This is a genomic window from Chryseobacterium sp. GQ58 (genome assembly GCF_059758895.1).
The window spans coordinates 1-57,671 of record NZ_JCAXEH010000001.1; the positions used below are offsets into that span (position 1 = coordinate 1).

The following is a 57,671-nucleotide window of genomic DNA, read 5'->3' on the forward strand; positions in this document are numbered from 1 at the left end:
GGTGTCTTTTTTAATTTTTATGGTTGATCCTAAAAGCTTTTTCGTGGAAATTGTATACACTTCGCCTGTGAGAAGCTTCAGTTCGAGAAAAGTTCTCGGGGAAAGTATATAATCTTTTCTGTTGATGCTTATTTTCTGGTCCTTTGGTGCAGATGCAAACAAATACAAGTTTCCTTCAGGAGTGGAAAAGTTTTCTTTTTGCAAATAATATAGATTCAACTTGTAATGTGAAGGATCAAAATGAGCAGGATTTCCGTCTATGCTTTCAAAGGGTTTCAGAGAAAATGCGTTGGCTCCTATTTCTTTTGCCTTTTTATAGATTCTAGAAAAAATCGCAGCATCGTCTTTTGAAAATCCCTGAATTTCAATTTCGCCCAGATATTCTGCAGCATCTATTTCTTCTTTTATATTGTAAAGAAATTTATCTGTGTTATCGTTTGTTTTTTCAACTTTAGTTAAGTATACATTTTGTGCGAACGTTAATTGCGCCAAAAAAACTAAAAGTGTAATTCCTAAATTTTTCATTGATTTAATTTTTAGTAAGAATATTTACACATTCTTCAAGGCTGTTTTCCCAGTGTTTTGGCTCAATATGATACACTTTTTCAATTTTATCTAAACACATTGTGCTTCTTTTCGGTCTTTTTGCAGGAGTTGGATATTGCTCGGTCGTCAGTGAATTTAGTTTAATTGATGAATCTGAAAATTTCGCTATTTTTTCAGCAAAATCAAGCCAAGTCGTTTCGGGATAATTAGAAAAATGAAAAACACCAAATGTTTTTTCCGAAGCTTCAATAATTTCCATAATCGCTTCGGCAAGATCATTTGCATTGGTCGGCTGTCCAAACTGATCGCCAACAATACCTAATTCATCTTTTTGCGAAAATAAGTTCAACATCGTTTTCACAAAATTTCTATTAAATTCAGAATACAACCAAGATGTTCTTAAAATAATAGTTTTAGGATTTATTTCTAATGCAAGTTCTTCACCTTTTAATTTTGATTCTCCATAAACACCAATCGGATTTGTAAAGTCATCTTCGGAATAATCTAAATTGGTTTCACCGTCAAAAACATAATCTGTCGAAATATGAATCAAGACTGTTTTCTGTTCTGCACAAGCCTGAGCAAGATATCCAACTCCGTCAGCGTTGACAGCAAATGCTTTTTCTTTTTCCTTTTCCGCTAAATCTACAGCCGTGTAAGCCGAAGCGTTGATACAAAAATGGGGATTGTTTTCTTCAAAAAAACTATTTACCTGATCTTCGTTTGTAATATCCAAGGTTTGGGAATCCGTAAAAACAAATTCATAATCGAGCTCAAAAGCCGGTGCTATTTTTCTGATACAATTGCCTAATTGTCCGTTGCTTCCTATTACTACAATTTTCTGCATTATGAATTTTTTGCGTTTTGAGATCTTAAAAATTTAACTCTTGGCTGAAAGTCTTTCTGTTCTAAATCTACATAGAATTTATGGAATATTTCCCTAACGTCTTCGGGATGAACTTCGGATTTCCTTGATTTAACATTAAAATATATTACAGTGACCCACAAAACGGCATGCACCGTTCTTTCGTCAAGACTTTTCATAAGGATTTCAACCTTTGCTGTTCTATCCTGAATTTCTATGGTTTTGCTGCTGATAACGACTTGCGTATTATACCTTACTTCTTTTAAATAAGCAATCTCATTCTGAATCGCAATCCAAGTGCAGCCCGTCTTTTTCGTATATTCTTCGTAAGTAAAGCCATAAAATGTTTCGACATGATCTTCTCTGGCGTTGAACATATAATCAAGATATTTTACATTGTTCAGATGCCCGATCGGATCGCAATCACTGAATCTGACTTTTACCGTGGTTGAGACTTCTTTTTCCATAGCGCAAAAATAAAAAAACCGCCTCTAATAGAGACGGTTATTTTTATAAATCTTTGTGTAATTATTTCAATTATTAAAGACCTAATTCTTTTTTCACAGCTGGAGTAGCATCCGGACCGCCTTTGTAAACAAGACCTGTAGAGTTTGCATCCATAATGTAATCGTAACCGTTTGCTTTTGCAACTTTAGTTACAACATCCATCAATTTTTTCTCGATTGGTTCGAAAAGTAAATCTTGTCTAGCCACTGCATCTTTCTGCATTTTTTCCTGCATTTGAGCAATCTCTTCCTGCAACTTTTGCATTTCTTCAACTCTAGCTTTGTTTTCAGCTTCTGTTTTCTTAGGAGCTTCCTGGTTGTAAAGGTTATATTTTGCCTGAGCTGCATCAGCCTTTTTCTTTATTTCTGCTTGCTTTCCATCCACAAAAGTTTTCAATTCTGTATCTGCCTTTTTCTTTTCAGGCATAGCATTAAGAATGCTTACAACATCCAAAGTAGCAATTTTTTGAGCTTTTGCCACACCTACAGACACAAACATCATTACTGCTGCAAATAATACACTTAATTTTTTCATAACGGGTAATAAATAATTAATTTTGTTTTTAGATTTTAAATTTAGGTAAAAGTTAATTCCGAAAAAATTAATTTTACTATTTTTTACTATTTTTCTTTTCTTTTTCTGTGGTTCCCTTCAATAAAACATCCAATACTTTATCGGTATAATCATATCTTTTCTGAAGAAAAATCACATTGACATTGTTGCTTTTATCAAGAACTATGCCCAATCCATTTTTCTCGGACATTGTTTTTATGGCATTCCAGATCTGATCCTGAAACGGCTGAACCAAATTGGCTCTCAGCTGGCTGATCTCGCCGGTGCTTCCGAATCTTAAACTTGTAGTGGTTTTGATATTTTTTTCCAAATCCATTACTTCCTTTTCTCTCAGCTTTAACTGATCTCCAACCAAAAGAACTCTTTCGTTCTCAAAGGCCGATCTTTTTTTATCAAACTCAGACTGTAAACTCTGAAGTTCTTTTTCCCAGGTGTCAATCTGAGAATTGAGTCTTGCTTCCGCTTCTTTATATTGAGGCATCATATCCAAAATATAATCTGTGTCGACAACGCCAATTTTCTGTGCGTTGCAAAACCCAAAAAGCAAAATAGCTAAAAATGTGAAAAGTATTTTAAAATTCTTCATATTGTTATAAAGATTGATTCATTAAGAAGTGTGTCTTCCAGCCTGAAGGCTCTGTTCCAAGAACAGTTTTATCAAATCCGTAAGCAAAATCAAATCCGATCAAACCAAATGCTCCCATGTAAACTCTCACCCCAACACCAACTGATCTTTTCAGCTGGAAAGGATTATATTTTCCCCAAGTATTCCAAACGTTACCACCTTCTGCAAAAGTAAGCGCATAAATTTTGGCAGTCTGATTCAATGATATCGGATATCTTAATTCTAACGTAAATCTGTTGTAAATAGTACCTCCTCCTTTCTGGGTAATATCATCGATAGTTCCTCCATATGTAGAAGCATTTTCATAACCTCTCAACGGAATCAATTCTCTACCATCAAATCTTCCTCCGAAAAGTCCTGTACCTCCTACATAAAATCTTTCAAATGGCGGTGCACCCAACTCTTTGTTGTATCCATCCATGAAGCCCATTTCAGCAGAAGATCTTAAAACCAATTTACCGGCAATCTCGTTGTAAACGTCTGCTTTAAATTTGATCTTATAGAATTCCATCCACTTATATTTCTCTGTCGGAGACTGTGTGGAGTAATCTTTATTGCTAAATAATGAATAAGGCGGAGTAAATTTACCTGACAATTCAATATTGGATCCCATTGTTGGGAAAATTGGATCTATACCAGCAGAATTTCGACTTAAACCAATATTTAAACTTAAGTTATTGGCGTTTCCATAATATTCTGTTGTATCTCCAAACTCAAAAGGATAATTACTAAAATTATATTTCTGATACTGAATCCCTGTATATAAAGAGAAATAATCATCCGGCCATTTTAGCAATCTGTTTAAACCAACCGTTGCCGAGAAAATATTTAATCTCTGATCCGGCCCGCTTATCTGGCTGTAATTTACTCTTGAATTATTTAAACTTACTGAAAGTGCAGTTGGTTTTGTTCCAAATAACCACGGTTCAACAAATGAAATGCCATAATTCTGGAAGTATTGTCCTGCCTGTGCCTGAATAGATAATGTCTGTCCGTCACCTTGAGGAACCGGTCTGAAATCTTTAAACTTAAGGAAATTCTTTAACGAGAAATTATTAAACGTAAGTCCCAAAGTTCCGATAAAGCTGTTACCACCGTAACCTGCCTGTAATTGAACCTGAGAAGAACCTTTTTCAACCAATGTCCAATTGATATCAACGGTATTATCCTGCTGATTTGGATTGATTTCCTGACCAATTTGCTGAGGATCAAAGAATGTCATAGAAGCAAGATCAAAATAAGTTCTTTTGATTTCCGTTTTCTTAAACAATTCTCCGGGTTTTGTTCTTAAAGCTCTTAAAATAACGTGGTCATGGGTTGTTGTATTTCCTTCCCAAGTTACCTTATTCCAGGTTGCCTGCTCACCTTCGGTAATTCTGATTTCAAGGTTAATTTTGTCTCCGTCAACCGATTTCTCAACAGGTGTTATGTTAGAAAACAGGTAACCGTTGTTCATATAAAGCGATCTCAAATCGGAGTCATCCTCTTTTCCTCCGTCTTCACCTACTTTTTTGTTGAATCCTACCGCATCATAAATGTCTCCGGTTTTATAACCTAAAAGCCTTTGAAGATATTCTGTAGGATATACTGTATTTCCGGTAAAGGTAACATTACCGATGTAATATTTTTTACCTTCGCTCAGTTTTACATTTATTTCGTAATTATTTTTTTTGTTTCTCCACACAGAATCAGAAACGATTTTGGCATCTCTATAGCCTAAAGAATTATAATAATTGATAAGACTTTGTTTATCTTCCTGATATTTTTCTTCAATGAATTTTGAGGATTTTAAAATCCCTCCAATACCGAATCTTTTCTGTTTCGTTTCTTTAAAAGCTTTTTTTCTAAGCTTGGCATCAGTCACACTCTCGTTTCCTTCAAACTCGATATGGCTGATTTTCACTCTTTTGCCTTTGTCTACATTGATCGTCCAGTCAACGAGATTCGGGTCGCCGGCGTTTACTTTATCTTCAATGGTGATTTTAGCATCAGCAAAGCCTTTTTTCACATAATCTTTAGGGATATTTGTTTTAAGGCTTGAGATAAGATTTTGGGTAATTTTTGTTCCGGGCTTTAAGTTATTGTCTTTTGCAAGCTTTTCGTTTTTAGATTTGCCGATCCCTTTTCCGACGAATTTTACTTCGCCAAGATCTTTTAAATCTTCAAGATAAAACTTTAAAACAACAGTTTTACCTTCAATGCTTTGAATGTAAACTTCCACCTCAGAGAAAGACTGCGTATCCCAAAGTTTTTTGATGGCGTTGCTTATTTTCTGCCCCGGAATATCTACTTCTTCACCTTTAGATAGACCCGTAAATCTTAAGATTTGCGCCGGTGTATATTTTTTTACCCCATCAACAACAATGTCTTTCAGAGTGTAAGTTCCTGTTTGATTTTCTGCTAAGACAGAGGTATCAACCTTTGTGCTGTCTTGCGGAGTCACCTGTCCATAAAAATGTGCAGAAGCAGCAAACATAATGATGGGTAATAGTCTAAACTTCATGTTATCGTAATCTTTCTTTTCTTAAATTTACTGGATTTGTATTTGTTCGCCCGTAAGGCCGTATCTTCTTTCCTTGTTTTGATAATCTACAATACACTGAAAAAAGATGTCTTTTGTGAAATCTGGCCACAGAACATTTAAAAACTGCAATTCTGCATAAGCAATCTGCCAGAGAAGAAAATTGCTGATTCTTATCTCACCACTGGTTCTGATGAGCAAATCGACAGGTGGAAAATCTTTTGTATAGAGATAATTCTCAAATAATTTTTCATCAATATTTTCTACATCTATTTTTCCTTCTTTCACGTCGGAACTGATGTTTTTCACTGCATTCAATATTTCGTTTTGGGAGCCGTAGCTTATTGCCAAAACCAAATTTCCTTTTGTGTTTTGTTTTGTTAAATCTACAACTTTTAAAAGCTGTTCTTTCACCAAAGTTGGTAGTTTTTCTATATTTCCTATCACATGCATCCTCAATCCTTTGCTAAAAATCTCTTCTGCTTCCAGTAGCAGAGTTTCGGTAAGCAAGGTCATCAGCGTATTAACTTCGTCGGTCGGGCGCTTCCAGTTTTCTGAGGAAAATGTATAAAGTGTAAGATAAGGGATATCGATCTCGTTACACGCATTAATAGCATTTCTTACTGCATTAATGGCATTTTTGTGACCAAACGTTCTTTCTTCACCACGAGATTTGGCCCATCTTCCGTTACCATCCATAATGATGGCGACATGTTTTGGCAAATTCTCGGATTTTATTTTTTCTTTAATCAACGACATAATTTAATTAATCACAATAACATGGCGGTCTTCCGAAAGAATAGGTCAATCCTAAACTAAAGGTATTCATCCAATCTTTCGATCTTAGATCACCAACATTTCTTTCATTAATGAATGCTTTTTCCCTTTCTTTAGAAACTATGTAATAATCTCCTGTTTCCAATAGTGAACCTCCTGTTGATGGGCTCAAGATATCTGCATTATAATTTGAAACAACATCTTTTGAAAGTATTTTGCTGTGGTCTAGCTGATCAGTCAATGCATATCTGAATGTAGCTTCTGCAAATATTGCCCATCCGTGATTGAACTTATATTTTAAACCAACTCCAAACGGAATGTGTACCACTGTTTTTGTACCCATTGAGTATTCTGTTGTGGTAGTAAAATCAAGCTCATCAACAGGAGCCTGCGCCACACCGTCTGAATTTCTTTTAAAATCATGATTCAATGTAGCTTTTGGTGCATCAAACATTAAACCTCCAAGACCTGCAAAAATATATGGACTCACCATACTTACCTGCTCATTATTAACAGGGAAAAAGTTGTATTCAAAGAGTAAACTTGCCTCGTATACATTGTTTTTTCCAAATGAGTTTCTATTTCTTCTATATTCTTCTTTAGCTGCTTTGTCACTGAACTGAACCTGATTATACCCTAAATCTAATCTTACAGTCTGATGAGGATTAAAATTAAATCTATACAATAAACCACCATAAAAAGGAAATCCCCATTCTGAAGCTCTATCCAAATCCAATGGCTGCTGCAAAATGTAATTGGTTTTTCCTATATCACCAACAAGATTACTCATCCCCAAGCGAACTCCCAATTCATTTCTTTGTGCTTTAATGCTTACCACAGTTCCTAAAAGGGTAAGGAAGCTAAACAATAATTTTTTATTCATAGAAGAATATGGATTTATGGTTATTTTAAAATTTAATTTTTGCAAATATAAAACATTTTTATATTAATGATAATCTTAATGTTTAGTTAAAAATAAACAAAAAAACATAATTTGTTATAAAGTAAACGACAAAGTGGCAAAAATATTCTTTTTTTAACACATTCTATATTATTTGAAAACAGCAAAACCCCGCTAGCAGGGGCTTGGCTATGTTAATCTTTATTAAACAGTCCCTTTATAAAGTTTCTAACCTTTATCAGCAATGGCTCTTTATAATTTTTGTCTTCATCAAAGTAACCGTAACCGTAACCATAACCGTAGCCGTAACCATATCCATAACCATATCCTTGTTTTACTACATAATCGTTATAAATAAATCCTAGATTTTTTATTTCTCCATTATGATACTTTTCAGTGATCATTTTGAGCATATATTTTTCTGTATATTCATGGCGTACCACATACAGATTGGCATCAGAATGCTTCATAAGCTCATAAGAATCTGCAACCAAACCAACAGGTGGAGAATCTATAATAATAAAGTCATATCTGGTCTTAAGCTCTTCAATAAACTTAATGTTTTTTTCACTCATCAAAAGCTCGGAAGGGTTTGGCGGAATAGGCCCCGATGTTGCCACATCAAGATTTGGTATTTTTGTCTTGTTGATAATTTCGTCAATAGAAACTTCTCCTGTAAGATAGTTTGAAATTCCGTTTTTATTATCAATGTTAAAATCTCCAAAAATCTTAGGTTTTCTTAAATCCATTCCCAAAAGAATAGTTTTCTTATCACTTAAGCCCAAAACTGAAGCTAAATTGATCGAAACATATGTTTTCCCTTCTCCCCCAACAGATGAAGTAACCAATAAAACTTTGCTTTCATTATCTTCTTTGGCTAAAAATCTTACATTGGCTCGAATGCCTCTAAAAGCTTCTGATACAGAAGATTTCGGATGCTCTAAAACCGTCAGCATATTTTCGTTGCTGTTATTACCAATCACTCCCAATAGCGGGATTTTGGTTGCGCTTAGAAGCTCTTTAATGCTGCGGATTTTGTTGTCTAACAAGCCTGCACCCAGAATAAAAATAAATGGTAAAGTCAGCAAACCGCCTATAATTGCCATTTTAGTCCCTTTCACATTGGGACCAATCGGGGGTTGTCCCAGATTTTTTGCCGGGTCGATAACGGTAATATCAGATTGATTGGTTGCCAGCCTCATTTTGCTATCGTTCTGCCTGTTGAGCAGACTGTTGTAGGTGGCTTCAATCATATTATAACCTCTTTCGGCATCCAAATATTTTCTTTGCTTTTCAGGATATGATGATAAGTCTGAAGTAGCTTCACTGATCTCCCGATCAATCTTGTTAATTTCGTCGGTATAAACCGTATAAACATTTCTTAAAGAGCCTGATGAATTTGTTTTTGCTTCACTTATCAGCCTGTTTATTTCTTTCATCGGCTCCGAATTCGGCGTATAAATGGAGGCTAATTCTCTTCTTTTTAAATATAAAGCTTTCAATTCTGAAACCGTTGCTGAAAAAAGCCCATCATCAAAGCCTGCAGCAGATGTGCTTATCATTTTGTCGAAGTTTTGAGTTTCAACAGAATTTCTGATGTTATTCAGTGAATTCAGTTTACTTAAGATATCCGCTTTTTTGGTTTCGAGTTCTTTTATTCTTAGTAAAGACTTTTCATCGCGGTCTTTGATATCGTAAAGCTTTTCTGAAGTCTTCAGATAATTGAGAACTGCACCGCTAGAATCTAACTTTTTTCTGATACTTGCTAAGCTTTCTCTTAAATATTCTTCAGTATTTTTATCTACTGTATTTTTATCCATAAACCGCTTCTTTTGCAGCTGATCTACAGATTTATTTAAAAAATTAACTGTGCTGTTAAGATTATACCCTGTTTTAGTAATAATCATTATGGAATTGATTTCCTTATCGAAATCTACACCTATGGTAGCAATAATGCCGTTTACAGCATCATTTACAGTACTAAGTTTCACCACAATATTGTCAAGCTCTATTTTTGTAGCAACAGGATTTGGAACCAGTCTAAATCTCAAATTGGGCGAAGTATACCATTCATTAACCTTAATAATTTTATTTACTGGTCTGGAAAAATTTGCAATGCTTTTAAAGCCTTCAAATTCGTAACTGTACAAATTTGTTGATTCTCCTTCTTCAGGCAAAACAACCTCAAAAGTATTTCCTGCTTTAGGAATTAAAGTGATCGGATAATTAACCTGCTGAAGGTGTTTTTTATCTACTTCTAAAAATACAGGCGAATCATCTTTGTCGAGATAAGTAGATTTTATGGCCCCTTTTGTATGATAATTTACAAAAAGATTCAGTTCTTTTACCAAAAATTCATTGTGAGATCTTGATAAAAGCATTTTTTTAAGATAAACCCCGTCCTGATTACCACTTTGTCCCCAAATAAAATTGATCGACTGATTGGGTGTAAAATAACTTGATGTATTATTTGAAATGCTTAAAGAAAGGTTTGAGGCATAAATATTCTGAGCATAATACTTCTCATAAAACCATGAAATGCCAAATCCAATGAAAAACATCAGAACAAACCAATACCAGTTTTTTAAAAGTCTTCTTAAAAAATATTCTACATCAAAAAGCGCAAAAGACCCGAATTTATCTTTCTGCGCTGCATTTTTATCTACAGCAGTATCTTTTCCTGGAATCATAATTAAAGGTTTTTAAGAAGTAGATAGATTGATAATGCCGTTGTAATAACCGACACACTGCTGATAATTGTCTGTACCGGATCTTTTCCGAAGCCATTTAAGCTTCTTCTTTGTGTCGTAAGGAAAATTTCGTCTCCGTTTTGCACATAATAATATGGTGAATTCATCACATCTTCGCGTGTAAGATCTATTTTTGCTTTTTTTATGCCTTCCGGATATTTCCTGTGGATTACAATATTTTTTCTATCAATAGTTCTGTTGAGTCCGCCATTGATTGCAATAGCTTCGGTAAGCGTCAAGGTATTTTTATGAGCCGTTTTTTCTCCTGTAAGACCTGTCGACTCGATATCTCCCAAAATATAGTAGGTGATACCATCTGTGTTGAGCCTTACTTCAGCTTTTCCTTCCTGAAAATTTTCGTTTACCTTATCCTGAATTTCTTTGCTTACTTCTTCAATAGTTCTTCCTTCAGCCTTTATGTAGCCAATCCCAAAAACGTGTATATCGCCTTTAGAATCAACCCTTAAACCGTTAAAATAAAACATTCTGTTTCCTCCTGAAACTGCATTAGTTCCATTGCCAGCATTCGTAAGAGGATTTAATCCAGCTCCGGAATTTGCACCACCGGAAGTATTTAATGATGAATAAAACTGTGCGGCATCTCCTTTTGGAGTTGTCACAATATTCAGATTGAAAACATCATTTCTTGTAATTCTGTAAACAGGGATATTATAAGGGATTAAACCTTCTTCATTAATGACAAGGCTTTCGCTGGGCTGCATATATTTCACATCTTTTGTAGTGATACAGGAAGTAAGTAATGAGGGTAATATTAATAACAGTAAATATTTATAGATTTTCATCATAATTTAAATGTAGTTTGCAAAAATAGAAATTTAATTATTATTTTTTAATTTATTATTTCTGAATAAATATATAATATCCGGAAGATAAGCCCCGAAAAAACCCAAAAGCAATACCGTCAGCAGCAGCAGATTAACGTTTATATGTCTTAAAAAATAAGCTACAGCTATGATAAACAGATAATAAGTTATGATATAAAAACTGGATCTTCTGTGTGTCAAATCAAGCTTTAAAAGTTTATGATGAATATGATTTTTGTCTGCTTCAAAAGGAGATTTTTTGTTCCAAAGTCTCACCAAGATTACATTTAAAGTATCAACAATAGGTAAAATGAGGATAGCAACGGCAATCACCGGAGCAGATTGCAGATGATATCTTGGAACATTCCAAAGTGCTCTGTCTATAAAAATATCTATAAAGCAGATACAAGTAAATGCAAGTAAAAACCCAAGCAGCATAGAACCTGTGTCACCCATAAATATTTTTGTGACTCTGTAATTGGATAAATTATAATATAAAAAAGCCAGAACGGTCCCAATAATGATAACAGATAAAATCACCAAAGGATAATTGTATTCGCCTAAACGATAATAGCTGATTCCGAAAAGCGCACTGGAAATCAATGAATATCCGCCTGCCAAACCATCAATCCCGTCAATCAGATTAAAGGCATTAATCAAGATAATAAATGTGATGATACTGAAAATCACACTTATTAAATAGTTAATTTCATAAATTCCAAAAATCCCGAAAAGGCTTCTTATTCTGATGTCGGATCCTATCACAATCAATGTAGAAACCAGGATCTGAGCGATCAGCTTTTTGTAAGCCCGCATCACCACAATATCATCCATCACGCCTACATAAAGCAAAATAATCAATGAGGCGAACAAAAATTTGTACAAATCAAAAAGCTCATACGCAAAAATGGAAGCACAAATACCAATCGAATAGAAAATAGCAATACCGCCAAGATTTGGGATTTTTCTGAGATGAGAACTTCTCACTCCCGGCTCATCCATAAGATTTTTTCTTCTGGAAATTTTAATAATAGTTGGGATTGAGAAAAATGTAATCAGGAAGGAGAATAGGAAGCCAAAGCCTACTTTCACGTAAAAAATAGAAATTCCCCAGTCATGTAAGAACAATTCAAAATTTTTCATTTTTTTTCTTTTAAAGTACTTTGCTGTTGCCTGAAAGTACCATAAAGTAATAGTATTCTTATTACCAGACAGTTACCTGCCAATAATTTTTATACTCTATTTGTGTTTAAATTAACTTTCTTATCAGTTTTTTCTGTCCGGCAAAAAAAAGTAGATAAAATATCTTTTTCTTCAAGGGCAAAGATAAAAGATAATTTTTACCAAAACGACTGTATGTCAAGATATCTTTAATTTTAATATTTCTTTCACATCTGAATACATCAAGATCGCGCGACATTTTGTAAAATAATTCTTCATTTTTTACAAACGCGAGATAAGCCAAAAAGGAATAAACGCCTTCCAAAATCTGAAAGCTTTTCAGTTCTTTTAATTTTGATAAATATTGAGAATTTTTAAAGGCAGTTTCCACATCTTCAACTGCTTTCAGAATATCAAGTCCTTTTTCGGTATGTGTTTTTGAGATTGAATCTTGGCGTTCCAGATATTGATAATGATAATTTTGAGTTTGCGCCAAAGTTTTACATTCGAGTAAAAGCTGCGGAATCAGCTGAATATCCTCAAAATGAATCCCTTTTTTAAATCTTTTTCCCCTAAAAAGCTCTTTTTTAAACAATTTGTTGCAGGCAAAATAACTTAAATCCGCAAAAACCGAGAAATTTTCTTCAAGATCAATCTTTGCAGGCATATTCGGAATCTGCGTCAGCTTCTGTGTTACATTTCCTTCTTCATCAACTTTTTGAATGTTGCAGATCACCATTTCGGCGTCATGTTCTTCGGCAAGATTCAGCATTTCTTCAAACATGGTTTCAGAAACATGATCGTCGCTGTCTACAAAACCTAAATAATCACCTTTTGCATGATCGATACCAAAATTCCTGGCGTCGCTCAAACCGCCGTTTTCTTTGTGAAAAGCTTTGATTTTGTGTGGGAATTTCAGAACATAATCTGCAATTATTTTTTCCGAATTGTCTTTGCTTCCGTCATTTACCAACAAAATTTCAATATTCGGATACGTTTGATTCACCAAAGAATCAAGGCACTTTGCCAGATAATTTTCTACATTATAAACCGGAACAATGATTGAAACTTTTGGGGAAACGTTTGTCATCTTTTATATTTTCGTCAGCCTTGCATTCAGCCAGCCTTTTTTGGCCTCATCAAAATCTTTTCTTGAACACGGAATGCAGTTTTCTATATTTTCGTCATCTCCAAAATACCAAAGATTGCTGAATGTATCACGCTTAAAAGCATGCTGTTTGTCATCGACCAAAACATAATACACTTCATAATGTCTTTCTTTCGGATGAGATTTCTGAATGTTGATTCCTTCGATCAGATACCAGATCATTTGCGCCAGAAGCTGGTGATTAAGCTGATTTTCAGAATAGATATTATAATTAAAAATTCCTACAGATTTCAGGTTTTCGCTTAAGCCGATTTCCTTCATGTAAGCACAGATTTCTCTTCGGTTGAGGCCATTTACCTGCGGATTGATTGAAAAAGCATCGCTGAAACTTTCAACAGCATCACAATTCACTGTTACCAAATCTGCTTTTCTGAAAAAAGGTTCAGTCTTTTCGGTCGAGTTCATCATTTCAGCCAAACGTACGATGTCAAATTCCACTTCTTTGATGAGCTTTACAGAATCTGCTTCGTTCAGATGTTTCTGATAACCTAAATGATGATAATTTTTTATCGATAAATTTTTTGAGCCTAAAATCTTGCTTAAAAAAGTATGTTCGTTGATATTTTCACCTTGTTTTAGCGAAATAATATTGCTGATTTGTGTATAACTGATATTTTTATGATGGAAGTTTAATCCTGAAAACAGCGAAAAAGCAAAATCATTTGAGCCTCCAACAATCACCGGAATTGCTCTTTTGTAATGACATGCCGACAAAATTTCCTGAAGAATATAATGCGAATCTTCCACCGATTTTCCTGAAACCAAATTTCCAAGATCCACCACCGGAATCTCGAAATCAAGCTTTGCAAGCTTATAAAATTCTTTTCTGATCGCCGTAAAATCCTGAACTTCAGCGTCACCGTTTGCGCCTCTGTAATCTGAAACAAAAAGCAGAACAATGCTGTCTTCTTTTATTTCTTTGGTCATTGTATTCCCGATCTGCCAGCTTTCGGTTTTGAAATTTCTTGGTGAAATGATAAAATCTTCAAAGTTCATTATCTAAATATGCTTAATAAGATTCAAAAATATTAAAATTAAATCATTAAGCAGTCGTTCGGGCCGGATTTTAGAAGCAGCCTTACAATTTAGTTACCATTAAAATGCGGAAATTCAAAGTTATTTGTTTAAAATCTCAAAAGCAAAAGCGGTAGAAGTTTCAGATTTCCCGCCTTGCGTGGCTCCGAATAAAAATTGAGGCTTCGTTCCATCTTTACTCATCAAAATCATTGGGCGCTCCAATCTTCCAAAACGTTTCAAATGCTTCGGCGGATTGGGCTCATCAATATAACTTTGCATATTGAGATAAGCGATTTCCGGCTTTGTCCAGCGAAGCCCGTCTTTTGAAGTTAAATGCAAACCATATTCGTGGTTAAAAAATCCCATGTCACGCGCTACCATGTGAAACTTACCTTTTTGTTTCCAGATAAAAGCATCTTCCAGCTGAGCATTGTTGGGCATTGCGGAAAAATCAATAACCGGGTTTTCAGTCACTTTTTTGTAAGGTCCCAGCGGAGAATCTGCTTTTGCCAATCCGTACTTTCGGTTTCCTCGCACGGTTCCTTTTTGAGTTTCGTATTCTTCGGTATTCCAGGATTTATAAAACAGCCAATATTTTCCGTCACTCCCTTTTACAAAAGCAGGATTTGTTGTGCAATGATCGTCCCAAGCACCTTTTTCTCCGGGAAGAAGCAATGGCTGTTCGGGTCTTTTCCAATCTCCGTCAAGGCTTTTTGAAGTTGCCAATCCTATTCTTTTGGTATTTGTCTTGCCGTTCGAATTTCCCATGAAGAATAAATAATAATCATCTTCCACTTTGGTAATCAAAGGATTGTGACAAGTTGTAGCATCCCAAAATTCACCTCCTCTCGGACTAAAAATAACCTGCTTGTGTTGGAATTCTTCAAAAGGAGAATCTGCTTCTGCACGGCAGATTTCTGAACCCCTGATCCATCCGCTCATTCCTTTTTCCTTTTTCCATCTGGAATAAAAAAGATGAACCCTTCCGTCTTCGCCCCAAATCGGAGAACTGCACCAGATATAATAATCTTCCAAAGAAAATGTACGTCCGACCGGTTTTAGCTTAAAATAAGGCTTATCTGAAAAATCGAATGACCGTGTAAATGATGACCCAAAAACCACAGCCGCAATTCCTAAAGCTGAAGTTTTTAAAAAATCTTTGCGCGTATATTTTGATTGGCTCATTTCAATTGATTTTCAGCTAATTTAGAAGAAATACAAACAAATAGTGTCCTGCACTTTAGGGTTTTTAATTTAATTAAGTTCTGATATAAAGACATTCCTAAAGTTGCATCAACAATTTTAATACTATTTCATTCAAAATATTGAAAAATTTAAAACAGATCATCCAATTACATACTTTTATTCATTACTTTTGAATTACAAACAAATTAAATTCACAAACGATGAGTTCAAAAAATCAAATCAGTATAGAAATTCCTCAAACTGTAATTGCAGAGGTGAATCAAAAATTACAAGATTGCAGAACGCTGCTTGCCCCTTACCTTCAAGGTCTTACTTCCGCAGACAGGGAAACTCTTTTTAAGATGGGGGACAAAACAGTGGCTACCGTTCAGAAAGTAAAAAGCTACATAGATACCAACCCCGAATTTATCCCAAATTATATGGATAAAGCTGAATTCTTAAAAGACGAAGCGGTGGTAACAAGCCTCAATCCGTTGGGCAATTTGGCAACACAGCTCGCAACAGATATAGGAGACACCGTAATACTTGCCGGCAGTGAAGCTATAACCTCTGCATTGTTCTATTACGGGTCTGTAAAAGAAGCTGCCAGCAAAGGTGTTGCCACAGCAAAGCCTATTTACGAAGACCTTAGTCAAAGATTTGTAAGAAAAAGCTATAAGAAAACTCCTAAAGCCGAGTAATTAATTCTTTCCTATTATTAAAACGACCCTTTTAGGCTCAAAGTTCAGCCAAAAAGGATCGTTTTTCATGCTAAAAGGCTGGCGAGCCATGCAATTAGGGTGAAAAATCAACCTTAAAGGTTGGAAATTCAGGCAAAGAGGCTGGTTTTTGAGCCTCGAAGGGTGAATTTTGAGGGTGAAAGGATGGCGGGTGAGGGTTTTTGGGTGGATTGGGAATGTGAGATAATTGCTTATATTTGGATTATTAATAAATATACAATGGAACTTCACTAATCTCCATATTTGATAGGTATTCAATTTATGTTACAGTAGTAAACACGTCGGTTGCACACTAAATAAATCTTAAAATTAAATTTACTATTAAAATGGTCAAAAAAAAATTATTTACTTTACTATTAGTATTTACTTTAAATCTATTATTTTCTCAAACAAATTGGGAGTTATTAAACCCCAAGCCTACTGCAAGTACAGGAAAAAACATTGAATTTATTTCTAGCAGTATAGGTTATATAACAACATCAAATGAGTTACTTGAAACTTTAGATTTTGGCATTACATGGTTAAAAAAACAGAACATAAACAGTGGTAATGACATTAGTTTTAAAAATGGAGTTGGCTATATTGCAGGTAATAACGGCTATGTTTTAAAAACAGTTGATAATGGAACAAGTTGGCAACAAATTTCTACAGGGTTTAATAATTCTTTTAATACTGTAAATATTATTGATAGTAATACAATTATTTTGTCTAGTTCAAATAGTATTGTTAAAACCATTGATGGAGGAATTACATGGTCAAACCTTACTATTCCAAATGTAACTGTTGTAAAAACAGCCTTCACAAGTTCTTTATTGGGGCATGCTGTATGTAATAACGGAAAAATACTAAAAACTGTAGATGGTGGAATAAATTGGTATAATACTTATAGCACTAATACATTCCCTTCGAATTTTTTTACAGTTCATTTTATTAGTCAGAATGTTGGCTTCGCCTCAAGTGAGCATGATTATATTTTTAAAACTACGAATGGTGGCGAAACATGGACCGAAATTTCAGGTTCTTTTGAAGCTATATATGATTTCCACTTTTTAGACGGGAATAACGGTTTTGCTACAGGTGATCATGGAGCAACTTACAAAACAAATGATGGAGGAAATACCTGGAGTCAAATATTTTTCCAAAATGGATACATAAACAATACTTCAATGTATGGAATTTTCTTTCAAGACAATAATACTGGATTCGCAACTGGTGCAAGAGGACGAATAATTAAGACCATAGATGGAGGAAGCACATGGACACAACACTCTCCAACATATGATGATTTTCGACAATTACAAATTGTGAATAATAATGTTGGATTTGCACAAACTGGTAACCGTTTTTATAAAACAAATAATTTTGGAGAAACTTGGTCATTAGTTGGTTCATTAATTTTAGGCACATCTGTTACAAGTAGTGATTTTACTTTTGTTAATGAGAATTTAGGTTATGCGACAACAGGGGGACCATATGGGGGGCATGTTTATAAAACAACTGACGGAGGTACAACATGGTCAATTTTAAATAATGGAAATGATATTATCGATGAAGGAATAACTTCAATTTGTTTTTTAGATGATAATACTGGCTTTATTTCAGGTGGTTTTAACCAAAGAAAAGTTATGAAAACAACAAATGGAGGTAATAATTGGACACAGGTATCAAATCAAACCTTTGGTAATATTCAATTTATTAATTCACTTACTGGTTATGCTAATCGAGTTGGAAATTATTATGGAGCAATTTATAAAACTATTGATGGTGGCAACACATGGAATTTGAGCATTGAATTAGCAGGGGAAAATATTAATTCCTTTCATTTTGTTGATGAAAATAATGGATTCTTTGTTGGTGATGATTCTTTGTTTTATAAAACAACTAATGGTGGTATGACTTGGCAACAGTTTACTATCCCATATGGTTATTACACATTGACCAAATTTTATTCAGCTAATATTGGATACATTGTAGATGAATATGGCGTCATGTACAAAACTCAGAATGGCGGAGTAAATTGGACGCAAATCGCAAACCATAACACGATAAACTCTGTTGAACTTGTTAATAATTATATTTTTACAGCAGGAACAAGTGGTAAAATATACAGAAGCTACACGGGAATCCCAATTTTAAATACATCAGACCTTCAAATAGAAAAGAAAATTTCTATCTATCCAAACCCTACTTCTGATTATTTGAATATCAAGCTAGATGAAAGTAATCAATTGAAATCTATTGAGTTATTTGATTTAGATGGACGAATTTTTTATCCAAAAACTATATTTAAGACCAGTGAAAGAATAAAATTAGACATGTCTCATTTTTCAGGAGGACTGTATTTCTTAAAATTGAATTTTGCAAATAATAAATCTGTAACAAAAAAAATTCTTATAAAACAATAAAAAAATACGGATTGCAATCTGTGGTATAAATAACTAAAAAGCCATTAACATAATAGTAATGGCTTTTCAATGTATAGTAGATTTATTTCTTTTTTGCTGCCGGCTTTTTAGCAGCTGGCTTCTTAGCTGTAGTTGCCTTTTTAGCGGCAGGCTTTTTCGCTGCAGATTTCTTTTTCTCGGCAAAAGCTTTAGGATCCTGTGCAGTGATCCACTTTTTAACCTCATCAAGAGAAACTTCTTTCAGTTCGTCGGCTTCATATTTCGTATCATCATTTTTCTTTGGAATTTTGAACATTGCTTTTCCAAATTTGATGAACGGGCCCCATCTTCCGTTTTCAAGAGAGATTTTTTCTTTTTCCCATTGCTGAATATATCTGTTGGCTTCTTTTTCAAGTTTCGCTTCAATCAATTCATTGATATCGTTTTGAGAAAGATTATCAAAATTATATCGTTTAGGAACGTTGATGAAAATGCTTTGATATTTGATGAAAGGTCCGAATCTTCCCGTTCCTTTCGTTACCGGTTCACCTTTGAAATTGGCAATCGGCGCATCGGCTTTTTTCTTTTCATTAATAATTTCTTCTGCTCTCTTTTGGTCTATAGAAAGAGCATCTTCGCCTTTCGGGATACTGATGTAGGTTTCGCCCCATTTTACATAAGGCCCGAATCTTCCGACACCGATAGTTACTGACTGATCTTCAAAATCTTTTAATTCAAAAGGTAATTTAAACAACTCTAAAGCATCCTCTAAAGCGATGGTTGCAATATTTTGTCCGGCCATCAATGATGCGAAAATTGGCTTTTCCTCATCGTCCTGCTCACCAATCTGAATCATCGGCCCGAATCTTCCGATTCTGGCATAAATATTCTTCCCAGATTTCGGATCAACGCCTAAAAGACGTTCTCCATTGGCACGATCTGCATTCTCTTCTACATCTTCAATTCTTGGATGGAATTTGGAATAGAAATCGGTCATCATTTCTTTCCATTTCTGTGCACCGTTGGCAATTTCGTCAAAACTTTCTTCAACTCTTGCCGTAAAGCCGTAATCTAAAATTTCTTTAAAATTATCGGTAAGGAAATTATTCACCACCTCGCCAATATCGGTAGGAATAAACTTGTTTTTGTCGCCCCCGAATTTCTCTTCAAGAACTTCTTTTTTGAGTTTATCATTTGCTAAAGAAATCTTTACCACTTCACGAATCTGCGGTTCAATCTCTCTTTTATCTACATATTCACGGTTTTGGATCGTCTGAATGGTTGGTGCATACGTTGACGGACGCCCGATTCCCAGCTCTTCAAGTTTTTTCACCAAACCTGCTTCCGTATATCTTGCACTTGGTCTTGTAAACTTTTCTGTCGCGGTAATTTTTTTATATTCTAAAACTTCACCTACTTTAACTTTCGGCAACAGTTTTTCGTTGTTTTCTTCATCTTCATCTTCAGTTTTCACAATACCGTAAGCTTTTAAGAAACCATCAAAAATGATAACTTCGCCTTGCGCTTCAAAATGTTGAGGAAGTTTTGCATTACCAATTTCAATTACTGTTTTCTCGATTTTAGCATTTGCCATTTGAGAAGCCAGAGTTCTTCTGTAAATCAGCTGATATAATTTGCTTAATTGAGCATCACCAATGGTTTTTACAGAAAAATCTGTCGGGCGGATTGCTTCGTGAGCTTCCTGCGCCGATGATGATTTAGTCGTATATTTTCTTGGCGTAGAATATTCTGCTCCGTATTCTGATACAATTTGATTTTTTGCACCTTCAATGGCTTCCTGAGAAAGGTTTACCGAGTCGGTTCTCATGTAAGTAATATAACCTTCTTCGTACAATCTTTGTGCAAGACGCATCGTGTTGGTCACATTATATCCTAATCTTGATGAGGCTTCCTGCTGTAAAGTAGAAGTCGTAAATGGCGCAGAAGCAGAGCGTGTTCCCGGTTTGGTTTCAACATTCAGGACTCTGAATTCTGTAGTTTTTGCTAATTCTAGGAATTTTTCGGCTTCTTCTTCTTTTTCAAAGTCTTTTTTTAGTTTAGCAGAAATTTCCTGTTGAGTTGTGTTTAAGAAAATCCCGTCTAGTTTGAAGCTTGCTTTTGGCTTAAATTCACGGATTTCTTTTTCTCTTTCTACAACCAATCTCACGGCAACCGACTGCACTCTTCCTGCAGATAATCCGGGTTTTACTTTTTTCCAAAGCACCGGAGACATTTCAAAACCTACGATTCTGTCGAGAACTCTTCTTGCCTGCTGGGCATTTACTAAGTTCTGGTCTATATCTCGTGGATTTTCGATTGCTTTCAGGATCGCATTTTTGGTAATCTCGTGAAAGACAATTCTTTTTCTGTTTTCAGGCTTTAATTTTAATTCGTCTGCCAAATGCCAGGCAATAGCTTCCCCTTCGCGGTCTTCATCGGAAGCGAGCCAAACCATTTCGGCTTTCTTTACGGCAGATTTTAATTCTGAAACCAATTTTTTTTTGTCGGCAGAAACTTCGTAATCCGGACTAAAGGTGGCAAGGTCAATCCCCATTCCTTTTTTAGGAAGGTCACGGATGTGTCCGAAGCTTGATTTTACTTCGAAATCCTTCCCTAAATATTTTTGAATAGTTTTTGCTTTTGCCGGAGACTCGACGATTACTAAATTTTTCGACATTCTAAAATTTTTGCAAAAGTAAAGCTTTTTTATTATATAGATTTTTTGTCAGATCATTTTATTCAACAATTCTATCGGCGCAATGAAGGTTCTGTAAAAAAATCCTTCAAAAGTAAAGCCTCTTCCCGACATCTCTACTCTGTAAGTCAATGAGAAAATAATAATAAAGAAGGTGATTAAAAACTTTTTATTCAAACTTAAAAGTTCAGGAGCAAGCGAATCATCAGTGTCTGGCAACTGCATGGCAAAGAGAATGATCATAAAAATCATGTGAATATACATCCATCTGCCCCAATCGATCGCGAGATAAAAAAGCGGCAATGAAAATAGAAAAGAAGCAACCAACAAAATAGATGTTGCCTTTCGCTTAGTTTGAAATTTTAAATAAAACAACAGATGAAAAACTGAAATCAAGAAACTTAGAAAATATAATCTGTATTCTTTAAAATGTTCTGTAATATATTGCCATTCATTAATATTCCAATAGAAAATGCCTCTTGTCATGACAACTCCGCGCTGCTGAAGAATCTGTATCGATTGTCCTTCATTAATATTTTTACCAACGAAAAAAAGAAAAAAAGCCGGTACGAAAACAGCAATACTATATTTTAAATATCTTTTAAATTCAACCTTTCCTGCCTTCAAATATAAAGCAATCAGGAAATAAGGAATAAAAAATAAGGTAATTTCATGAAAAAACATGGCAACAAACAACCCAAATGAAATCAAATATTCTTTCGATTTTGTAAGCGAATTTTTGTTCAGATGATAAACGAAAAAGGCAAATAAAAAGAAGACAATAAATTCTTTTTTTCCAACATAATCAACACAATTAAAAATCCCAACAAAACCAATTGAAGATAACAAAAGTGATAAATAAAGGAATGTCGTCTTTTTGTATTGTATTAATTTAAAATAATAATAAAAAAACCCGGAAATAATGATAACCTGAAAAAAATAAACGAGAAGATTCAACTTTATTCCGGTAAGATCCTGTAAAAAGAAAAAGAAGCTTCCTGAAAGTCCTCTTCTTTTGAAACCGCCATCCTGATAATTGATAAGCCAGTCGCCCAAAATATATCCATCCGATTTTGCGTTGTGCAGATAAGTAAATACCAGCGCAAACAAAGCGGTTGCAGTGATCAAAAAATATATAAAAATCTTGATGTTGAAAGATATTCTTTTCAATCTCATAATGTGTTTTGATTCCACAAAGAAAGAGAAGCAAAACAGCCTTTCTTTTGTAAAAATCCGTGATTTGTGAGATCAAAAATAGGAATTTACAAATAGTTAAGCACTATTTTACTTCTCTTTTATAGATTAAATGTCCTGATCAATTACTTCTTTACAATCTTTACCATCATATCGGAATTGATTCTGATTAAATAAACTCCGGAAACCAAAGATGACAAATTCGTCTTCATATCTTCAAATTTCCCTGATTTCACCAATTGACCGGAAATGCTGTAAATCTGGTAATTATAATCTTTATTTACAGGAGCTTTTATATGTAAAATATCATTTACAGGATTTGGGAAAAGCGTGATTTTATCTTCTTTTACTATTTCTGAAATATCAGTTTTACTTAAAATCGCTGCATTTCTTACGCTGATTCCCGTTGTCACCGGAAGAGCAGGAATCGGGCCTTCTTCGTTACCGTTCTGATCATATTTTATTTTTACACAACGGCAATTCATTCCAAAATAAGGATCATTATTATCATGGAAAGCAATCAGGCGATTTGCGCTTGAAGCGGCATCAAATAAAATATTGATTGGTCTTCCTATATAATTTGAATTCAAGGCCGCCGTCCAAACTCCTGGATATTGGAAATTATTGAAAGTAAAAGTTCCTGTTGGGCTTTGATTTCCGGTAACACTTCTAAATGCTTTTGACCCTGAATTCGGATAATTACCTACCGAATAACTTGAATTATTAAACATATAACCGATAGTCGTGGTTGTCGTATTTCTCACTCTTACTCCTGCATAATCATTAATTACACTGTAAGGAGTAGCCACTTTTTTATCTTTTTTGTACCAAGGTGTAATTCCATAATCCTGATTTGAAATAATTGCCACGCCGGTAAGATCCGGAATACGCCATCCTTCCGGACAAGGATCAAAAGGAGATTTTTCCCCGCCTCTTCCCCATCTGTCGGAAGCTACATTGGGCTCATTCAGCAGCCAGTCTGTTCCGTTGGTATAATTTGGCACAGCGCTATTGTATGGAGCAAATGAACTAGGCACCATATAAACCAAAGGATTTTTAACAGAATACGACAATACTTTTGCAACTTTTTCTGAGGTTTTGTCTGTTGCTAAAACATTCGCGTTTGATGAATTCGTATAAGTATCATACGGAATAATATAATTTCCGGGTAAGCTGTTATAACCGCCATAACTAAGCGTCGTATAAGCCACCGTTCCGCTTGCATTTGCTTTTCCTAAATACACGCTGTATGAAGCTCTTGTATCTGCATATTGAAAAGAAGGAATTGGATCTTTTCGTCCCCATTGATATTGTAAACCTGTAGAAGCCCTGATTTTTGCATATTCGGCAGCATTAGGCGTTAAAGGATTGGCAACCATAGGAAAAGCATCTGTAGCACCAAGATTCCTGTCCATAAATTCTGTTTTCAAAATATCTCCTTTCGGAACATAATTTATGTAGTTTGGCGCCGCAGCATTAGGCGTTTCGGTGGTGTAATGATATGAACCGACAGCCGTATCGGTTACCCAAACATGCCAAGACCAATACACCGGATTGGCAATGCTTCCGTTATGTAAAGTGACAACTGCATTTCCGCTTTGATTCGGATTTAAAGTAACAATGATTTTAGAATTTATTAAGCTCGAAGTTGACGCCGGTGAAGGGTTATTGACTGAAATATTATTAATCAAGCTTTTATTGGTTGTCCATAAAACATTTGCTTTTAAATTATTAAAATTTAAAGGATTCAGAATATTTGGATTATTCAGAAGCTGGCTCTGAACTGAAAAAGCTTTGGTTACCGGAATTTCTACACTTGCCAAAGAAGAGCTTTTTACTACCTGATAAGTATTTGGATTATCAATTCCTTCTAAATATGTTGAAGATGAATTAAAATATTGTGTCGGAAAATCGTATCCATTCACAAGATATAAAGGATCTTTTATACATCTGCATCCGTTGGCGTCCGAAGTTTTGGCACTTGCTAAAGGCATATACCAATTTCTTCCTTTTATAGTTGGATTGGAAGGATCAGGCGTATCTGGCTGATGCTTGTCCGACAACATAAATAATGCTCGTGCAGCAACAGCTGGTGTTGCGTCAAAAAAACGGGTCATTGTTGCAGTCCACAAAGATACGTGATGCTGATCCGTATATTGTCCAGCGTGAGAATCAATGGTTAATTGCCCCGTACCGGGAAAAACTCCCATATTATTTCCTCCTACATTAGACAGATCAAATCCTACATTGGGATATAATTTAAAACCGGCCATGAACGACGGAACGTTTGAATCATTAGGTTTAATAATATGATAACCATTTGCTTCAAAAGTATTTTTGCCCATACTTGTTCTTACACCAAATGGCGAAAAGTCGATTCTTACATCATCTACATAATTCCATGAAGCTAAATTAGCAACCAACATTGAAGGAACTCTCCAGCCGTTCGGGCAAGGGTCAAATGGAGATTTGTCTCTGTACGGGGCCGCACTTGCTTCGTTATTATAGCTGTTTAATAATTTTCCTTGAGAGTTGTCTGACCATAAGTCTAATTCGGGCAATATACTGTCGTTTAATCCTGCTGATTTTCCAAACCAATTGACCATCAAATTGGTATTGTTGTTATAATATGCGGGTCCGGAATTATCGTCTTTATTGACATAAATAAGGCTCAACGGATTTTTAACAGAAAGCTGTAAATTGTTGTTTAAAGTGGCATTTGAAAGCGGCACAAATCTTCGTAAATTATCAAAATTGACCGCATTTGTAAAATTTTTGGCTCCCCTGTGTCTAATTCTACCTATTGAACCGGAAACTTCATAAAAATCTTCCCCTTTCATCACCAATGGCGGAATAGGGTCTTTTCTTCCCCATTGATAAAGCAATCCGCCGCTTCGGTTCCATTCGCCGGTGGTATTGGTATTGGTAACAGCACCTAAATTTCTATCCATCCATTGCCAGTCAGCATCCGGAATATTTTCTATTGTACCGTCATTTCGTTCTCTTTTAACTCCTGCAAAGCTTTTATAGGTAGATCCGTTGGTGGGATCATCGGTTACCCAGATATGCCAGGACCAGAAAATTTCGCCATTGATTCTGAACGCTACAACTGCATTCCCTTTTTTGGCTTTGTTGACCAATACTTTTATCTTGCCATTTTCTCCGCTGTCAACTATTTCCAAAGCGTAGTTGCTGCCCGATTTTATCAAACCGTGAACGTCTTCCCAAAGCACATCGGCTGTGACATTGCCTTTAGACAGTCCGGAACTTGCCAGATATTTATAGCTGCGCCACATTTCATAAGCTTTTCTGACAGGAATATATAGTCCGTCTGCATTTTGTTGTGAAGGATCAAAAATATAACTGTTTGGAGCTTTTGTCCAGTCTAAAACATATGATACTCTTGATTGAATTGATGAATTTTCATCAATACTTCCCAGATTTTTACTAATTGTATCTTGTTGTAAAAAACTTTGTTCAGATCGTAACTCAACATAATTTCTGTTTATCTTGGAAAATACTCCAATCGATATTAAACAGAAAAATGTTGCCAGAGATTTAGTAATTTTTGTTTTCATAATGCTAAGATTTTAGAATTATTACTTTAATTTCAATATTTTTATCTAAATGCGCCGGATTATTAATTTTATACAATCGTAATGCCATTAAGAAATAATATTAATAAGTAATTTAAAATACTGATAATTAAAATGAAATTGTTTATATGAAAAGTAAAAGTACAACATTCTCGAGAAAATAAACATGATTCAAATCAAAATAGGAGAAAAATATAATATTTATGTAACATAATTCAGAATTTTATCAATCGAATCAAAAAATAAGGGAAGGTCTATGGCAGCAAATAATTGTGGTAACGCTCAATTGTAAAGTTTCCGTTTACAATATTTCTGAAACTTGCAAATACAATAAAGTTAAAGACAAATAATGCGATGATAAAAGCGTAGATCAGCTTTTTCATTCCCAATGACGCTACATACATCGTATTTGGAATAATAATATAAGAGAAACCTATAAAAGCTCCCGCCAATCTGGATGAAAATATAGGATTATTTCGGAATATAAAATAAAAGCAAATCCCAATAACCGCATAATTACGGTGATATTCGTAATAAGGAAATTTCTCTTTCATAGAAGAATCGAAATAGAAAAGGAAAAATGTAAGAATCGCCATCATCACTTCCGGAATACCAATCTCACCATTCAATCGCTGTATTGTTTCGTCAAGATATCCGTTAAAGCCTTCTACCAGCATTGTATCTCCAGCGACGCCTTCCAGAAAACCTCCCAAAACTTTATAAATTTCAAAAGGAGATGCAAAAACCGAAGCAATAATCAAAATAAGCATCCAACCTTTATTTAGCGGAATGCGGGCAACCCAATACATCGGCAGAAACAGATAACAGACATTATGAATGCCGGCACCTATATAAATACATAAAAGATACAGCAACAGCTTTTCTTCTTTAATAAACCTTATTCCATAATATACAATAAAAGAGCCTAAACACTGCCTAATCTGCCCGCTTTCGCCAATAAAAAAGCCGGGTATAAACATAAACAGAATAAAAGTAAAAGGATAATACGTATTGTCATCAATATATTCAATCTTGAGAATGATCGTGATTGTGGCAATCACCAAGGTGAGCATATAAAACGGAGCATTAAAGACATTCAGCAATATTTTATTGATTAAAACAAAAAGCCACTCCAACTCTACAGGCTGCGGCCCGTCAAGATAAATAGCCTTAAGGAAAATACTAAGATAATCTTTGGTATCAGAATAATTGTAAATACCAACATAACTTCCGTAATCCGGACCAACCTGATTTCTTAATCCCGCAATAATTATAAGATAGCCTCCTAAAAACCAAAGCCATTTTTTATTTACTTTCTTCCCAAATACTTCCTGGAAACTGAAAATAAGTATAAAAATAAGGGCGATAATATAATATGGGTGTAATAAACTCATTTAAGCAATATGAATATTTTTAAACTGATGAGACGCCACAATCAATCCTGAAAGAATGAGCGGCAAAAAAAGCCTGGTTTCCCAAAAAAGCCCGACTAAAGTAATCATTCCTAAATAAGGGATTGAAAAAAATATATACTTTTTAAGAATTAATTTTCCGTGACGGTCACAAAACGTGAAAGCAAGCCATAAACCAAGCAACCCTAATAATAATCCGGCCAGATTGAATGGGCTTGTAAAATTTTTGACGATATATATGCCTTCAAAAAAAGATGTTTCCTGAGGAATTATCATTTTCAGCCCCAAATAAGGCAACACAAAAGCCAAAACAAGAAGTATAATTTCTTTTAAAAACTGAAAGTCTTTAGCCTTAATTTTTTTAAAATCTAAAAAAACCGCCGCAAAAAAAGCAATATTGAGACAAGCCGTTTCTCTCACAAAAGTTGAAATAAAAACGGTGATACACAACAAAATAAAATCAAAAGGTTTCCTGTAATGAAAATACCTCAAGGTAAAAAAAACGCCCAATAAGTAAAAGAAAATGGCAATACAATCACAATTTGTCGGCACATATTGTACAATCACAATAAAGAAAACAGCCAAAAGATGAAGCAGCCTTTTCAGGTTGTTATTAAAAAAAAATTCAACAGGTTTCAGTTTCAAAATAGTGTTTAAGATAACTGACGAAAGCACAAAAAACAAACTGTTGATAAGGAAAATACTGTGGTAAAATATGGTTCCGTTTTTCAGGATAAATTCTTTTGATGAATGAAAATAATTATTGATCAAAAAATCCAGCGCATCTGTAGTATTTACCATCAAAAAATTAGGAATCACACGATAAGCATATACCGATGAAAACATAAAATCCGGCGCCTTTTCCATAGATTTCAGCTTTACATACGACGATTCAAAGCCGTAATAAGACATGAAAAACAGCAGAAATGGTAAAATTACTACAAAAAGAAATCCGTTTAATTTTTCATCAATTATTTTCAAAACACAATCGTTTCCCTTACTTTATTGATAATTAGCTTAACGTAGATAAGAAAACAGGGAACGTGTGCAAAAGTAAAAGTTTTTTTCATTTTAAGTGGAATATTTTATTGATTTTCAGCTAAAACTTCTCACTCAAATGTTTCAGGCTAATTCTTAAAAATTTAAATTTGCAGACTTGATTTAGACTTTCATGCATCGTTTTTTCATATTTTTATATTATCTGATCTCAAAAAACAGAATTCTTTCAATCGCAATAGCGCTCGGAATTGCTGTTTTGTGTCTTTCCTTTGCATCAAAGATCAATTTTGAAGAAGACATCAATCAGATCATTCCTAAAAACGAAAAGTCTGATCTTACAGCGAAAGTTCTGAAACAGCTCAATTTTTCAGATAAGATAATTGTTATCATCGAAAATAAATCCGGCGAAGAAAGTTTTCAGCTGTCTGAAGCTGCCGATCGTTTTCTTGAAAACATTAAGCCTTTACAAAAACACATCAGTTCGGTTCAGGGAAAAGTAAATGACGATGAAATCTCGGAAACCTTTGACTTTGTCAATCAAAACCTTCCTTTATTTTTAGATGAAAACGATTATAAAGAAATTGAAAGGAAACTCAATAAAGACAGCATCGCAAAACAAGTTGAAAATAATTATGTTTCTTTGGTTTCGCCGACAAGTTTGGTGACAAAAGATTTTATTAAAAAAGATCCGCTCGGAATCACTTTTTTAGGAATCAAAAAACTTAATGCCTTAAATATCAGTAAAGATTTCAAGCTTGAAGATAATTACATCGTCACCAAAGACGGAAAAAATCTTCTTCTTTTCATCGAACCGAAAAACAAAAGCAACGATACCAAAAACAATGAAAATTTCGTCGATCAACTGAATGAAATTAAAGACAATCTCAACAAAGAATTCAAAGGAAAAACCGAGCTAAGTTATTTTGGATCGCCTGTAATTGCGGTTGCCAATGCTCAACAAATCAAAAAAGATATTCAAAATACGGTCATTATTTCGATGGCGGTTTTATTAATCTTGCTGATTTATTATTTCAGGAATATTTTTACGCCAATCATTGTTTTTCTTCCGACTGTGTTTTCAGTGTTGCTGGCTTTGCTGGTTTTATATTTTATCAAGGATAAAGTTTCTGCCATTTCGTTGAGTGTCGGAGCCATTCTGATCGGGATTACGATAGATTACGCTTTACATATTCTCACGCATTACAAGCACAGCAACAATGTCGAAGAATTGTATAAAGAAATCACAAAACCAATTATTTTAAGCAGCGTAACGACGGCAGTTTCCTTTCTGTGCCTGGTTTTTGTAAGATCTGAAGCGTTGAAAGATTTAGGTCTTTTTGCGTCAATTACCGTATTATTTTCTTCTGTTTCCGCATTGATTATTATTCCTCAACTTTATCGTCCAAAAGAAAAAACAGGGAAAACAAATACAAACTTCATAGATAAAATAGGTTCTTATCCTTACGAAAAAAACAAACCTTTAATTATTGGTTGTTCTTTGGTGATTATTGCGTGTTTATTTGGTTTCAGGCATGTCGGTTTTAATGAAGATATTGGAGATTTAAATTACATTCCGAAAGATTTAAAAATAAGCGAAGCCAAACTTGAAAAGCTTTCAGACATTACTTCAAAATCAATCTACACGATTTCTTACGGAAATTCTGAAGAAGAAGCTTTGACAAAAAATTCTCAACTCAACAGTTTCCTTGAAAAAGAAAAAAAAGAAGGGAAAATATTAAGTTATAATTCATTGGGAAATGTCGTTTTGTCCAAAAAAGATCAACAGAAAAAGATTAATGCCTGGAATAATTTCTGGAACAAAAATAAAAAACAACAAACCATTTCTGAATTAATTAATAATGGAAACAAATTCGGCTTCAACAGTTCCGCTTTTGAACAGTTTAATGAAAATTTGAATAAAAATTATTCTACTTTAGGCTTAAAAGATTACCAAACAATACAAGCGCTGCAAATTTCAGAGTTTTTGAGTCAGGAAAATGGTTTTTACACCGTTTCAAATATTGTAAAAGTAGATGAAGCAAAAAGAGACGCGTTCATAAAAGATGTTGAAACAAAGCAAAATGCTTTAGCAATCGACCGCCAGCAAATGAATGAAAACTTTTTGGGATTACTGAAAAGAGACTTCAATACGTTGATTAATTATTCTCTTCTCGCCATTATTTTGACGATCATTGTTTTCTTCAGAAATTTTGAATTAACGCTTCTCACAATGTTTCCGATTGTTTTGACGGGAGTTGTGACCGCCGGACTTTTATATTTTTTAGGATTGGAACTGAATATTTTCAGCACCGTCGTTTGTACTTTGGTTTTTGGCGTTGGTGATGATTTCAGCATTTTCCTGACAAAAGCGATGCAGAAAGAGCACACGACAGGAAAAAATGAGCTTCCAACATACAGGATTTCAATTATTTTGGCAGTTTTCACCACCATTCTTTCAATCGGCTCATTGATTTTTGCCAAGCATCCGGCTTTACATTCGTTGGCTTTAGTCGCTTTGATCGGAATGTTTTCCGTCATTATCATTACCTCAACTTTATATCCGTTCTGGTTTAGATTTTTAATTATAAATCGTACGAAAAAAGGCTTGTCACCAATTACTTTAAGGTTGTTTTTACATTCCGTTTTATCATTTTTATATTATGGTTTGGGAGGATTGTTTTTCTCGATTTTCGGAAGCATTTTCGTGAAAAATTCAAAAGGGACAACTTTGGTTTTAATCAAGCTTATTTTAGCTAAATTCTTAACATCCGTATTGTACAGCAACCCGTTTGTAAAGAAAAAAGTAATTAAAAACGTCCATGAAGATTTCACAAAACCGGCGATAATCATTGCCAATCACACGTCATTTTTAGACACTTTGGCAATTGGGATGGCAACTCATAAAATTGTTTATCTGGTGAATGACTGGGTTTATGATTCTCCATTTTTCGGGAAAATCGTGAAAGCGCTTGGCTTTTATCCAGTTTCGCAAGGCATCGAAAACGGAAAAGAAAAACTAAAGGAAAAGATCGATCAGGGTTATTCTTTGGTGGTTTTCCCTGAAGCTGAACGCTCTTACACAAACGACGTAAAACGCTTTCATAAAGGCGCATTTTATCTTGCAGAAGAATTTGGATTAGACATTCTTCCGCTTTATATTCACGGAGATTCTGAAGTTTTGCCTAAAGGAGATTTCGTTATCTATGACGGAAGCATTACGGTAAAAATTGGTGACAGAATCAGCAAGGATAATTTATCTTTCGGGAAAACATATTCCGAAAGAACCAAAAAAATCAATCAATATTTCAGAGAAGAATTTGCAAAGCTGAGAAACGAAATTGAAGATGAAAATTACTTTAAAAAGAAACTCTTCTTAAGCTTTCTCTACAAAGAAACCGAAGTGGTAAAAGCAGTTAAGCAGGATTTTGAGCAAAACAAATCAGTCTATTTTGAACTCAATAAGCACATTCCAAAAGACGCTAATATTTTGCATATTTCCGATGATTTTGGTCAAAAAGATATCTTATTGACGCTTCAACAGGCTGGAAGAAGGATTTTCAGCTTGATCAACAATTCTGAAAAAAGACAAATTGCCGCCAACAATTATATTGCCAAGCAAAGAAAGATCAGTTATATTCAAAATATTTCTGAAATCACAAAGCCGATTGGTGTGCTTTTGGTTACTGATCCAATTTCCGTCATGAAAACTTTTGATTCGCTTCCTGAAAAAATAATTTTCGCCAACGTTCAAAATATTCTGTTTAATAATACAGATTATGAAAAAACTTTCGACTCGGAATCAATTGAAATATTTGAACGCAAAAAAATAATCTGAAAAGCATATTTTTGTAAATTAAAGAATTGAATGCATAATGCAGAAAAACATACTTATTATATATTATACGCAAACGGGGCAGCTTGAAGATATTGTAAAAAATATCGCCAAACCGTTTGAAGATAAAAAAGAAGAATATCAGGTGACGTATTACAACATCCGGTTGAAAAAAGATTTTCCTTTTCCGTGGCCGAGCGATGTTTTTTTCAATACATTCCCTGAATCTTATTTGCAGATCCCAAGCGAGATTCTGCCGCCGCCGGAAGAAGTGCTTAATAAAAAGTATGACCTTATTCTTTTCGGATATCAGGTTTGGTATCTTACGCCGTCAATTCCTGTTATTTCATTTCTGAAAAGCGGTTATGCAGAAAACATTTTAAAGAATACGCCGGTCGTTACCATTTCTGCCACCAGAAATATGTGGATGCTTTCTCAGGAAAAACTGAAAGTATATTTGAAAAACCTTAATGCAAAACTGGTCGGAAATATCGCTTTAGTTGATCGACATGATAATTACACAAGTGTTTTGACGATTCTTCGCTGGATGACCACCGGAAAAAAAGAAAAAACAGGAATGTTACCTGCTGCCGGAGTTTCGGATGAAGAAATTTCCGGAAGTGTGAAATACGGAAAAATAATTGAAAAACATTTTGACAATAATGATCTTGCCAATCTTCAGCCTGAGCTTGTGAAAAACGGCGCTGTAGAAATAAGGCCTTTCTTGGTAAGAGTTGAAAAAGTAGGGAATAAAATTTTCACCGTTTGGTCAAACCTTATTATCAGAAAAAAGAAAAAGCGTCCTTTGCTTATAAAATTCTTTAAGGTATATTTGATGGCTGCAATTTGGATCATTTCACCTATTGTTTTAGTATTTCATATATTATTAGCGCCATTATTATGGTCAAAAAGACAGAAACAGAAAAAATATTTACAAGGAATAAATTTAAAATAGAGATTAGAAGATGAACGAAGTATTTATAACCAAAGCATCAACCTATTTGCCGAATGAGCCAATCTCAAACGATGAAATGGAAAATTATCTGGGCATGGTCAATAACACACCTTCCAAAGCGAGAGCTTTGATTCTAAGAAATAATCAGATCAAAACAAGATATTATGCTTTAGATAAAGAAGGAAAATCTACACATACCAATGCAGAAATCACCGCAAAAGCGATTGAAGGGCTTTTTGATGAAAAATTCACCAAAGACGATATCGAATTGTTGTCTTGCGGAACGACCTCGGCAGATCAGATACAGCCTTCTCATGCGTCGATGGTGCATGGCGTGCTGAAAACTGAAAAATCCGTAGAAATCAATACTTCAATGGGACTTTGCAATTCCGGAATGAATGCTTTGAATTATGGTTTTCTTTCGGTAAAAGCCGGAGTGAAAAATAATGCAGTGTGTGCAGGATCTGAAAGATTTTCGGCATGGATGACGGCAGACAAATTTGATCACGAAGCCGAAAACCTGAAACTTTTGGAAGAAAGACCGATTATCGCTTTCAAAAGAGAATTTTTGAGATGGATGCTTTCTGACGGAGCCGGCGCATTTTTGCTTGAAAATAAACCAAGAGAAAATGAAACTTCTTTAAGAATAGAATTTATAGACTTTTATTCTTACGCGCATCAAATTGAGGCTTGCATGTATTCAGGTTCTGAAAAACAGGAAGACGGAAGCTTAAAATCTTGGGCGGATTTCCCTTCGGATGAGTGGCTGAAACAATCAATTTTTGCTTTAAAACAAGACACAAAACTTTTGGATCAGTATATTCTGGTAAAAGGTGCAGAAAGCTTGAGATCTTCTTTTGACAAGCACAATTTGGATCCGGATTCCATCGATCATGTTTTAGCGCATATTTCTTCAGGCTATTTTAAAGAAGGATTAAAAGATGAGTTTGCTAAAGTAGGCTTGGATTTCCCTTGGGAAAAATGGTTTTATAACCTTTCTGAAGTTGGGAATATTGGTGCAGGCTCTATTTTTATTGCATTGGAACAGCTGATGAATTCCGGAAACCTGAAAAAAGGTGAAAAAATTCTTCTTTGTATTCCTGAAAGCGGCAGATTTGCCTATTCTTGTGCTTTATTAACGGTTGTATAATGAAAGAACAGCTTCCTAATTCTGATAAAAGCTTTGTGGAAAATCTTATTCCGCAAAAATCACCATTTGTAATGGTAAGTGAGCTTTCAGAATATTCAGAAAATCATTTGGTTTCAGGCTTTACAATCAGAGAAGATAATATTTTTGTTCATGACGGGATTTTTCAGGCTTCTGGTTTAATTGAGCATCAGGCGCAAAGTGTGGCTTTGCATACCGGCTACAAATACTATCTTTTAGGTAAAGAAGCTCCGACAGGATATATCGGAGCAATCAAATCTTTTGAAGCGGAAACATTACCAAAAACCGGCGATCATCTGAAAACAGAAGCAACAATTCTGAACGAAATGATGGGCGTCACTTTAGTGGAAATCATCACAAAGATCAATGGAAATATTATTGCAAAATCTCAGATGAAAACGGTTGTGAAATAGTTTAATATGAAGCTTAAGGAAGAAAATATCATCAATATACATCATTTTTTACCTCATCGCGAGCCGATGTTGATGGTAGATTATATTCTTGAATTAACACAGGAAAAAGTAGAAACTTCCTTTGAAATAACTTCAGAAAATATTTTTGTACACAATAATGAATTTGTTGAAGCGGGATTGATTGAAAATTTAGCACAAACCTGCTCATCTATTTTCGGTCAAAGCTTTTTTAAAGGCCCCGATGTTGAAATAAAGCTGATCGGTTTTATCACCAATATCAAAAAAATTGAAGTTTTTGCCTTACCAAAAATAGGTGATAAAATTATTTCCAAAGCTTCCTTGATTTCTCAATACGAAAACATCTGTAATATTTCATGCGAAAGCTTCAAAAATGATGAATTGCTGATTAAAGCAGAAATCAATCTTTTTATTCAGGAATTGGAATCATAAAATAGTTATTTAAAAATATAAAGCCGGCTTTGAGCTGGCTTTTTTTATTTCATTTATTTTGTCTTGAATTTTTACAGCGTGACTTAGGTGACGTAGCAAATGGAAGTGCATCAGAAATATTTCACTAAAATATTCTCTTTCGGGTTTAGGTTCTCGATACATTTTTCTACGCTTTGCTCCGAAAAACACTCGAACTGACGTGAGAAGATCAAACCATTAGATTTAGTGCTGCTAAATTACTTCAATAGCTTTTATTTTTCGATATATTTGACTAAAATAAAAAGTATGAGTGTAAAAGTAAGGTTCTATTCGTATGACATTGAATTTGAATTTGAAAATTCTGTAGAATTCCCTATTGCTCCGGCTATTGGTGATGAGGTCAATCTGATTTCATTTTTTAAATATCAGACTTCTGAAAGATTAGAATACGTCAACAATATAGAAGATCTTTATCTGTATGAAAATGCTTTGGTTACTGAGCGTACCTGGTGCAAAGACATTGAAAAGAATGAGGTGTATTTGTTGATACAGCTTAAATATAAGAGAAGGAAATAATAGCAAATGAAAAGGCTTCCTTATCTTAATTTTCCTACAGTAACCAACGGTAGTATTACACTTAGAGCTATAAAAGAATCCGATCTAAAAGATTTGGTTGAAATTTCTTTTTATGATGCTAAACAAGCAGAAAATGTAGAAATGGCAGCCGAAATGCAAGATAAAATAGACGCGGATTATGTTGATGGAAATTCTATTCATTGGGGAATTACAGAAAATTCTACAAATAAAATTGTGGGAACTTGCGGCTACTACCGCGGCTTCAATAATGCAGAAGGTGAATTGGGCTGCGTCCTTCTTCCGCAATCGCAAGGAAAGGGTTATATGACGCAGGCTTTATCCTTGGCTATCGAGTTCGGATTTAAAGAAATTGAACTCCAACGTATTTGGGCCGTAACAAACCGCGACAATCATCAAGCGGTAAAACTTCTGGAAAGACTGAATTTTAAGAAAGTAAATAATCCGGATCTTAATGAAAATGAAGTTGAGTTTGAATTGCAAAAATAGCTCATAATTTGATTTTTCATAAATGCTTGCATAAAGCAACTTAGCTTATTTCAATTCGTTCCACAAAAAAAGTGAAGCATTTCTGCTTCACTTAAAACAATTGATAAATATGAAAATTAGTAACCGAAGATTTCTTCTAAAGTCACTTCTCTAAATTCTCCCATTTTATTGATAGATTCCATATTCAGGTTTTCTTTTTTCCCGATAATGGCGGTATTATATTTCAATGGTTTGATATCCGCATTGTAGAAACTTGTCAATTGAGGTAAAGTAAGATTCTGAATTTCTGCATAAATATCTTTTCTGATATCATAATCGACACCCAATTTTTTCAAAGCCAATTGATTATAGAAAATATTTGTTCTGTTGATTCTGTTTGATGCAATTTGCTTCAATGCCGAACCTTTTGAATTTTCAAACTGAGCAGGAATCTGAGGAAAATCTGCCATCAAATCACTCATCGCGTTTACGGCTAAAGGCAATTTATTGGCCTGAGTTCCGATATAGTTGGTCACATAATTCGGATGGTTTTTTTCGTTGGCTGTCGCATAAGAAACATAAGCCGAATAAGCTAAAGACTTACTTTCTCTGATCTCCTGGAATACGATTGAAGACAGGCCACGCCCAAAATATTCGTTGAAAACATTTGCTTTACCAAAGTCGTTGATATTTACTTCACTTCCTTTTGCTATTTTTGACATTTCCATTTGTACCATGTCGTAATTGGCAAAATATACGTTTCCTCCTGTTGAAGGTTCAGGATATTCTTTTGCTTTTGCAGGTTGTAATTTTGTGTTGGCAATATAAGGTTTCACTGCTTTTTCGAGGCCTTTCTGATCTTCTCCATAAATGAAAACTTCATACGGATATTGATTCAGCGTCTTGATTTTTGACATTAAATCAGAAACATTAATATTTTGCAAACGTTCTTTAGAAATAATATCTGTCATTCTCGAATCCTTCCCGTATTTGGCATAATTGGAAAGTGCAGCCATAATTCTGTTTTTATCTTTTTTGGAAACTTCTCTGGATTCCAAAATTGTTTTAACGGTTTGGTCATAAATTGCTTTGTCTGCCTTTACATTGGTAAGCCAATGATTTAGAAGCTCAGCACCTTTTTTCATATTGCTTTCCAGCCCGCTTAAAGAAATGATTGTCTGATCATTTGAAGTCCTGAAATTATTTGAAATACCTAATTTATAGAATTCTTCCTTCAGCTGTTCCGGCGTGTATTTATCAGTTCCCAAATATTGCAAAACGCTTACAGCAAGGCCAAGCTCTTTATCATTATCTGTCCCGAAAGGGAAAATATAATTTACCTGAGCCACTTCGTTATATTTATTTTTTACGAAACTTACTTTTTTATCTTTAATCTGAGAAGTTTCGATAGCCGCTTTATAATCGATAAACTGGGGTTTGACATCGCCGGTTTTTGCAGCTAAAATATCTTTAAGGAAAGGCGACTGTGCATCTCTGTTTAGTTTGATAGGCGTAATTCCCGGGTTTTGTACACGCACCAGCTTATCATTTACTCCTTTTTCTTTGTAGACAACTACATAATTATCTTTGAAAAATTCATTGGCAAATTTTACAACATCTGCTTTTGTGATTTTTTCATATTCATTGATTTCTTCCAGTTCCTGTTCCCAAGTCCTTTCATTAATATAAGCATTGTAAAGAGTGGTAGCCAATCCGTCTGCGGTTTCCCAGTCTTTCATTCGCTGTACTTTTTTATCATTTACAATCGCTTTCAGCATCCAATCCGGAAATTGTCCTTTTTTTACTAAATCCAGTTGATCGAGCAATAATTTTTTAGCCTCATCAAAACTTTGTCCTTCTTTCGGAGTTACCACCAAAGCAAAAGAACCATACATTTTAAACGGCGATCCGTAAGCTCCTGCGCCTAAAGTTTTTTGTTTTTGATTGATATTAAGGTCAATTAAGCCTGCATCACCTTTGTTGCTTAAAATTTCAGCTACAATATCTGCAAGTCTTGCTTCCTGAGTTCCGTAAGAATCAGTTCTCCATGCCATTGTCATCCTTGGTGTTGAAGGACTTTTTACCGTTCTTGTAACGACGCTTGTCATTGGCTCTTCGGTTACCATTTTTTTCATTGGCAATTCTTTATATTTGAAAGAACCGAAATATTGATCTACTAATTTTATACTTTTATCATAATCTAAATCTCCAACCAAAACTACCGCCATATTATTAGGCACATAATACGTGTCAAAATATTTATGAATAGCTTCCATTGAAGGGCTTTTCAAATGTTCTGAAGTTCCGATCGTTGTTTGTTGTCCGTTTGGATGTTTAGGAAAAAGAGCTTCCATCAAAGCATAATTTACCAGACGGCCGTCATTATCCTGCGCTCTGTTGAATTCTTCATATACCGCCTCCAGTTCCGTATGGAAAAGACGTAAAACCAATTCTGAAAAACGCTCTTTTTCTATCTTAAGCCATTTTTCAAGCTCATTGGATGGAATATTGTTTTTGTAAACCGTTTCATCAAGCCAAGTGTGAGCATTGGTACCTGTTGCGCCCAACGAAGAGATTGCTTTATCATATTCGTTAGCAATTGCGTATTTCGACGCTTCCTGAGAAACTTCATCGATCTTTTTATAAAGCTGCTTTTTCTTTTCAGGATCTTTTTCTGCTTTATGCTGTTCGTAAAGATCAGAAATCTGCTGAAGCAACACTTTTTCTTTCGCCCAATCCTGAGTTCCCAAATGTGAAGTTCCCTTGAAAACCATATGTTCTAAATAATGAGCTAATCCCGTATTGTCGCTAGGATCGTTGTTCGATCCTGTTCTTACAGGAACGTATGTCTGGATTCGCGGGGCGTCGTCATTTTTTGCAAGATAGACTTTCAATCCGTTTTTTAATGTATAAACCCTTACTCCCGATTGGTCATTTTTTACCGTTTCATACGTATAGCCTTGTCCGTCTGTCGCTGCCTGCGTATCAAACTTCTGAGCCATTGCGCTGATTGTAAAAAAGAGAGAAAGAGAAATAAAAAATTTCTTCATAATAAATTATTAATTTTATGTTATAAGTAGTTTTCTAAAAGTATTTGTTACAGCTTCTTGCATTTAAAATTAAATAAAACTGATTATGGTAATTTAAGGAACAAGTTTTGCAGACAGCTAATGATCAACCTTAAATATCACTTATGAAATCAAAAAAGATTTGGGCAAATTTTGCTGTAGAAAATTTAGACCGCACGACACAGTTTTACACGTCATTAGGTTTCAGATCCAATGGAAAATCTGGTGATCTTACAAGTTTTCTATTTGGCGAAAATGATTTTGTTATTCATTTTTTTCAAAAAGATATTTTAAACAAAAACACGAAGGTTGATATTACAACTGGTAATCATTCAAATGAAATTATGTTTACTTTATCCGCCGAAACAAAAGAAGAAGTTGATCAATGGGCAGAAGCTGTAAAAAATGCCGGCGGAAAACTTAATTCTGATCCTGAAGAATTTGGCGACGGATATTATGGTTTCGTATTTTCTGATCCTGATGGCCATAAATTTAATATTTTTATGATGTAGATTTTAATTACTTCATCAACTCGGACAATTTTTCTTAAAATCTTGCGGTCATATTACGCTTGTATTTTCATTATCACATGTCCTGCATTTTTATTATTTTAGCCAATTGAAAACAATCAGAAAACAGATGCATAAAATATCATCTGCCTATTAAAAACATCAATATTTTCGGGTGAAAAAACAAGATATTCCGCAGGACGAAAGCAATCTGAAATCAGCAAACATGACGGAAGTAATCTACGTTACTGATGAAAATGATAACTATATCACGGCTAAAAGCACAGGTTGGGAAGCAAAAAAACTGGCTTTGGACGAATCGATGGAACTTATCCACGAAAGAATAGAGGAAGCCAAAAGAAATGTTGCCAATAATGTCGTAAGCCCTATTATCTATTTTATGGAGCTTAATAAAATGGATTTAAGCGTGCTTTCATCTTATGTCGGAATATGGAAATGGCGTGTAAAAAGACATGCAAAACCAAAAATATTTAAATCATTAAGCGAATCTGTTCTGAAAAAATATGCCGATACATTCGGTATTTCAGTGGATGAACTAAAAAACTTCGACGGAAAATAATGAAGATCAACTTTGAACACCATCAAACTGCGCATTGCGAAAACGGTGTTGCCTCCAATCTATTGCTAAATAAAGGTTTAAAACTCAGCGAGCCCATGATTTTCGGTATCGGCTCAGGATTATTTTTCGTATATCTGCCTTTTTTAAAAGTCAATTTCGCTCCGGGTTTCAGTTATCGTCCAATGCCAGGTGCTATTTTCAGTAAGGCGGCAAAAAGGCTTGGAATTAAAATCAAAAGACAAAAATTCTCAAATCCTAAAGATGCCCAAACCGCTCTGGAAAAAAATCTAGAACAAAACATTCCAACCGGTTTACAAGTTGGCGTTTTCAACCTTACTTATTTTCCGGAAGAATATAAATTCCATTTTAATGCCCACAATCTTGTCGTTTACGGAAAAGAAGACGGCAAATTTTTAATAAGTGATCCCGTTATGGATTTCACAACTACACTTTCGGAAGCTGAATTGGAAAAAGTACGTTATGCAAAAGGCGCACTTGCTCCGAAAGGCCATATGTATTTTCCAACTCACATTCCTGAATCTGTAAATCTTGAAGAAGCCATCAAAAAAGGAATTAAAGATACTTGCAAAAACATGCTTGCTCCAATTCCATTGATTGGCGTAAAAGCGATGCGTTGGGTTGCAAAAAGCATCCCGAAATGGGCAGAAAAGAAAGGCACAAAAGTGACCAATCATTATCTTGGCCAACTCATTAGAATGCAGGAAGAAATAGGGACCGGCGGCGGAGGTTTCAGGTTTATTTATGGAGCTTTTTTACAAGAAGCAGCCGTGATTCTTAAAAATGATGAGCTGAAAGAATTGTCTAAAGAAATTACCGCAATCGGCGATCTTTGGAGAGATTTTGCTGTAGATATTGCACGCGTTTACAAAAACAGAAATTCGAAAAGCGACATTTACAATCAGCTTTCAAAATCGATGCTTCATATTGCAGATTTGGAAGAAGCTTTTTATAAAAAACTAAGAAAAGCAATCTGACGTGGAAAATATCATCGAAATAAAAAATCTTTACAAGAAATACAAAAATTCGGAAGAGTTTTCGGTCAATGATATTTCGTTAAATATTGATAAAAACGAAATCTACGGAATTCTCGGACCAAACGGAGCCGGAAAAACTACGTTGATTTCTATGCTTTCAGGATTAATCAAACCGACTTCAGGAAGTTTTACCATTAACGGATTGTCTCCAAAAAAAAACAGCTCAAAAATAAAACAAATCATTGGTGTCGTTCCGCAGGAATATGCGCTCTACCCGACTTTGACAGCGAAAGAAAACCTTTTGTTCTTCGGAAGTCTGTACGGTTTAAAACATAAAAACCTTCACAAAGAAGTTGACGAAGCTTTAGAAATAATGGGCTTAACTAAATTTGCCGATAAAAAAGTCGACCAATTCTCAGGGGGAATGAAACGCCGTTGTAATTTAATTGCAGGAACCCTTCACAATCCAAAAGTTTTGTTTCTGGACGAGCCAACGGTTGGCGTTGATGTTCAGTCAAAAAAAGCAATTATCGATTATCTTTTAGATTTAAATAAAAAAGGAACGTGCATTATTTACACCTCGCATCACCTTTCGGAAGCGGAAGAATTTTGTACAAAAATCGCTATTATCGATCACGGAAAAATTCACGCAACCGGCACCCCGGAAGAATTGGTGGAAAGAGTTGCCAACGCTGAAAATCTTGAGGATGTTTTCATTTCATTAACCGGAAAAGAATTGAGAGATGTTGTATAAATTGTGGAGAAGTTTTATCAAAGAAATCCAGTTGCTGAAAAGAGATTCCGGCGGAATTGTCATCATTTTCCTGATGCCGCTGTTGTTGATTATTACGATTACTTTGATTCAGGATTCGACATTCAAAAATCTGGAAGGTTCAAAAATCCCGATTATTTTCATTGATAACGATAAATCTGAAGTTTCCAAAGTCATCAAAAAAGAACTGGAAACTAGCAAAACGTTTGATTTAATCACTGATTATAATGAAAAATCTGCACAAGAAGCAGTTTTTGGAGGAGATTATCAAATGGCGATCGTCATTCCGGAAAACTTGACCAAAGATTTAAACTCAAATATAGATTCTAAAGTTCAGACCATTGTAAGCTCATTTGGTCTGGAAACCGATTCAACGGCAACAAAAGCTGTCGCTTCAAAAACGAAAGACATTCATCTCTACTTCGACCCAGCAACCAATGCAGGTTTCAAAAATTCTGTGATAAATGCTATTAATAAAATGGTTTTTGAAATTGAGAATAAAAAAATCTACAAAGCCTTCCAAGACCAACTCGGAACAACAGAAGACCTTGAAAATAAAAGCTTAATTACCTTCAAAGAAATCACGCCGAACAAAGACAAAGAAGAAGTGAAGCCCAATTCCGTTCAGCACAACGTTCCGGCTTGGGCATTGTTTGCAATTTTCTTTATTGTAGTTCCTTTATCTATAAATTTAGTCAAAGAAAAAAGTCAGGGAACGAGCGTGAGAGTTCGCGTAAGTCCAACGCCTTATTTTATACATATTTTAGGGAAAACATTTACTTATTTGATCATTTGCGTCATCCAGTTTTTATTGATGGTTGCGGTTGGTGTTTACCTTTTTCCGTATATGGATTTGCCTCAATTTGATGTGACAGGGAAAATGTTTCACCTCATTATTGTGACTTTATTTGCCGGTTTAGCAGCGATTGGGTTTGGTGTTTTATTAGGAACGATTGCCGATACACAGGAGCAATCGGCGCCGTTCGGGGCAACTTCTGTTGTGGTTTTAGCAGCAATTGGCGGAATTTGGGTTCCGGTTTTCCTGATGCCTGAATTTATGCAGAAAATTGCGCAATTTTCACCAATGAATTGGGGCTTAAATGCTTATTACGATATTATTTTAAGAAACAGCGGTATTGGCGGCGTTGCAAAAGAACTTATTTTCTTATTTTTATTTTATATTGCAATGGTGGCAATTTCATTATTTTACGATAGAAAACAAAATGCAGTCTAAAGAAAAATTAAGCTGTACTGAAGAAGTACGCGTAAGATTCAACGAGACAGATCCGTTGGGAATTGTCTGGCACGGTCATTATATCGTGTATTTTGAGGATGGGAGAGAAGCTTTCGGAAGACAGCACGGTTTGACCTATCTCGATATTCAGAAAGCCGGATTTATAACACCTATCGTGAAAAGCACTTGTGAACATTTTCTTCCTTTAAAATACGGAGAAACTTTCGATATCGTAACAACTTTTGTGAATTCTGTTTCGGCAAAGCTGATTTATCAATACGAAATTTTTAATAAAGAGGGAAAACTGGTTTGCAGCGGAGAAACCATTCAGGTTTTTTTGGACTCGGAAGGCAATTTATGTTTGTATAATCCCAAGTTTTTTCAAACCTGGAAAGATAAAATGGGATTATGATGAAGGAAATTTACATCACAGATTACAATTGCGTGACTCCTTTAGGTTTTGATGTGGAATCAAATTGGAAAGCGCTTCTGGAAGGAAAATCAGGTGTCGCTTTGCATAAAGTTATCGACAATCACGAAGATTTTTTTGTTTCTAAAATTGATTCTGGAAAACTGGAAAAGGAATTCAGTAAACACTTTGATAATCAGAATTTCACAAGATTAGAAAAAATGTTTTTGTTGAGTTTAAAACCTTTGGTAGAAAGACATCAGATTTCAAATCAAACAGCTTTCATTTTATCAACCACGAAAGGAAATATCAGTTTATTAAAAAACGAGGCCACTTTACCTGAAGGCGTTTATCTTTCAAATTTAGCTAAAAAGCTGGCTGATTTTTTCGGATTTAAAACTAAACCGATTGTCGTTTCAAACGCTTGTGTTTCAGGCGTAATGGCGATTTCTGTAGCTAAAAACTTGATTCAGGCTGGGAAATATAAAAACGCATTTGTAGTTGCAGGCGATGAAATTTCTGAGTTTGTAGTTTCAGGATTCAATTCTTTTCAGGCTATCGGAAGCGAGCCTTGTAAACCTTACGACAAAAATCGAAACGGAATTAATTTGGGTGAAGGAGCCGCAGCGGTTTATATCACTAGTCATTGCGAGGAACGAAGTAGCGAAGCAACCTCAAACGAAAAATTTAGTTTTAAAATTTTAGGAGATTCCGCGATTAACGATGCCAACCATATTTCTGGGCCTTCGAGAACTGGTGACGGATTATTTGCAAGTATCAAAAACGCAATGACAGAAGCAAATGTTTCAGCAGAACAGATTGATTTTATCTCTGCTCACGGAACAGCAACAATCTACAATGACGAAATGGAAGCCATCGCTTTCAACAGAATGAATTTACAGAATGTTCCTTTGAACAGTTTGAAAGGTTTTTACGGGCATTGTTTAGGCGCGTCAGGCTTATTGGAAAGCATTATTTCAATGGAAAGCGCTATTCACGGAATTTTAATTCCTTCTAAAAATTTTGAAGAAACGGGGATTTCCCAACCTTTAAATATTATTCAAAAAAACCAACCTGCGAAAATCAAATATATTTTGAAAACAGCTTCAGGTTTTGGCGGGTGTAATGCAGCAATTGTTTTGGAAAAATGTTAAAATGAAGATGATGATGAAAACTGACATTTGCACAATAGAAAATTCAAAAATAATAGTAAACGACAAAATTATTTTTGAAGGCCAAGCTGAAACTTTTTCAAAGTTTGCAAAAGAAGCTTATAAAAATTTAACATTGAATTATCCAAAATTTCACAAAATGGATAATCTAAGCAAACTCGCTTTTCTGGCTTCCGAAATGCTGTTAAAAGATGAAGACAACAGTAGAACAGCATTGGTTTTCGCTAATAAATCATCGAGTTTAGACACCGATTTCAAATATCAGGAAAGCATCAATTCCGAAGAAAATTATTTCCCGAGTCCCGCTGTTTTCGTTTATACTTTACCCAACATTTGCGTCGGCGAAATCTGTATCAAACATAAAATGCAAACCGAAAATGCCTTTTTCGTGCTGGATGAATTTGATGAAGAATTTTTAAACAGCTATTCGCTACACATTTTGCAGTCGAGAAAGGCTGAAAAAGTATTGTGTGGCTGGGTCGAACTCTATCAGGAAAGTTATAAAGCTTTTGTATATTTGCTAACCCTGTAAAAAAATATCATTCTGGCGAAGAAAGGATTTGTATATCAGGTCCTTAAATTCATTAAGAATGACAAAGTAATAAATAAAAATTATGGAAGATTTAAAATTAGAATTAAAAAACAAAATCATAGAAGTTCTTAATCTTGAAGATGTTTCTGTAGAAGAAATCAAAGATTCAGATCCGTTATTTGGAGGCGGTCTTGGATTGGATTCTATTGATGCTCTGGAATTGATCGTCCTTCTGGACAAAGACTACGGAATCAAATTATCTGACCCGAAAAAAGGAAAAGAAATCTTCCAATCGATCGAGGTAATGGCAAAATTCATCGAAGAAAACAGAACAAAATAATTAATGAATCATAAAATTGCCATAACAGGAATGGGCATTATTTCCTCCATTGGTAACAATGTTGAGGAAAATTTGAATTCGTTGAAATCCGGGAAGCATGGCATTTCAGATATTCAATTATTTGAAACCCGCCATGCCGGAAACATTAAAACGGGCGAAATAAAATTATCCAATGATGAGCTTTTACAAAAACTTCAGCTAAATGAAGATAATAATGTAACAAGAACTGCTTTATTGGGTATGCTTGCTGCAAAAGAAGCTGTAGAAAGTGCCGGAATTTCGGATATTAATGAATATAAAACCGGATTGATTTCCTCAACAAGTGTTGGCGGAATGGATATAACCGAAAAATATTTCTACAGTTATGAAGATTTTCCTGAAAAGCAAAAATATATTGATTCTCACGATGCAGGAAATTCGTCATTAGCGATTGCAGAATTTCTTGGTTTGAAAGGCATGGTTTCTACAATAAGCACGGCTTGTTCGTCTGCGGCCAACGCGATTATGATGGGCGCAAAGCTTATTAAAAACGGAGTTTTGGATCGTGTAATTGTTGGCGGAACAGATTCTCTTTCAAAATTTACTTTGAACGGATTCAACACATTGATGATTCTTACCGATTCTTACAACACTCCTTTTGACAACGACAGAAAAGGACTGAATTTGGGCGAAGCAGCCGCTTTTCTTGTTTTGGAATCTGATGAAGTTGTTAAAAAACAAAATAAAAAAGTTCTCGGTTATCTTTCCGGTTATGGAAACGCCAACGATGCGCATCATCAGACCGCATCTTCAGAAAACGGGCAAGGTGCATTTTTAGCAATGGAAAAAGCCTTGAAAATTTCCGGTTTAGATAAAGAAAGCATCGATTATATCAACGTTCACGGAACGGCAACTCCAAATAATGATTTATCTGAAGGAATTGCAATGATCAGGATTTTTGGCGAAAATAATGTCCCTGAATTCAGTTCTACGAAAGCATTTACCGGACATACTTTGGCGGCGGCGGCGGGAATTGAAGCTGTTTTTTCAATTTTAGCAATGCAAAACAATATTATTTTCCCGAATCTTAATTTTAAAAACAAGATGGAAGAATTTGATTTAATGCCTGTTACAGAATTGAAAGAAAAAAATATTAATCATGTTTTATCCAATTCATTTGGTTTTGGAGGGAATTGTTCAACTTTAATTTTCTCAAAATCATGAGTGCAGTTTACATCAACAGCGCAGCCTGTATTTCGGCGCAGGATACTTTAAGTGAAAATTTTATTGAAAATCTTAAGCCAGAATATTCAACTCAGGTTTTAAAAGCTATTGAGCCCAATTACAAAGAATTCATACCTCCGGCCATGAGCAGAAGGATGTCTAAAACCGTAAAGATGAGTTCTGTCGCTTCACATTTTGCGTTAAAAGAAGCTGGAATTGAAAAACCCGATGCAATAATTGTCGGAACCGGAATGGGCTGTTCGCAAGACTCTGAAAAGTTTTTAAAAAATGTTCTTGAAAATAATGAAGAGTTTCTGACTCCGACTTATTTTATTCAGTCGACACACAATACCGTTGCGGGACAGATTGCTTTAGGCCTGCAATGTCACGCTTACAACTTCACATATGTAAGTACTTCGTCGTCGTTGGAGTTTTCGTTTTTGGATGCAAAACTTCAAATTAACGATGGAGAAGCTTCAACTGTTTTGGTTGGTTCAACAGACGAACAAACCAATCGAACAATGGAATTGTATCTTTTAAATAACACCCTTAAAAAAGAAGAAAACCTTCCTGTTGATTTCTTAAATTCTAAAACAGATGGCGTTATTTGGAGTGAAGGAGCAAGTTTTTTTGTTTTAGGAAAAAGTAAAACAGAAAGTTCTTATGCTCAATTAAAAGACATTCAATTAATTAACAAATTAGATTTAGAAGAAATTCAGCAATTTATTGAAGACTTTTTAGTTAAAAATAATGTGACGAATAACGATATTGATGCGGTGATTTTAGGTTTTAGCAGCGATTCAAAATCTGATGTTTATTATACAAAAACAATGGACTTATTTCCAGATTCGGCTTTGTTATATTACAAACATTTGAGTGGCGAATTTAATACGGCGAGTGGTTTTTCTACATTTATGGCTTGTCATATTCTGAAAAACCAGCAAATTCCGGAAGTGATGATGATTAGTTCAGTGAAAAAAGAAGGCATTAAAAACATTCTTCTGTATAATCATCTTGCAGGAAATGATCATAGTTTGGTTTTATTGGGAAAAGTTTAGTTTTAACGCAAAGAACTCAAAGTTTTTTAAAATTGTTGAAAACATTTTCGTTCGCAAAGACGTTTCACTCAGCAAAGTAAAACAGAACGCAATAAGAAGAACCAATTAAATAATAAAAGATGAAACATTATCCATTTATCCTATTCTATCTTCTGTGTAACCTTATTATTTATGGTTTTCAGGCAAGCTTTTGGGTTTATATTTTTTGTTTCCTGATTTTTTCGGCTGTTGTAATTTGGGGATCTTTTGATATTCGATTAGGATATTTCGTCAACAGCATTACTCATAAAAGAACGAAAATAAAAGAAGTTGCATTGACTTTTGATGACGGCCCAACAGAGTTTACACCGAAAGTTTTAGACCTATTAAAAGAAAATCAGATAAAAGCTACTTTTTTCTGTATCGGAAAACAAATTGAAAAATATCCTGAAACTTTTCAAAGAATTATCGAAGAAGGTCATTCCGTTGGAAATCACACTTTTTCACATTCAAAAAACACAGGATTTTTATCAACTTCAAAAATGATTGAAGAAATTCAAAAATGTGATGAAATGATGGAAAAAATTGGAAATATTAAAACCAATTTATACCGACCCCCTTTTGGCGTTACCAATCCGAATATTGCAAAAGCCATCAAAAAAACGCATAAAAAAAGTATCGGTTGGAATATCCGCTCGTTGGATACAATAATTGATGATGAACAGAAAATCTACAAAAAAGTAACCTGCAATCTAAAAAAAGGCAGCATTATTCTGTTTCATGATACTTCCGAAAAGACTTTTAGCGTTTTGGTAGATATATTGCTATTTTTGAAGGATAAAAAGTATTCAACTTTTTCCATTGACTCAATTATAAAATCAAAAAAATGATTAAAAATATTGCTTTTGGAGCATTTTTATTAGTTTCCAGCTTCTTTTTTGCTCAAAATACGGCAATGAACGGAACTGAGGCAAAAGCATTCGTCACAAAAATTTCGTCCGAAACAAAGGAAATAAAAACTTTACAAAGCGACTTTATACAAACCAAAAAAATGGATTTTCTGGATAAAAATATCGTCACATACGGTAAAATGTCTTTGAAATCTCCAAATACTTTAAGTTGGAAATACACCAAGCCTTACCAATACAGCATTATTTTTAAGGATAATAAAATTTTAATTAACGATCAGGGAAAAAAATCTTCTGTTGATGCAAAAAGTAAAACTTTTGAGAAAATCAACAAATTGATTGTCGGAAGCTCAAACGGAAAAATGTTCAATGATCCGGAATTTAAGGTTACTTATTTTAAAAATGCAAATTATAACATCGCAAAATTCACCCCGAAATCTGCACAATTATTAAAATATATTAAGCAAATCGAACTGCATTTTCCGAAGAATCAGTCGACGGTTTCTCAGGTAAATATGACGGAAGCTTCAGGAGATACAACAAATATTGTTTTCAAAAACACAAAAATTAATGCGCCGATTCCTGCTTCAGAATTTACTTTATAGCCTCGTTTTTTTTCTGTTTGTTTCATGTAAAACGTACAAGCTTACAGACGTAAAATCTGTTTCAAATTCTGAAAAAACAGTTGAAAATCTATATTTTTCATCCAAAGAAGATTATGTTTATAAATGCCAAATGGATATTTATAAAAATCATGTAAGCGGGATTTTAATTATCAAAAAAATCAATGAAAAATTTCATCGCGTTGTACTTACTTCTGATTTTGGAAATAAGCTTATTGATTTTGAAATTTCAGAAAATGATTTTAAATTGAATTACGTTCTTCCGGATTTGGATAAAAAAATCGTCATTAATTTCTTAAAAAATGATTTTCAGCGACTTTTGAGGCAGAAATATCCCGTAAATGAAAGTTTTGAGAATAAAAAACATACAATTTATCTTTCAAAAATTGATAAAAAACAATATTATTTATTTTTCAACAAAGAAAATAATCTGCTCAAACAAATTATTTATACAAAAAACAATAAGGAAAAAATCGATTTTAGTTTTGATGCAAAAAAACATATCTTCGCAGATAGCTTGAATATTCAACATAAAGATTTTAAAATCAACATAAAATTATTTCAAATAACTGAAACCGAATAGCTGATGCAAACCATTCTTACAGGCTTTTATACTCTTGAATCTTATGAAAAGGCAGAAAACGGAAGTTTTGTCGCCAACATTTCTTTAAACAAAGATCATGATATTTTTAAGGGCCATTTTCCGGAAAATCCTGTAACTCCGGGAGTTTGTATGATGCAAATTGTGAAGGAATTAACTGAAGAATTTACAGGCAAAAAACTCTTTTTAAAATCTGCTTCCAATGTAAAGTTTATGGCAATCATTAATCCTTTTGAAACACCAGAACTTACACTACAATTGCATATCAACGAAAGTGAAAATGAAATAAAAATAAAAAACACCACTTCTTTTGGCGAGACTATTGCATTAAAAATGTCAGTTAATTATACTAAAATTTAATATGAAACTGATTCTGACTTTTTTAACAACCTTTTTTTTCTTTTTTCAGTCAACTGATCTGGAAACATTGAGAAATGCCTATTCAAAAGCCAATATTTCTAATGAAGGAGCCAGAAACTTCATCGAAATTGCTGATAAAAAAAATTCTTCAGACCCATTAATTTCGGGCTATAAAGCCGCCGCGAAAATATTGGAAGCTAAAGTGACGACTGAAAAAAACAAAAGAAAATCTTTTGTAAAATCCGGCGCAACCAGCCTTGAAAGTGTTATCAAAAGCAATCCGAACAATGTTGAGTTAAGGCTGATCAGAATGAGTGTTCAGGAAAATATTCCGAAAATTGTCGGTTATTCAAAAAACCTTAAAGAAGATAAAACTTTTATTCTCAACAATTACAACAAACAAAATCCTGCTCTGAAAAGCTATATTAAAAAGTTTGCCGTTCAGTCGAAAACGATGTCAACGGTAGAAAAAAATGCTTTAAAATAATGACTTTCTCTGAAGTAAAAAACGCAATTGACGAAAAGAAAATCTGCGTTTTAATTCCTACTTACAACAACGAAAAAACTCTGAAAAGAGTGATTGATGGTGTTTTGGAATATACCGAAAATATTGTTGTTGTCAACGACGGTTCTACAGATTCTACGCTTCAGATTTTACACAATTATCCTCAACTTGCAATCATTAATCTTCCCGAAAACAAAGGCAAAGGAAATGGTTTAAAAATAGGTTTCAGAAAAGCAAAAGAGTTAAATTTTGATTACGCAATCTCGATTGATTCTGACGGACAACATTATCCGGACGACATTCCTATTTTTGTGGAAGCATTACTTAACGAAAAAGAAGACGTTTTACTGATCGGAAACCGGAATATGTCGCAAGACGGAATTCCAAAAAAAAGCAGTTTTGGAAATCGCTTTTCAAATTTCTGGTTTTGGTTTGAAACAGGCATTAAGCTTGAAGATACACAATCCGGCTACAGATTGTATCCTTTACATAAAATCCCGAAAAAATATTTTACTCCAAAATTTGAGTTTGAAATTGAAATCATTGTAAGAACTGCATGGAGACACATTCCTGTAAAAAATGTTCCGATAAAAGTTTTATATGATCCGGCGGAAAGGGTTTCGCATTTCAGACCGGTAAAAGATTTTACGAGGATCAGTATTCTGAATACGATTCTGGTAACGATCACTTTATTTTATATTATTCCGCGAAATTTTGTGAATAATTTCAAAAAAAAAAGCTTTAGAAGATTCATAAAGGAAGACATTCTGGAAAGTGACGGAACCAACCGTACAAAAGCATTTTCTATCGCTCTTGGCGTTTTCATCGGATTTTCTCCTTTTTGGGGCTTTCACACTTTGCTTGTGATTTCGCTTTCGGTGCTTTTCAAATTGAATAAAGTTCTTGCTTTTGTAGCTTCCAATGTGAGTTTGCCGCCGTTTATTCCTTTTATCATTGCGGCTTCTTTGTTTCTCGGTGCTCCTTTCATTGCGGGAGAAAGCGACATTTTTAATCAGGAATGGAATTTTGACCTTATAAAAAATAATTTTCTTCAATATGCAATCGGAAGCATGATCCTATCAACAACAATGTCTGTCATTTCGGGAATTGCAGCTTTTCTTTTCTTGAATAAAGTGAATCCGGAAAATAATTGATTTGTTTTGAACCATTAAGATTTATTAAGCTATTGAGAATATTAAGTTTGCTTCGCATTTGGCTTAAAAGAATGGGTCTTCTTAATGGAACTTAACCTCTTTAAATAAACCTTAATGGTTCAATTGTCATTCTGACAAAGGAACAATCTCAACTAACATTTTATAGATTCTTCCCTGCACTTCGTTCCATTCGGAATGACAAATAATCTGTTTTAATCATTTCAATTTCTTCAAAGTTCTCTTTAAATATTTTTCAACATTTTCTTTGTCTGGAACAGTTGTAATTTCTTTTGTCAAAGCTTTTTCAAATTCCGCTTTTGCTTTCGAATATTCTTTTTGCTTAAAATAATATTTTCCCGCTTGGTAATACACAAGCCAAAAATCAGGATTCAACGATTGATAATGAGGAATAAAACCATCCGTTAAAACCATATCGCCCGAATTAATTACATTTTGTATTTCAGAATGTGCAAATTTGAACTCTTTATAATTTTCAAATTCCTGAGAATCTACAAATGGATCTTTTGCAATATTTAATTCCGATTTGGCAAATTCGCCGTTTTTTAATCGTTTATCGGAAAAAATTTCATTCAGATCATAACATACAAATTCGCCCAATTGATAAGGATTTGAAGAAATCCAAACCAGTTTTTTCTGAGGCGAAAAAATGACTGCATGATGTGCCAAAAGCTGATTAATTGCCTTTTCATTTCCATAACCAATTTTTTCATCTTTTAAACCGGATTTGTCCCTTAAAATAGAAGCCATTTTTTCAGGATTTAGCTTTCTGTTTTCCTGCAAAAGTTCCTGAAGTTTTTCATAACGATATTCCGAATGGCTTTCTAGAATATGTTTTTGATTACGTTTATCCTCTTTATAAGCTTCTGATTGAAAATGGTTTGTACAAAAAATCTTGCTTGAGTTTTCAACTTTATAAACTCCAAAATTATCAGGGGAAATTTCAATAATAACAGCGTTTTTGTCATTTGCACTTCCCACCAAAATAGATTCTGAAACGAAGACTTTTCGCTTTTTGACAATCGCAATCGCTTCGTCAATAGTTGCGGCAAATTGCAGAATTTCTCTTGTCACCAAAGAAATCGGAGTCTTTGCCGTCAAAGGAACTTTCGATTTTCCGGCATTAATTGTCACCGTAATTCCTTCTTTATTCATCCCCGAAACAACGCCAATCATTCCCGGCCAGCTTACAGATATATAAGGAATTCCGTTTTCAGGTTCCACAAATTGTACTATTTTATTTTCAGCAAATTCATCGCCCACATAAAAATCAAAATTCCTTCCAATCAACAAATCTCCATCTTCTGTATTTTCATTCCAAACTGCCAAAGAAGTACAGCCAACCATCATCAAATCCTGCATGGCGTGGCCAATATCGTGAGCGCCGTGTAAATATAAACTTCGCAGATATTGTGGAGCAATAAAGTTGTATTTATCCGATGAATATTGAGATAATCCGTACAATTCAGCCTGAAAATCTTCTCTTACGTTGAGATACATTTTTCGGTTGTACCATTTCAGAAAACCTCTCAAAAGCTTTTGCTTGAATTTTGACGGAACAAAACCTTCTACTTTAGAAAAGAAAATCTCTTCCTGTTTTTGCATCAAATCTTGTGTTAACGCTCCATTGTTATAACCCAATTGTAAAGGATTTCCTTTGATATACAATTCCCAAAGCTGCTGTTTATTTTTGGTTAAATAATTTTGATTAAAACTAAAAGTGGAATCGTTAATCGTATTGACTTTCGGAATTTCTAAAGAATATTGTTTAACATCCGGAACGTGTTTGATTGATTTTCTGACGCCGCAGGAAGTAAGATTGAGGATGTAGCTTAGGCTGAGAAAAAATAAAATTACAGTTCTGTCATTCTGACGAAGGAAGAATCTCAATAAAAAAAATGGAGATTCTTCATTACGCTTTACTTCATTCAGAATGACAAAAGTTTTTTTAAATCTCATTCTTATTATTCTTATTGATCATTTGAATTAATCTCTCGTCGATAACCTCTTTTCCTAAAATTTCGGCGCATGTATTGAAAGCTCCAATTGTACAGCCTAAAATTCCGTGCATATTGACAGATTGTCCCGTTAAAAAAAGATTATTGATTTTCGTTCTTGGAGAAACCATTGTTTTCAAAGGAATGTCTGAACTTTTGATGTAACCGTACATATTTCCTTCAAAACTACCAATATAATCGCGGTAAGAAAGCGGAGATGAAGTATAAATATTCTTAATTGAAGCTCTTAAATTCGGAATTTTCTTTTCCAAAGCATCAATCATTTTCTCTGCTTTTTCCTGTTTGAACTTTTCGTATTCACCGCCTCTTTCATGTTCTTCCGCTATTGTATTGAATGTTTTTCGCCACTTTTTAACCTCATCAAAATCCATATATGATATTGCGGTTAAGCTTTCTGCAAATTCAGGATGATGCTTTGAAGGCGTGGAAGAAAGCATATATGTTTCCGGCCAGGATTTTTTATCATACCGATACGCATTCCAAACCAACTTTTCCGACGAATAATGATAAATATTATAATTGAAATTTGGGACCGAGTTTGGTTTTAAGCTCAAATAAACACTAAAACATGACGACACAGGTTCCCAGCTCAAAACTCTGTTGAGAAAAGATTTTTTTAATCTTTCTTCGCCAATTAATTTAATTAGCGAGCGGATTTCTATGTTGGAAATAAACTGTGTCGCAAAGTATTCTTTTCCTGATTTTGTTTTTACAGAGCTTAAAACATTATTTTCATTAAAAATCATTTCGGAAACTTCGGAATGTTTGTGAACTTCCGCGCCGTATTCTCTTAACTTTTTAATTAATAATTTTGAGATTTGGCTTCCGCCTTTTACACATTTATAAGCGCTCTGAATGTAAGAGTTCACCGTTAAAGCATGAACGTAAAACGGAATATTTTCAGAATCTCCGGCATATAAGAAATTCGAACCCAATAAAACGGATTGCAGCTTTTTGTTTTGCGTGATCGATTCTATGAATCTTTTTGTATTTAAGTGGAGGATTTCTTCGCTGTAATTATCTTTTCCGACAAGGTTATATCTTGGAAAATGATTGCAAACTCTTTGGATTTCTTCACAATAATCTTCTAAATTTTCTCTTTCATCTGGAAAATATTTAGATAATTGTTCTACAAAATTTTCATAACCTTGAGCGTGCGGATATTCAATTTCATCGTCTCCGAAAGTGATTTTGTCGAAACCGTTTTCATCCATTTTCTGGAGTTCCAAATCGTTTATGATTTCCAGATAAGAAAAAAACTGATGAAGGTTTTGCCCTTTTGAAAGTCCGCCCAAATAATGAACTCCGGTGTCGAAAATGAGCTTGTCACGGGAAAATGTTTGCAAATTTCCGCCATATTGATTATTTTTCTCCAAAATACAAACCTTTAAGCCTTCTTTCGCCAAAATCAAAGCCGAAACAAGACCTCCCAATCCGCTACCAATGACCAATATGTCGTATTCTTTTTTCAAAAGGGAAATTAAATTATTGAAATTTTTTAACGTTGAATTGCAGCAGCCCGACTTGAGCGGAAATCCTTTTTTGCGGAGCAAAAAAGATTGGGAGCGGAAGGCGGAATAGCTGCCATAAATGTATTGAAATTAATCTACATCATCCCAAAAATCAAAGTAATTGAACCATTGAAAAGGATATTTTTTCAACATTGATTCAAGATTCTGAACATATGAATTTAAAAGTCCCTGTGCGTCGCGCTTTTTTACGTTTTGAGCAACCCTTGCATACAAATGATAATGAAGATTTTTTTCTTTCATCACATAAACATACACAACAGGAACGCCCAATCTGGAAGCAATAAGAAACGGGCCAGCCGGAAATTTTGCACTTTTACCCAATAAGTCTGCCTCAAGAAATTTGGAACCCTCAAAATAACGATCGCCAGTAAAACAAATCAATTCATTTTTTGACAAAGCCTCGTTGATATCGAAAATATGCGACATATCGTCTTTCACATAAATGAATTTGATATTGCTTTTCTTTACGGTAACACTTTCGAGATATTCTTTTATAACCGTAACCTCCTGATCTGTTGTCACTAAATTTATCTGGCAATCAAAATCGATATCTGCAAAAAAATGCTCAGCAATTTCGAAATTACCTATGTGCGCGCTGATCAAAACACCTCCTTTTTTTTCGTTCAAAAGGTTCTTGAGATTTTCAACACCGTCAAATTCATAAGTGAATTTTTCTCTTAAACCGGCAGAAATTGCAGTTTTATCAATCAGAATTTTACCGAAAACAAAATAGCTTTTGAATATTGAGAATTTAGATTTCCAAAAACTGTAATGCAGCCTTTTTCTGAAATAATATGAAATATATTGATTGCTTTTCGTTTCGAATAAAAAGTAATAAGCTGCTACAAAATAAAGCACAAAATATGAACTTCGGATTCCGATATTTCTAATGCACCAGACGAATATTTTGTACCCCAATATTGTCCCTTTAGATTTACCTTTCCACTTGTTCATATCTTAAGCCAACGCTTTTTACGAGAATTTTATCTAAAAAAATAAAGTTTTTATCAATAATTAAGTGTTTTTTTCAGCGATTTTATTTTCAATAGTCGAATAGAAATCATCAAAAGTGACCATTTTTTTAAAGTCAGCTTCACCCAATTTCACACCGAAATTAGATTCTATCACTACAACAAGGTCTATATAATCTAAACTGTCTAAACCCAAGGTTTTTTTTAAGTTTGCATCATTGCTGATTTCATCACCATCTACCTCAAATTCGTTGGTCAAAAAATCATTAGCAATGGCAACAATTTTTTCTCTTTCCATGTTTTTACTCAAATTTTTTAACAATTAATGCGGAGTTGGTTCCCCCAAATCCAAAAGAATTTGACAAAAATACGTCAATTTTTTGAGTTTTTGTTTCGGAGACAAGATTTATCTTTTTAGCTTCATCGTCAGGGTTTTCAAGATTGATATTCGGCGCTATAAAATCATTCTGCATCATCAGAATTGAATAGATCACTTCACTTGCTCCAGCCATCCAGCATTCATGGCCGGTCATTGATTTTGTAGAACTCACCGGAACTTCATTTCCGAAAATCTCATAAATTGCTTTGGCTTCATTGGCATCACCAATTGGCGTAGAAGTCGCATGAGCATTGATATAATCTATATTTTTTGCTGATAATCCGGATTGTTTTAAAGCTCTTTCCATTGCCAAAGCAGGTCCGTCAACATTTGGAGTAGAAATGTGTCCGCCATTTGATGAAAAGCCATAACCGATAATTTCTCCTAAAATATTTGCGCCTCTTTTTTGTGCAGATTCCAGGCTTTCAACAATTAAAGTTGCTGCTCCGCCG

51 protein-coding genes (1 of these 51 running past the window's edge) are annotated in these 57,671 nt (G+C 34.4%); 26 read left to right on the forward strand and 25 right to left on the reverse strand.

What is annotated here, in order from left to right; translation table 11 throughout:
• From AC6CHK_RS00005 to AC6CHK_RS00070, 14 genes are all read right to left on the reverse strand, one after another.
• Positions 1-525: hypothetical protein (locus tag AC6CHK_RS00005; RefSeq protein ID WP_498092346.1), on the reverse strand; the 525-nt coding region annotated here is incomplete at its 3' end.
• A 4-nt stretch (positions 526-529) separates the two neighbouring features.
• The gene (rfbD, locus tag AC6CHK_RS00010; protein ID WP_498092348.1) at positions 530-1,393 is read right to left on the reverse strand and encodes a dTDP-4-dehydrorhamnose reductase; all 864 of its coding nucleotides are present in this window, start codon (positions 1,391-1,393) and stop codon (positions 530-532) included.
• Positions 1,393-1,878 carry an acyl-CoA thioesterase gene (locus tag AC6CHK_RS00015; RefSeq protein WP_498092350.1) on the reverse strand — a complete coding sequence of 162 codons (486 nt, stop codon included), beginning with the start codon at positions 1,876-1,878 and terminating at the stop codon, positions 1,393-1,395. The genes rfbD and AC6CHK_RS00015 overlap by 1 nt, the downstream gene beginning before the upstream one ends.
• A 73-nt stretch (positions 1,879-1,951) precedes the next feature.
• Entirely contained in the window at positions 1,952-2,452 is a 501-nt protein-coding gene (locus tag AC6CHK_RS00020) for an OmpH/Skp family outer membrane protein (protein WP_498092352.1), read from the reverse strand.
• 76 nt (positions 2,453-2,528) lie between these two features.
• Positions 2,529-3,077 (reverse strand): OmpH/Skp family outer membrane protein, encoded by a 549-nt coding sequence (locus AC6CHK_RS00025; protein WP_498092354.1) that lies wholly within the window; start codon positions 3,075-3,077, stop codon positions 2,529-2,531.
• Positions 3,078-3,081: 4 nt separating this feature from the next.
• Positions 3,082-5,619, reverse strand: a complete 2,538-nt coding sequence (gene bamA / locus AC6CHK_RS00030) for an outer membrane protein assembly factor BamA (RefSeq protein WP_498092356.1) — start codon at positions 5,617-5,619, stop codon at positions 3,082-3,084.
• Positions 5,620-5,646: 27 nt separating this feature from the next.
• On the reverse strand, positions 5,647-6,396 hold the full coding sequence (gene uppS, locus AC6CHK_RS00035) for an undecaprenyl pyrophosphate synthase (protein ID WP_498092358.1): 750 nt from the start codon (positions 6,394-6,396) through the stop codon (positions 5,647-5,649).
• Positions 6,397-6,403: 7 nt separating this feature from the next.
• On the reverse strand, positions 6,404-7,297 hold the full coding sequence (gene porG / locus AC6CHK_RS00040; RefSeq protein WP_498092360.1) for a type IX secretion system protein PorG: 894 nt from the start codon (positions 7,295-7,297) through the stop codon (positions 6,404-6,406).
• A gap of 212 nt (positions 7,298-7,509) precedes the next feature.
• Positions 7,510-10,005, reverse strand: coding sequence for an exopolysaccharide transport family protein (locus tag AC6CHK_RS00045; protein ID WP_498092362.1), 2,496 nt, complete (start codon positions 10,003-10,005; stop codon positions 7,510-7,512).
• A gap of 2 nt (positions 10,006-10,007) precedes the next feature.
• Complete coding sequence (locus AC6CHK_RS00050) at positions 10,008-10,871, reverse strand: polysaccharide biosynthesis/export family protein (RefSeq protein ID WP_498092364.1); 864 nt, start codon at positions 10,869-10,871, stop codon at positions 10,008-10,010.
• A 30-nt stretch (positions 10,872-10,901) separates the two neighbouring features.
• Positions 10,902-12,032, reverse strand: a complete 1,131-nt coding sequence (locus AC6CHK_RS00055) for a glycosyltransferase family 4 protein (RefSeq protein WP_498092366.1) — start codon at positions 12,030-12,032, stop codon at positions 10,902-10,904.
• 106 nt (positions 12,033-12,138) lie between these two features.
• Complete coding sequence (locus AC6CHK_RS00060) at positions 12,139-13,140, reverse strand: glycosyltransferase family 2 protein (protein ID WP_498092368.1); 1,002 nt, start codon at positions 13,138-13,140, stop codon at positions 12,139-12,141.
• Positions 13,141-13,143: 3 nt separating this feature from the next.
• Positions 13,144-14,214: a formimidoylglutamase gene (locus AC6CHK_RS00065; RefSeq protein ID WP_498092369.1), complete on the reverse strand. Its 1,071-nt coding sequence runs from the start codon at positions 14,212-14,214 to the stop codon at positions 13,144-13,146.
• Positions 14,215-14,334: 120 nt separating this feature from the next.
• Complete coding sequence (locus AC6CHK_RS00070; RefSeq protein WP_498092371.1) at positions 14,335-15,420, reverse strand: glycoside hydrolase family protein; 1,086 nt, start codon at positions 15,418-15,420, stop codon at positions 14,335-14,337.
• Between the two features lie 221 nt (positions 15,421-15,641).
• Here AC6CHK_RS00070 and AC6CHK_RS00075 point away from each other — a divergent pair, with 221 nt between their 5' ends.
• Both AC6CHK_RS00075 and AC6CHK_RS00080 read left to right on the forward strand, forming a co-directional pair.
• Positions 15,642-16,121, forward strand: coding sequence for a hypothetical protein (locus AC6CHK_RS00075; protein ID WP_498092373.1), 480 nt, complete (start codon positions 15,642-15,644; stop codon positions 16,119-16,121).
• 365 nt (positions 16,122-16,486) lie between these two features.
• The gene (locus tag AC6CHK_RS00080) at positions 16,487-18,565 is read left to right on the forward strand and encodes a YCF48-related protein (RefSeq protein ID WP_498092375.1); all 2,079 of its coding nucleotides are present in this window, start codon (positions 16,487-16,489) and stop codon (positions 18,563-18,565) included.
• Between the two features lie 82 nt (positions 18,566-18,647).
• Here AC6CHK_RS00080 and topA read toward each other — a convergent pair whose 3' ends face one another.
• The 5 genes from topA to AC6CHK_RS00105 form a co-directional block, all read right to left on the reverse strand.
• A complete protein-coding gene (topA, locus tag AC6CHK_RS00085; RefSeq protein ID WP_498092376.1) occupies positions 18,648-21,221 on the reverse strand; it encodes a type I DNA topoisomerase in 2,574 nt (857 codons plus the stop codon).
• Between the two features lie 48 nt (positions 21,222-21,269).
• The gene (locus tag AC6CHK_RS00090) at positions 21,270-22,415 is read right to left on the reverse strand and encodes a hypothetical protein (protein ID WP_498092378.1); all 1,146 of its coding nucleotides are present in this window, start codon (positions 22,413-22,415) and stop codon (positions 21,270-21,272) included.
• Positions 22,416-22,558: 143 nt separating this feature from the next.
• Entirely contained in the window at positions 22,559-26,011 is a 3,453-nt protein-coding gene (locus tag AC6CHK_RS00095; RefSeq protein WP_498092380.1) for a T9SS type A sorting domain-containing protein, read from the reverse strand.
• A 272-nt stretch (positions 26,012-26,283) separates the two neighbouring features.
• A complete protein-coding gene (locus tag AC6CHK_RS00100) occupies positions 26,284-27,423 on the reverse strand; it encodes an EpsG family protein (RefSeq protein ID WP_498092382.1) in 1,140 nt (379 codons plus the stop codon).
• Positions 27,424-28,422 (reverse strand): hypothetical protein, encoded by a 999-nt coding sequence (locus AC6CHK_RS00105; RefSeq protein WP_498092384.1) that lies wholly within the window; start codon positions 28,420-28,422, stop codon positions 27,424-27,426.
• A gap of 190 nt (positions 28,423-28,612) precedes the next feature.
• Here AC6CHK_RS00105 and AC6CHK_RS00110 point away from each other — a divergent pair, with 190 nt between their 5' ends.
• The 7 genes from AC6CHK_RS00110 to AC6CHK_RS00140 all read left to right on the forward strand — a co-directional run bounded on the left by AC6CHK_RS00110 (position 28,613) and on the right by AC6CHK_RS00140 (position 36,320).
• Positions 28,613-32,275 carry an MMPL family transporter gene (locus AC6CHK_RS00110; protein ID WP_498092386.1) on the forward strand — a complete coding sequence of 1,221 codons (3,663 nt, stop codon included), beginning with the start codon at positions 28,613-28,615 and terminating at the stop codon, positions 32,273-32,275.
• Between the two features lie 37 nt (positions 32,276-32,312).
• Positions 32,313-33,227, forward strand: coding sequence for a dialkylresorcinol condensing enzyme DarA (locus AC6CHK_RS00115; RefSeq protein WP_498092388.1), 915 nt, complete (start codon positions 32,313-32,315; stop codon positions 33,225-33,227).
• Positions 33,228-33,237: 10 nt separating this feature from the next.
• Positions 33,238-34,377 carry a dialkylresorcinol biosynthesis protein DarB gene (gene darB / locus AC6CHK_RS00120; protein ID WP_498092390.1) on the forward strand — a complete coding sequence of 380 codons (1,140 nt, stop codon included), beginning with the start codon at positions 33,238-33,240 and terminating at the stop codon, positions 34,375-34,377.
• On the forward strand, positions 34,377-34,808 hold the full coding sequence (locus AC6CHK_RS00125; RefSeq protein ID WP_498092392.1) for a hotdog family protein: 432 nt from the start codon (positions 34,377-34,379) through the stop codon (positions 34,806-34,808). The genes darB and AC6CHK_RS00125 overlap by 1 nt, the downstream gene beginning before the upstream one ends.
• 6 nt (positions 34,809-34,814) lie before the next feature.
• Positions 34,815-35,258 carry a hotdog family protein gene (locus tag AC6CHK_RS00130; RefSeq protein ID WP_498092394.1) on the forward strand — a complete coding sequence of 148 codons (444 nt, stop codon included), beginning with the start codon at positions 34,815-34,817 and terminating at the stop codon, positions 35,256-35,258.
• A gap of 285 nt (positions 35,259-35,543) precedes the next feature.
• Positions 35,544-35,813: a hypothetical protein gene (locus AC6CHK_RS00135; RefSeq protein WP_498092396.1), complete on the forward strand. Its 270-nt coding sequence runs from the start codon at positions 35,544-35,546 to the stop codon at positions 35,811-35,813.
• 6 nt (positions 35,814-35,819) lie between these two features.
• Positions 35,820-36,320 carry a GNAT family N-acetyltransferase gene (locus AC6CHK_RS00140; protein ID WP_498092398.1) on the forward strand — a complete coding sequence of 167 codons (501 nt, stop codon included), beginning with the start codon at positions 35,820-35,822 and terminating at the stop codon, positions 36,318-36,320.
• Positions 36,321-36,436: 116 nt separating this feature from the next.
• Here the strand turns inward: AC6CHK_RS00140 and AC6CHK_RS00145 are convergent, their stop codons facing one another.
• Complete coding sequence (locus AC6CHK_RS00145; RefSeq protein ID WP_498092400.1) at positions 36,437-39,349, reverse strand: M16 family metallopeptidase; 2,913 nt, start codon at positions 39,347-39,349, stop codon at positions 36,437-36,439.
• A gap of 143 nt (positions 39,350-39,492) precedes the next feature.
• On the opposite strand from AC6CHK_RS00145, the gene AC6CHK_RS00150 reads away from it, so the two are divergent.
• The 17 genes from AC6CHK_RS00150 to AC6CHK_RS00230 all read left to right on the forward strand — a co-directional run bounded on the left by AC6CHK_RS00150 (position 39,493) and on the right by AC6CHK_RS00230 (position 52,301).
• Positions 39,493-39,879: a VOC family protein gene (locus tag AC6CHK_RS00150; protein WP_498092402.1), complete on the forward strand. Its 387-nt coding sequence runs from the start codon at positions 39,493-39,495 to the stop codon at positions 39,877-39,879.
• 172 nt (positions 39,880-40,051) lie between these two features.
• On the forward strand, positions 40,052-40,456 hold the full coding sequence (DarG, locus tag AC6CHK_RS00155) for a flexirubin biosynthesis protein DarG (protein ID WP_498092404.1): 405 nt from the start codon (positions 40,052-40,054) through the stop codon (positions 40,454-40,456).
• Positions 40,456-41,451: a BtrH-related acyltransferase DarH gene (darH, locus tag AC6CHK_RS00160; protein ID WP_498092406.1), complete on the forward strand. Its 996-nt coding sequence runs from the start codon at positions 40,456-40,458 to the stop codon at positions 41,449-41,451. The genes DarG and darH overlap by 1 nt, the downstream gene beginning before the upstream one ends.
• Before the next feature lies 1 nt (position 41,452).
• Positions 41,453-42,205: an ABC transporter ATP-binding protein gene (locus AC6CHK_RS00165; protein ID WP_498092408.1), complete on the forward strand. Its 753-nt coding sequence runs from the start codon at positions 41,453-41,455 to the stop codon at positions 42,203-42,205.
• Positions 42,195-43,457, forward strand: a complete 1,263-nt coding sequence (locus AC6CHK_RS00170; RefSeq protein ID WP_498092410.1) for an ABC transporter permease — start codon at positions 42,195-42,197, stop codon at positions 43,455-43,457. Before AC6CHK_RS00165 ends, AC6CHK_RS00170 begins: the two co-directional genes overlap by 11 nt.
• Positions 43,447-43,869 carry an acyl-CoA thioesterase gene (locus AC6CHK_RS00175; protein ID WP_498092411.1) on the forward strand — a complete coding sequence of 141 codons (423 nt, stop codon included), beginning with the start codon at positions 43,447-43,449 and terminating at the stop codon, positions 43,867-43,869. The genes AC6CHK_RS00170 and AC6CHK_RS00175 overlap by 11 nt, the downstream gene beginning before the upstream one ends.
• Complete coding sequence (locus AC6CHK_RS00180; RefSeq protein WP_498092412.1) at positions 43,866-45,020, forward strand: beta-ketoacyl synthase N-terminal-like domain-containing protein; 1,155 nt, start codon at positions 43,866-43,868, stop codon at positions 45,018-45,020. Before AC6CHK_RS00175 ends, AC6CHK_RS00180 begins: the two co-directional genes overlap by 4 nt.
• Before the next feature lie 7 nt (positions 45,021-45,027).
• Entirely contained in the window at positions 45,028-45,570 is a 543-nt protein-coding gene (locus AC6CHK_RS00185) for a 3-oxoacyl-ACP synthase (protein ID WP_498092414.1), read from the forward strand.
• 82 nt (positions 45,571-45,652) lie between these two features.
• A complete protein-coding gene (locus AC6CHK_RS00190; protein ID WP_498092416.1) occupies positions 45,653-45,910 on the forward strand; it encodes a phosphopantetheine-binding protein in 258 nt (85 codons plus the stop codon).
• A 3-nt stretch (positions 45,911-45,913) separates the two neighbouring features.
• Positions 45,914-47,113: a beta-ketoacyl-[acyl-carrier-protein] synthase family protein gene (locus tag AC6CHK_RS00195; RefSeq protein WP_498092418.1), complete on the forward strand. Its 1,200-nt coding sequence runs from the start codon at positions 45,914-45,916 to the stop codon at positions 47,111-47,113.
• Positions 47,110-48,171 carry a beta-ketoacyl synthase N-terminal-like domain-containing protein gene (locus tag AC6CHK_RS00200; RefSeq protein WP_498092420.1) on the forward strand — a complete coding sequence of 354 codons (1,062 nt, stop codon included), beginning with the start codon at positions 47,110-47,112 and terminating at the stop codon, positions 48,169-48,171. The genes AC6CHK_RS00195 and AC6CHK_RS00200 overlap by 4 nt, the downstream gene beginning before the upstream one ends.
• 119 nt (positions 48,172-48,290) lie before the next feature.
• Complete coding sequence (locus tag AC6CHK_RS00205) at positions 48,291-49,040, forward strand: polysaccharide deacetylase family protein (RefSeq protein ID WP_498092422.1); 750 nt, start codon at positions 48,291-48,293, stop codon at positions 49,038-49,040.
• Complete coding sequence (gene lolA2 / locus AC6CHK_RS00210) at positions 49,037-49,663, forward strand: flexirubin biosynthesis/transport protein LolA2 (protein ID WP_498092424.1); 627 nt, start codon at positions 49,037-49,039, stop codon at positions 49,661-49,663. The genes AC6CHK_RS00205 and lolA2 overlap by 4 nt, the downstream gene beginning before the upstream one ends.
• Entirely contained in the window at positions 49,629-50,264 is a 636-nt protein-coding gene (gene lolB2 / locus AC6CHK_RS00215) for a flexirubin biosynthesis protein LolB2 (protein ID WP_498092425.1), read from the forward strand. The genes lolA2 and lolB2 overlap by 35 nt, the downstream gene beginning before the upstream one ends.
• Before the next feature lie 3 nt (positions 50,265-50,267).
• Positions 50,268-50,642, forward strand: a complete 375-nt coding sequence (locus AC6CHK_RS00220; protein ID WP_498092427.1) for an ApeI family dehydratase — start codon at positions 50,268-50,270, stop codon at positions 50,640-50,642.
• A gap of 1 nt (position 50,643) precedes the next feature.
• Positions 50,644-51,129, forward strand: a complete 486-nt coding sequence (locus AC6CHK_RS00225; RefSeq protein ID WP_498092429.1) for a hypothetical protein — start codon at positions 50,644-50,646, stop codon at positions 51,127-51,129.
• Entirely contained in the window at positions 51,129-52,301 is a 1,173-nt protein-coding gene (locus AC6CHK_RS00230; RefSeq protein ID WP_498092431.1) for a DUF2062 domain-containing protein, read from the forward strand. The genes AC6CHK_RS00225 and AC6CHK_RS00230 overlap by 1 nt, the downstream gene beginning before the upstream one ends.
• A gap of 216 nt (positions 52,302-52,517) precedes the next feature.
• Here AC6CHK_RS00230 and AC6CHK_RS00235 read toward each other — a convergent pair whose 3' ends face one another.
• From AC6CHK_RS00235 to AC6CHK_RS00255, 5 genes are all read right to left on the reverse strand, one after another.
• Positions 52,518-54,278: a C45 family autoproteolytic acyltransferase/hydrolase gene (locus AC6CHK_RS00235; RefSeq protein ID WP_498092433.1), complete on the reverse strand. Its 1,761-nt coding sequence runs from the start codon at positions 54,276-54,278 to the stop codon at positions 52,518-52,520.
• Positions 54,268-55,809, reverse strand: coding sequence for a phytoene desaturase family protein (locus AC6CHK_RS00240; protein WP_498092435.1), 1,542 nt, complete (start codon positions 55,807-55,809; stop codon positions 54,268-54,270). Before AC6CHK_RS00240 ends, AC6CHK_RS00235 begins: the two co-directional genes overlap by 11 nt.
• A 129-nt stretch (positions 55,810-55,938) precedes the next feature.
• Positions 55,939-56,823, reverse strand: a complete 885-nt coding sequence (locus AC6CHK_RS00245; RefSeq protein ID WP_498092437.1) for a lysophospholipid acyltransferase family protein — start codon at positions 56,821-56,823, stop codon at positions 55,939-55,941.
• Between the two features lie 60 nt (positions 56,824-56,883).
• The gene (locus AC6CHK_RS00250) at positions 56,884-57,138 is read right to left on the reverse strand and encodes an acyl carrier protein (RefSeq protein WP_498092439.1); all 255 of its coding nucleotides are present in this window, start codon (positions 57,136-57,138) and stop codon (positions 56,884-56,886) included.
• Between the two features lie 4 nt (positions 57,139-57,142).
• Positions 57,143-57,671, reverse strand: the end of a protein-coding gene (locus tag AC6CHK_RS00255) for a beta-ketoacyl-[acyl-carrier-protein] synthase family protein (protein WP_498092441.1). Its footprint extends 692 nt past the window's final position; 529 of the gene's 1,221 nt are visible here — the last part of the coding sequence; the start codon falls outside the window, past its right edge; its stop codon occupies positions 57,143-57,145.

Bases quoted from the DNA above. Each gene is read 5' to 3' on its own strand.
- AC6CHK_RS00245 (WP_498092437.1), bottom strand. From the start codon at position 56,823: ATGAACAAGTGGAAAGGTAAATCTAAAGGGACAATATTGGGGTACAAA.
- AC6CHK_RS00095 (WP_498092380.1), bottom strand. From the start codon at position 26,011: ATGAAAACAAAAATTACTAAATCTCTGGCAACATTTTTCTGTTTAATA.
- AC6CHK_RS00185 (WP_498092414.1), top strand. From the start codon at position 45,028: ATGATGATGAAAACTGACATTTGCACAATAGAAAATTCAAAAATAATA.
- AC6CHK_RS00205 (WP_498092422.1), top strand. From the start codon at position 48,291: ATGAAACATTATCCATTTATCCTATTCTATCTTCTGTGTAACCTTATT.
- AC6CHK_RS00150 (WP_498092402.1), top strand. From the start codon at position 39,493: ATGAAATCAAAAAAGATTTGGGCAAATTTTGCTGTAGAAAATTTAGAC.
- AC6CHK_RS00020 (WP_498092352.1), bottom strand. From the start codon at position 2,452: ATGAAAAAATTAAGTGTATTATTTGCAGCAGTAATGATGTTTGTGTCT.
- AC6CHK_RS00190 (WP_498092416.1), top strand. From the start codon at position 45,653: ATGGAAGATTTAAAATTAGAATTAAAAAACAAAATCATAGAAGTTCTT.
- AC6CHK_RS00065 (WP_498092369.1), bottom strand. From the start codon at position 14,214: ATGAACTTTGAAGATTTTATCATTTCACCAAGAAATTTCAAAACCGAA.
- AC6CHK_RS00225 (WP_498092429.1), top strand. From the start codon at position 50,644: ATGAAACTGATTCTGACTTTTTTAACAACCTTTTTTTTCTTTTTTCAG.
- AC6CHK_RS00055 (WP_498092366.1), bottom strand. From the start codon at position 12,032: ATGAAAAATTTTGAATTGTTCTTACATGACTGGGGAATTTCTATTTTT.
- AC6CHK_RS00130 (WP_498092394.1), top strand. From the start codon at position 34,815: ATGAAGCTTAAGGAAGAAAATATCATCAATATACATCATTTTTTACCT.
- AC6CHK_RS00080 (WP_498092375.1), top strand. From the start codon at position 16,487: ATGGTCAAAAAAAAATTATTTACTTTACTATTAGTATTTACTTTAAAT.
- bamA (WP_498092356.1), bottom strand. From the start codon at position 5,619: ATGAAGTTTAGACTATTACCCATCATTATGTTTGCTGCTTCTGCACAT.
- AC6CHK_RS00075 (WP_498092373.1), top strand. From the start codon at position 15,642: ATGAGTTCAAAAAATCAAATCAGTATAGAAATTCCTCAAACTGTAATT.
- AC6CHK_RS00235 (WP_498092433.1), bottom strand. From the start codon at position 54,278: ATGAGATTTAAAAAAACTTTTGTCATTCTGAATGAAGTAAAGCGTAAT.
- AC6CHK_RS00125 (WP_498092392.1), top strand. From the start codon at position 34,377: ATGAAAGAACAGCTTCCTAATTCTGATAAAAGCTTTGTGGAAAATCTT.
- AC6CHK_RS00145 (WP_498092400.1), bottom strand. From the start codon at position 39,349: ATGAAGAAATTTTTTATTTCTCTTTCTCTCTTTTTTACAATCAGCGCA.
- AC6CHK_RS00050 (WP_498092364.1), bottom strand. From the start codon at position 10,871: ATGATGAAAATCTATAAATATTTACTGTTATTAATATTACCCTCATTA.
- AC6CHK_RS00135 (WP_498092396.1), top strand. From the start codon at position 35,544: ATGAGTGTAAAAGTAAGGTTCTATTCGTATGACATTGAATTTGAATTT.
- AC6CHK_RS00070 (WP_498092371.1), bottom strand. From the start codon at position 15,420: ATGAGCCAATCAAAATATACGCGCAAAGATTTTTTAAAAACTTCAGCT.
- AC6CHK_RS00025 (WP_498092354.1), bottom strand. From the start codon at position 3,077: ATGAAGAATTTTAAAATACTTTTCACATTTTTAGCTATTTTGCTTTTT.
- AC6CHK_RS00175 (WP_498092411.1), top strand. From the start codon at position 43,447: ATGCAGTCTAAAGAAAAATTAAGCTGTACTGAAGAAGTACGCGTAAGA.
- AC6CHK_RS00015 (WP_498092350.1), bottom strand. From the start codon at position 1,878: ATGGAAAAAGAAGTCTCAACCACGGTAAAAGTCAGATTCAGTGATTGC.
- topA (WP_498092376.1), bottom strand. From the start codon at position 21,221: ATGTCGAAAAATTTAGTAATCGTCGAGTCTCCGGCAAAAGCAAAAACT.
- AC6CHK_RS00100 (WP_498092382.1), bottom strand. From the start codon at position 27,423: ATGAGTTTATTACACCCATATTATATTATCGCCCTTATTTTTATACTT.
- AC6CHK_RS00200 (WP_498092420.1), top strand. From the start codon at position 47,110: ATGAGTGCAGTTTACATCAACAGCGCAGCCTGTATTTCGGCGCAGGAT.
- AC6CHK_RS00045 (WP_498092362.1), bottom strand. From the start codon at position 10,005: ATGATTCCAGGAAAAGATACTGCTGTAGATAAAAATGCAGCGCAGAAA.
- rfbD (WP_498092348.1), bottom strand. From the start codon at position 1,393: ATGCAGAAAATTGTAGTAATAGGAAGCAACGGACAATTAGGCAATTGT.
- AC6CHK_RS00180 (WP_498092412.1), top strand. From the start codon at position 43,866: ATGATGAAGGAAATTTACATCACAGATTACAATTGCGTGACTCCTTTA.
- AC6CHK_RS00250 (WP_498092439.1), bottom strand. From the start codon at position 57,138: ATGGAAAGAGAAAAAATTGTTGCCATTGCTAATGATTTTTTGACCAAC.
- uppS (WP_498092358.1), bottom strand. From the start codon at position 6,396: ATGTCGTTGATTAAAGAAAAAATAAAATCCGAGAATTTGCCAAAACAT.
- AC6CHK_RS00060 (WP_498092368.1), bottom strand. From the start codon at position 13,140: ATGACAAACGTTTCCCCAAAAGTTTCAATCATTGTTCCGGTTTATAAT.
- AC6CHK_RS00230 (WP_498092431.1), top strand. From the start codon at position 51,129: ATGACTTTCTCTGAAGTAAAAAACGCAATTGACGAAAAGAAAATCTGC.
- AC6CHK_RS00090 (WP_498092378.1), bottom strand. From the start codon at position 22,415: ATGAGATTGAAAAGAATATCTTTCAACATCAAGATTTTTATATATTTT.
- porG (WP_498092360.1), bottom strand. From the start codon at position 7,297: ATGAATAAAAAATTATTGTTTAGCTTCCTTACCCTTTTAGGAACTGTG.
- darB (WP_498092390.1), top strand. From the start codon at position 33,238: ATGAACGAAGTATTTATAACCAAAGCATCAACCTATTTGCCGAATGAG.
- AC6CHK_RS00115 (WP_498092388.1), top strand. From the start codon at position 32,313: ATGCAGAAAAACATACTTATTATATATTATACGCAAACGGGGCAGCTT.
- lolA2 (WP_498092424.1), top strand. From the start codon at position 49,037: ATGATTAAAAATATTGCTTTTGGAGCATTTTTATTAGTTTCCAGCTTC.
- darH (WP_498092406.1), top strand. From the start codon at position 40,456: ATGAAGATCAACTTTGAACACCATCAAACTGCGCATTGCGAAAACGGT.
- AC6CHK_RS00195 (WP_498092418.1), top strand. From the start codon at position 45,914: ATGAATCATAAAATTGCCATAACAGGAATGGGCATTATTTCCTCCATT.
- AC6CHK_RS00220 (WP_498092427.1), top strand. From the start codon at position 50,268: ATGCAAACCATTCTTACAGGCTTTTATACTCTTGAATCTTATGAAAAG.
- lolB2 (WP_498092425.1), top strand. From the start codon at position 49,629: ATGCGCCGATTCCTGCTTCAGAATTTACTTTATAGCCTCGTTTTTTTT.
- AC6CHK_RS00140 (WP_498092398.1), top strand. From the start codon at position 35,820: ATGAAAAGGCTTCCTTATCTTAATTTTCCTACAGTAACCAACGGTAGT.
- AC6CHK_RS00110 (WP_498092386.1), top strand. From the start codon at position 28,613: ATGCATCGTTTTTTCATATTTTTATATTATCTGATCTCAAAAAACAGA.
- AC6CHK_RS00170 (WP_498092410.1), top strand. From the start codon at position 42,195: ATGTTGTATAAATTGTGGAGAAGTTTTATCAAAGAAATCCAGTTGCTG.